At 70.9% G+C, this 57,671-nt stretch carries 51 protein-coding genes and 1 pseudogene (1 of these 52 only partly in view); 30 read left to right on the plus strand and 22 right to left on the minus strand.

The annotated features are described in order from the left end of the window. Positions 1-286: 286 nt before the first annotated feature. Positions 287-1,464: pseudogene (locus tag FLX07_RS22565) on the minus strand (RNA-guided endonuclease InsQ/TnpB family protein); the annotation flags it as partial. 149 nt (positions 1,465-1,613) lie between these two features. Here FLX07_RS22565 and FLX07_RS22570 point away from each other — a divergent pair. Next, positions 1,614-1,862, plus strand: coding sequence for a hypothetical protein (locus FLX07_RS22570; RefSeq protein WP_142573096.1), 249 nt, complete (start codon positions 1,614-1,616; stop codon positions 1,860-1,862). Between the two features lie 102 nt (positions 1,863-1,964). On the opposite strand, the gene FLX07_RS22575 is transcribed toward FLX07_RS22570, so the two are convergent. The 3 genes from FLX07_RS22575 to FLX07_RS22585 all read right to left on the minus strand — a co-directional run bounded on the left by FLX07_RS22575 (position 1,965) and on the right by FLX07_RS22585 (position 6,484). Beyond that, positions 1,965-3,056, minus strand: a complete 1,092-nt coding sequence (locus FLX07_RS22575) for a glycoside hydrolase family 53 protein (protein WP_189105045.1) — start codon at positions 3,054-3,056, stop codon at positions 1,965-1,967. Positions 3,057-3,144: 88 nt separating this feature from the next. Continuing rightward, positions 3,145-4,335: a glycoside hydrolase family 53 protein gene (locus tag FLX07_RS22580; protein WP_142573098.1), complete on the minus strand. Its 1,191-nt coding sequence runs from the start codon at positions 4,333-4,335 to the stop codon at positions 3,145-3,147. A 91-nt stretch (positions 4,336-4,426) separates the two neighbouring features. After that, the gene (locus tag FLX07_RS22585) at positions 4,427-6,484 is read right to left on the minus strand and encodes a beta-galactosidase (RefSeq protein WP_229689888.1); all 2,058 of its coding nucleotides are present in this window, start codon (positions 6,482-6,484) and stop codon (positions 4,427-4,429) included. A 207-nt stretch (positions 6,485-6,691) separates the two neighbouring features. Here FLX07_RS22585 and FLX07_RS22590 point away from each other — a divergent pair, with 207 nt between their 5' ends. The 7 genes from FLX07_RS22590 (at position 6,692) to FLX07_RS22615 (ending at position 12,319) form a co-directional block, all read left to right on the plus strand. Further along, positions 6,692-8,008, plus strand: a complete 1,317-nt coding sequence (locus FLX07_RS22590; protein ID WP_142573100.1) for an ABC transporter substrate-binding protein — start codon at positions 6,692-6,694, stop codon at positions 8,006-8,008. Between the two features lie 2 nt (positions 8,009-8,010). Continuing rightward, positions 8,011-8,925, plus strand: a complete 915-nt coding sequence (locus tag FLX07_RS22595; RefSeq protein ID WP_142573289.1) for a carbohydrate ABC transporter permease — start codon at positions 8,011-8,013, stop codon at positions 8,923-8,925. Continuing rightward, the gene (locus FLX07_RS22600) at positions 8,925-9,803 is read left to right on the plus strand and encodes a carbohydrate ABC transporter permease (protein WP_142573102.1); all 879 of its coding nucleotides are present in this window, start codon (positions 8,925-8,927) and stop codon (positions 9,801-9,803) included. Before FLX07_RS22595 ends, FLX07_RS22600 begins: the two co-directional genes overlap by 1 nt. Positions 9,804-9,847: 44 nt before the next feature. Further along, entirely contained in the window at positions 9,848-10,849 is a 1,002-nt protein-coding gene (locus FLX07_RS22605; RefSeq protein WP_142573104.1) for a LacI family DNA-binding transcriptional regulator, read from the plus strand. A gap of 80 nt (positions 10,850-10,929) precedes the next feature. After that, a complete protein-coding gene (locus FLX07_RS38495) occupies positions 10,930-11,061 on the plus strand; it encodes a hypothetical protein (RefSeq protein WP_308424429.1) in 132 nt (43 codons plus the stop codon). Between the two features lie 369 nt (positions 11,062-11,430). Further along, entirely contained in the window at positions 11,431-11,598 is a 168-nt protein-coding gene (locus FLX07_RS36590; protein WP_167748358.1) for a hypothetical protein, read from the plus strand. 85 nt (positions 11,599-11,683) lie between these two features. Continuing rightward, entirely contained in the window at positions 11,684-12,319 is a 636-nt protein-coding gene (locus tag FLX07_RS22615; protein WP_142573106.1) for a pyridoxamine 5'-phosphate oxidase family protein, read from the plus strand. Positions 12,320-12,355: 36 nt separating this feature from the next. Here the strand turns inward: FLX07_RS22615 and FLX07_RS22620 are convergent, their stop codons facing one another. Next, entirely contained in the window at positions 12,356-13,078 is a 723-nt protein-coding gene (locus tag FLX07_RS22620; RefSeq protein ID WP_142573108.1) for an SDR family oxidoreductase, read from the minus strand. Positions 13,079-13,151: 73 nt separating this feature from the next. Here FLX07_RS22620 and FLX07_RS22625 point away from each other — a divergent pair, with 73 nt between their 5' ends. Next, positions 13,152-13,700, plus strand: a complete 549-nt coding sequence (locus FLX07_RS22625) for a TetR/AcrR family transcriptional regulator (protein ID WP_142573111.1) — start codon at positions 13,152-13,154, stop codon at positions 13,698-13,700. Between the two features lie 101 nt (positions 13,701-13,801). Beyond that, entirely contained in the window at positions 13,802-14,236 is a 435-nt protein-coding gene (locus FLX07_RS22630) for a type III secretion system chaperone family protein (RefSeq protein WP_167748359.1), read from the plus strand. A gap of 129 nt (positions 14,237-14,365) precedes the next feature. Here the strand turns inward: FLX07_RS22630 and FLX07_RS22635 are convergent, their stop codons facing one another. The 3 genes from FLX07_RS22635 to nrdR form a co-directional block, all read right to left on the minus strand. After that, positions 14,366-14,992 carry an NADPH-dependent F420 reductase gene (locus tag FLX07_RS22635; protein WP_142573114.1) on the minus strand — a complete coding sequence of 209 codons (627 nt, stop codon included), beginning with the start codon at positions 14,990-14,992 and terminating at the stop codon, positions 14,366-14,368. Positions 14,993-15,249: 257 nt separating this feature from the next. Further along, complete coding sequence (locus FLX07_RS22640; RefSeq protein WP_142573116.1) at positions 15,250-18,165, minus strand: vitamin B12-dependent ribonucleotide reductase; 2,916 nt, start codon at positions 18,163-18,165, stop codon at positions 15,250-15,252. A gap of 120 nt (positions 18,166-18,285) precedes the next feature. Then, entirely contained in the window at positions 18,286-18,750 is a 465-nt protein-coding gene (nrdR, locus tag FLX07_RS22645; protein ID WP_142573118.1) for a transcriptional regulator NrdR, read from the minus strand. A 431-nt stretch (positions 18,751-19,181) separates the two neighbouring features. Between nrdR and lexA the strand changes: the two genes are divergently transcribed. Then, on the plus strand, positions 19,182-19,898 hold the full coding sequence (gene lexA, locus FLX07_RS22650) for a transcriptional repressor LexA (protein ID WP_167538760.1): 717 nt from the start codon (positions 19,182-19,184) through the stop codon (positions 19,896-19,898). An 87-nt stretch (positions 19,899-19,985) separates the two neighbouring features. After that, positions 19,986-21,080, plus strand: a complete 1,095-nt coding sequence (locus FLX07_RS22655; protein WP_208762329.1) for a MalY/PatB family protein — start codon at positions 19,986-19,988, stop codon at positions 21,078-21,080. A gap of 9 nt (positions 21,081-21,089) precedes the next feature. Here the strand turns inward: FLX07_RS22655 and FLX07_RS37905 are convergent, their stop codons facing one another. From FLX07_RS37905 to leuS, 3 genes are all read right to left on the minus strand, one after another. Then, positions 21,090-22,772 carry a cellulase family glycosylhydrolase gene (locus FLX07_RS37905; RefSeq protein WP_223853607.1) on the minus strand — a complete coding sequence of 561 codons (1,683 nt, stop codon included), beginning with the start codon at positions 22,770-22,772 and terminating at the stop codon, positions 21,090-21,092. Between the two features lie 217 nt (positions 22,773-22,989). Continuing rightward, positions 22,990-26,178, minus strand: a complete 3,189-nt coding sequence (locus FLX07_RS22665; protein ID WP_142573120.1) for a S41 family peptidase — start codon at positions 26,176-26,178, stop codon at positions 22,990-22,992. Between the two features lie 80 nt (positions 26,179-26,258). Beyond that, positions 26,259-28,721 (minus strand): leucine--tRNA ligase, encoded by a 2,463-nt coding sequence (leuS, locus tag FLX07_RS22670; RefSeq protein ID WP_142573122.1) that lies wholly within the window; start codon positions 28,719-28,721, stop codon positions 26,259-26,261. Between the two features lie 274 nt (positions 28,722-28,995). Here leuS and FLX07_RS38500 point away from each other — a divergent pair, with 274 nt between their 5' ends. Beyond that, positions 28,996-30,675, plus strand: coding sequence for a hypothetical protein (locus tag FLX07_RS38500; RefSeq protein ID WP_142573124.1), 1,680 nt, complete (start codon positions 28,996-28,998; stop codon positions 30,673-30,675). Positions 30,676-30,699: 24 nt separating this feature from the next. Here FLX07_RS38500 and FLX07_RS22680 read toward each other — a convergent pair whose 3' ends face one another. Together FLX07_RS22680 and FLX07_RS22685 are read right to left on the minus strand one after the other, a co-directional pair. Then, positions 30,700-31,983 carry a cytochrome P450 gene (locus FLX07_RS22680; protein ID WP_142573126.1) on the minus strand — a complete coding sequence of 428 codons (1,284 nt, stop codon included), beginning with the start codon at positions 31,981-31,983 and terminating at the stop codon, positions 30,700-30,702. A gap of 179 nt (positions 31,984-32,162) precedes the next feature. Next, a complete protein-coding gene (locus FLX07_RS22685; protein ID WP_308424430.1) occupies positions 32,163-32,363 on the minus strand; it encodes a helix-turn-helix domain-containing protein in 201 nt (66 codons plus the stop codon). Positions 32,364-32,389: 26 nt separating this feature from the next. Here FLX07_RS22685 and FLX07_RS22690 point away from each other — a divergent pair, with 26 nt between their 5' ends. Beyond that, the gene (locus tag FLX07_RS22690; protein WP_142573128.1) at positions 32,390-32,701 is read left to right on the plus strand and encodes a hypothetical protein; all 312 of its coding nucleotides are present in this window, start codon (positions 32,390-32,392) and stop codon (positions 32,699-32,701) included. A gap of 104 nt (positions 32,702-32,805) precedes the next feature. Continuing rightward, entirely contained in the window at positions 32,806-33,579 is a 774-nt protein-coding gene (locus tag FLX07_RS22695; RefSeq protein ID WP_142573131.1) for a maleylpyruvate isomerase N-terminal domain-containing protein, read from the plus strand. Between the two features lie 68 nt (positions 33,580-33,647). On the opposite strand, the gene FLX07_RS22700 is transcribed toward FLX07_RS22695, so the two are convergent. Further along, positions 33,648-34,916: a cytochrome P450 gene (locus FLX07_RS22700; RefSeq protein WP_142573133.1), complete on the minus strand. Its 1,269-nt coding sequence runs from the start codon at positions 34,914-34,916 to the stop codon at positions 33,648-33,650. A gap of 149 nt (positions 34,917-35,065) precedes the next feature. On the opposite strand from FLX07_RS22700, the gene FLX07_RS22705 reads away from it, so the two are divergent. Beyond that, positions 35,066-36,592, plus strand: a complete 1,527-nt coding sequence (locus FLX07_RS22705) for a long-chain-fatty-acid--CoA ligase (RefSeq protein WP_142573135.1) — start codon at positions 35,066-35,068, stop codon at positions 36,590-36,592. A gap of 14 nt (positions 36,593-36,606) precedes the next feature. On the opposite strand, the gene FLX07_RS22710 is transcribed toward FLX07_RS22705, so the two are convergent. From FLX07_RS22710 to FLX07_RS22720, 3 genes are all read right to left on the minus strand, one after another. Then, entirely contained in the window at positions 36,607-37,863 is a 1,257-nt protein-coding gene (locus FLX07_RS22710) for a class I SAM-dependent methyltransferase (RefSeq protein ID WP_142573137.1), read from the minus strand. A 25-nt stretch (positions 37,864-37,888) separates the two neighbouring features. Next, the gene (locus FLX07_RS22715; RefSeq protein WP_167748360.1) at positions 37,889-39,259 is read right to left on the minus strand and encodes an FAD-binding oxidoreductase; all 1,371 of its coding nucleotides are present in this window, start codon (positions 39,257-39,259) and stop codon (positions 37,889-37,891) included. A gap of 186 nt (positions 39,260-39,445) precedes the next feature. Continuing rightward, on the minus strand, positions 39,446-40,435 hold the full coding sequence (locus FLX07_RS22720; protein ID WP_142573139.1) for a 2-hydroxyacid dehydrogenase: 990 nt from the start codon (positions 40,433-40,435) through the stop codon (positions 39,446-39,448). A 74-nt stretch (positions 40,436-40,509) separates the two neighbouring features. Between FLX07_RS22720 and FLX07_RS22725 the strand changes: the two genes are divergently transcribed. The 6 genes from FLX07_RS22725 (at position 40,510) to FLX07_RS22750 (ending at position 45,077) form a co-directional block, all read left to right on the plus strand. Further along, the gene (locus FLX07_RS22725; RefSeq protein WP_167748361.1) at positions 40,510-41,628 is read left to right on the plus strand and encodes a CaiB/BaiF CoA transferase family protein; all 1,119 of its coding nucleotides are present in this window, start codon (positions 40,510-40,512) and stop codon (positions 41,626-41,628) included. 178 nt (positions 41,629-41,806) lie between these two features. Then, positions 41,807-42,454 carry a nitroreductase family protein gene (locus FLX07_RS22730; RefSeq protein ID WP_142573141.1) on the plus strand — a complete coding sequence of 216 codons (648 nt, stop codon included), beginning with the start codon at positions 41,807-41,809 and terminating at the stop codon, positions 42,452-42,454. Between the two features lie 96 nt (positions 42,455-42,550). Further along, entirely contained in the window at positions 42,551-43,423 is an 873-nt protein-coding gene (locus tag FLX07_RS22735; RefSeq protein ID WP_142573143.1) for an ABC transporter ATP-binding protein, read from the plus strand. Continuing rightward, a complete protein-coding gene (locus FLX07_RS22740) occupies positions 43,420-44,211 on the plus strand; it encodes an ABC transporter permease (protein WP_142573145.1) in 792 nt (263 codons plus the stop codon). The genes FLX07_RS22735 and FLX07_RS22740 overlap by 4 nt, the downstream gene beginning before the upstream one ends. A 51-nt stretch (positions 44,212-44,262) precedes the next feature. Continuing rightward, positions 44,263-44,496 (plus strand): helix-turn-helix transcriptional regulator, encoded by a 234-nt coding sequence (locus FLX07_RS22745; protein WP_030505780.1) that lies wholly within the window; start codon positions 44,263-44,265, stop codon positions 44,494-44,496. After that, positions 44,493-45,077: a hypothetical protein gene (locus FLX07_RS22750; protein WP_142573147.1), complete on the plus strand. Its 585-nt coding sequence runs from the start codon at positions 44,493-44,495 to the stop codon at positions 45,075-45,077. The genes FLX07_RS22745 and FLX07_RS22750 overlap by 4 nt, the downstream gene beginning before the upstream one ends. On the opposite strand, the gene FLX07_RS22755 is transcribed toward FLX07_RS22750, so the two are convergent. Continuing rightward, positions 45,059-45,568 (minus strand): GyrI-like domain-containing protein, encoded by a 510-nt coding sequence (locus FLX07_RS22755; RefSeq protein ID WP_142573149.1) that lies wholly within the window; start codon positions 45,566-45,568, stop codon positions 45,059-45,061. The two genes, FLX07_RS22750 and FLX07_RS22755, sit on opposite strands and share 19 nt — an antisense overlap. A gap of 104 nt (positions 45,569-45,672) precedes the next feature. Here FLX07_RS22755 and FLX07_RS22760 point away from each other — a divergent pair, with 104 nt between their 5' ends. From FLX07_RS22760 to FLX07_RS22785, 5 genes are all read left to right on the plus strand, one after another. After that, on the plus strand, positions 45,673-47,112 hold the full coding sequence (locus FLX07_RS22760) for a GuaB1 family IMP dehydrogenase-related protein (RefSeq protein WP_142573152.1): 1,440 nt from the start codon (positions 45,673-45,675) through the stop codon (positions 47,110-47,112). 50 nt (positions 47,113-47,162) lie between these two features. After that, the gene (locus tag FLX07_RS37120) at positions 47,163-48,038 is read left to right on the plus strand and encodes a YflT domain-containing protein (protein WP_189105046.1); all 876 of its coding nucleotides are present in this window, start codon (positions 47,163-47,165) and stop codon (positions 48,036-48,038) included. A 146-nt stretch (positions 48,039-48,184) separates the two neighbouring features. Then, positions 48,185-48,559 carry an FKBP-type peptidyl-prolyl cis-trans isomerase gene (locus tag FLX07_RS22770; protein WP_142573154.1) on the plus strand — a complete coding sequence of 125 codons (375 nt, stop codon included), beginning with the start codon at positions 48,185-48,187 and terminating at the stop codon, positions 48,557-48,559. Between the two features lie 191 nt (positions 48,560-48,750). Beyond that, positions 48,751-50,280 carry a glycosyltransferase family 39 protein gene (locus FLX07_RS22780; RefSeq protein WP_142573156.1) on the plus strand — a complete coding sequence of 510 codons (1,530 nt, stop codon included), beginning with the start codon at positions 48,751-48,753 and terminating at the stop codon, positions 50,278-50,280. 101 nt (positions 50,281-50,381) lie between these two features. Next, on the plus strand, positions 50,382-51,908 hold the full coding sequence (locus FLX07_RS22785; protein ID WP_142573158.1) for an ATP-dependent DNA ligase: 1,527 nt from the start codon (positions 50,382-50,384) through the stop codon (positions 51,906-51,908). A gap of 19 nt (positions 51,909-51,927) precedes the next feature. On the opposite strand, the gene FLX07_RS22790 is transcribed toward FLX07_RS22785, so the two are convergent. Continuing rightward, on the minus strand, positions 51,928-52,470 hold the full coding sequence (locus tag FLX07_RS22790) for a DUF1707 and DUF4870 domain-containing protein (protein WP_142573160.1): 543 nt from the start codon (positions 52,468-52,470) through the stop codon (positions 51,928-51,930). A gap of 203 nt (positions 52,471-52,673) precedes the next feature. Here FLX07_RS22790 and FLX07_RS22795 point away from each other — a divergent pair, with 203 nt between their 5' ends. Beyond that, on the plus strand, positions 52,674-53,024 hold the full coding sequence (locus FLX07_RS22795; protein ID WP_142573163.1) for a hypothetical protein: 351 nt from the start codon (positions 52,674-52,676) through the stop codon (positions 53,022-53,024). Here FLX07_RS22795 and FLX07_RS22800 read toward each other — a convergent pair. Next, complete coding sequence (locus FLX07_RS22800) at positions 53,003-54,103, minus strand: DUF4192 domain-containing protein (protein ID WP_142573165.1); 1,101 nt, start codon at positions 54,101-54,103, stop codon at positions 53,003-53,005. The genes FLX07_RS22795 and FLX07_RS22800 overlap by 22 nt on opposite strands. A 219-nt stretch (positions 54,104-54,322) precedes the next feature. On the opposite strand from FLX07_RS22800, the gene FLX07_RS22805 reads away from it, so the two are divergent. Then, positions 54,323-55,915 carry an ABC-F family ATP-binding cassette domain-containing protein gene (locus FLX07_RS22805; RefSeq protein ID WP_142573167.1) on the plus strand — a complete coding sequence of 531 codons (1,593 nt, stop codon included), beginning with the start codon at positions 54,323-54,325 and terminating at the stop codon, positions 55,913-55,915. On the opposite strand, the gene FLX07_RS22810 is transcribed toward FLX07_RS22805, so the two are convergent. Beyond that, entirely contained in the window at positions 55,888-56,727 is an 840-nt protein-coding gene (locus tag FLX07_RS22810; RefSeq protein ID WP_142573169.1) for an EI24 domain-containing protein, read from the minus strand. The genes FLX07_RS22805 and FLX07_RS22810 overlap by 28 nt on opposite strands. Before the next feature lie 10 nt (positions 56,728-56,737). Next, positions 56,738-57,325: a Maf family protein gene (locus tag FLX07_RS22815; protein WP_229689889.1), complete on the minus strand. Its 588-nt coding sequence runs from the start codon at positions 57,323-57,325 to the stop codon at positions 56,738-56,740. A 61-nt stretch (positions 57,326-57,386) separates the two neighbouring features. Between FLX07_RS22815 and FLX07_RS22820 the strand changes: the two genes are divergently transcribed. Further along, positions 57,387-57,671, plus strand: the 5' end (the start) of a protein-coding gene (locus FLX07_RS22820; protein WP_142573300.1) for a CASTOR/POLLUX-related putative ion channel. Its footprint extends 1,581 nt past the window's final position; only the first 285 of its 1,866 coding nucleotides appear in the window; its start codon is at positions 57,387-57,389; the stop codon falls past the right edge of the window.

A 57,671-nucleotide genomic window follows, 5' to 3' on the forward strand; every position in this document is an offset into this window, starting at 1 on the left:
CACCGCACTGCTGGTCATCTGCCCGGATCGCTCGACGGCACGATGGTGCGAGAGGACGATCCACCTGGGCCCGGGCGGCGCCATCACCCCGCTGGCGATCGACCCCGGCCGCATACCGCTGATCACCGACCCCGACCAGGCCCGCGCCAGCCCGGAGCTCGCGGTGCTCTCGGCCGTGGCGCATCCGGCGGAGGCCGACGACGAGCAGGACGGTCAAGCGTCTGGAGGAGATGTTGACTTCCTCCCCTCCCTGAAGGGAGGGGATTCCAACCCTCACGGGTTGGGGTTCCTGCTTCACAGCCGGCCGCCCGTCCGAGAGGACTCTCGTTGAGGTCTTACACCAGCTCCACAGGCGTTTTACCTCTCCGCCAGCCCGGCGGCGAGGATGTTCTTGGCGGCGTTGATGTCCCGGTCATGGGCCACACCGCAGGCGCAGGTCCACGACCGGATGCTCAGCGGCATGGATTGCTGCAGAGTGCCGCAGGCGGAGCACAGCTTGGAGGAGGGAAACCACCGGTCCACGGCGACCATCTCGCGTCCGTACCAAGCGCACTTGTACTCCAGCATCGAGCGCAGTTCCCGCCAGGCCGCGTCCGAGATGGCGCGCGCCAGGGAGCGGTTGCGGACCATGGTGCGGACGGTCAGGTCTTCCACGGCGATCACTTGGTTCTCGCGAACAAGCCGTGTGGTGACCTTGTGCAGGTGATCCCTGCGCCGGTCGGCGATGCGGGCGTACACCCGCGCTACCTTGATCCGGGCCTTGGCCCGGTTGTTCGAGCCCTTGGCCTTGCGCGCGAGTGCCCGCTGAGCACGGGCGAGCGTGCGCCGGTCGGCCCGCTCATGCGTCGGATTGGTGACCTTCTCCCCCGTGGACAGTGTGACGAGCGCGGTGATACCGGCGTCCACACCCACACGGTTGTCTGCCGGGTCGAGCGGGCGGATCGCCTCCTCCACCAGGATGGACACGAACCACCGCCCCGCGCTGTCGCGGGATGCGGTCACCGTCGACGGCTGCGCACCCTCGGGCAGGGGGCGCGACCAGCGGATGTTCAGCGGCGCGTTCATCTTCGCCAGCGTCAACTGGCCGTCCCGCCAGCGGAACGCGCTGCGCGTGTACTCGGCCGACGCCCGCGACTTCTTCCGGGACTTGAAGGTGGGGTACTTGGCCCGTTTGGCGAAAAAGTTCGCGAACCCGGCCTGCAAGTGCCGCAGGGCCTGCTGCAACGGCACGCTGGACACCTCACCCAGGAACGCCAGCTCCGGCGTCTTCTTCCACGCGGTGAGCATCGCGGAGGTCTCCACATAGGAGACGCGGCGGCCCTGTTGGGTGTAGGCGCGGGTCCGCTCTTGCAGGGCCTTGTTGTAGATGTAGCGGACGCAGCCGAACGTCCGGGCAAGCTCATCAGCCTGCTCGGGGGTCGGGTAGAAGCGGTACTTGTAGGCCCGCTTCACGATCCGCGCCATGCCTCACATTTACCGCATGATCAGTTGAGCATCGTGTGTGCGGTCGAGACGCCGGTTCGCCTTGCGGCGAATCGGCTACCCCCTGCCCTGCTCCGCAGGGGTCCGATTCCTTCCCCCGCCTGAAGGCGGGGGTCTCCTCGGAGGTTTTGATGACTACCATTCAGGACTTCGACTACCTCGGCGAGAAGTACTTCTCCCACTGGCTGGCCAAATGCGAGGTGAGAGGTGAGGCGAAAGGCGAGATTAAGTCGATCTTCTCTGTGCTGGACGCCCGGGGCCTGGAGATCTCCGACGACGCCCGCGAGCGCATCTGCCGGTGCGACGACCCGGACCAGCTGGACGCCTGGGTCCGCAGGGCCGCCGTCATCACCTCGGTCGACGAGCTGTTCGCCGAATAGTGCGCTGCCGGTGAGCGCACGATAACGGCGGCCCGGCCGGTGTGCCGGGGCGGGCCGCCCGGGGGATGCATCCCCCGGGCGGCCCGCTCGATGGTCAGTCCGTCACGGGGTCCACCGGACGTTCGGGTTGATGTGGCCGGTCCAGTTGAAGACGGCCATGTTGTCCCAGCCGTCGCCGGTGCCGTTGATGTTCGCCGGGTCCCAGCCGTTGCCGGGCACCGCATACCAGGTCGGCTCCCAGTAGAAGACGCCGATGGCGCCCGCGTTGCGGGCGGTGTTCTGCACCGCCGTGAACTCCGCCCCCTGCCCCTGCCAGGTGAGGCCGTACCCCGAGCATCCCGACGTCACCGAGTTGCCCTCCCAGTCCGCGTTGTCGGAGGTGAACGGGTAGGCCGTCTCGGCGATGACGACCGGCTTGCCGTAGCGGGACCGCACGTCCGAGATCACGTTGTACAGGTTGGACAGCGTGCCGTGCCACATGCAGTAGTACGACAGGCCGGTGATGTCCCAGGGCACGCCCTTGGCCCTGATGCCGTCGTAGAACCAGCGGGCGTGGGCGTCACTGTCCGCGTCCGCGGTGTGGATGATCACCTGCGTGCCGTAGTTGCACGCCTTGGTCGCGTTGTAGCCGGCCTTGAGCAGCAGGCTCAGGTTCGTGAAGTCGTTGTTGACGACCTTGCCGTCGTTCCACAGCATGCCGACGTTGATCTCGTTGCCGATCTGCACGCTGTCCGGTGTCGTGCCCTGCGCCTTGAGGCTGGAGCACACGTCGTAGGTGTAGTCGTAGACGTCGGTCTGCAACTGGCCGATCCCGTGGCTCGCCCAGGCGGCGGGCTTGTACTGCTTGCCGGGGTCCGCCCAGGTGTCCGAGTAGTGGAAGTCGACGAGCAGCTTCAGCCCCTTGGCCTTGACCGTCCTGGCGTACTGCAGGACCTTGGCCTTGTTGTTGTAGCCGCTGACGGGGTTGTTCCAGATACGCAGCCGGACGTAGTTGACGCCGACGCCCTTGAGGATGTCCAGCGGGTCCCTCTGGGCGCCGCTCGCGTCGTAGTACCTCGCGCCCAGGTCGAGGGAGCGCTGCACGGAGGAGACGTCGGCTCCGAGCATGGTCAGTGGGGTGGCGGCGTGCGCCGGTTGCGCGGCGGGGAGCACCGCGGCGGCGCACAGGACGAGTGCCGCCAGGACTCTGTTCATGGGTCCTCCGGTTGAGGAGAGGATGGGTGGACGCCCCCGATACCCCCGCCGTGACAAGGTCAGGTCGTCACGACGAGGGAGCCTTGACTCAGCGGCGGGCGAACTCCCGCAGCGCGGGCAGTGCCCGGTCGTCGAAGCCGAACAGCGCCTGGTTCTCCCAGGCGTTGCCCGACGCCGGGTCGGCGGGATCCCAGCCGTTGCCCTTCACCCCGGTCCAGGTGGCCTCCCACCAGAAGGCCCCCAGCCCGCGCCCGCCGGGCACCGCCCGGACGATGTTCATCAGGTCGCGGGCGAACGCCGCCTGGCCCGCGGGAGTCGCCGGATATCCGGGGTAAGGCTCGGCGGACGTGACGGTGTTCGCCCAGCCGTCGTCGTCGCCCGTGGTGAACGGGTAGGCTGTCTCGGCCACCACGACCGGCTTGCCGTACCGGGCGGCGACATCGTTCAGGTTGGCCTGGAAGGCGGCCATCGTGCCGTGCCAGTACGGGTAGTACGACAGCCCGATCACGTCGTAGCGGATGCCGTTGGCCGCGGCGTTGTCGAACCACCACCGGTAGAGGCCGTTGTCGCCGCCGTCCGCGAGGTGCAGCACGACCTTGGTGCGGCCGGAGACCGCCTTGACCGCGTCGTATCCCGCGTTGAGCAGGGCGGCGAGTTGCGGCCAGTTGTCCCAGCGGCCGTCGGGCCACAGCAGGCCGCCGTTGAGCTCGTTGCCCACCTGCACCATGTCGGCGGTCGTGCCCTGCGCCTTCAGCGCACCCAGCACGTCGTAGGTGTGGTCGTAGAGCGCCTGCTGCAGCTCGTCGAACGACAGCGACTCCCATGCGGCGGGCTTGTTCTGCTTGCCGGGGTCGGCCCAGGAGTCGGAGTAGTGGAAGTCCACGAGCAGGCTCATGCCGAGCGCCTTGGCCCGCTTCGCGACCGCCAGCACCCGGCTCCTGTCGTTGTAGCCGTCGGCGGGGTTCACCCACACCTTGAGCCGGATGTAGTTCAGCCCGTCGTGCCGCAGGATCGCCAGCGCGTCGCCCCGCCGCCCGTTCGCGTAACGGTACGTCCCGCCGAGCGCCTCGGACTTGGCGAGGCTCGACACGTCGGCGCCCCGGATCGGGAGCGGAGGCCCGCCGCCAGGCCTCGGGCCGCCGGTGTCTGGAACCGCGGCGTCCGGAACCGCGGCGTCCAGAACCGCGGCGTGCGCGGGCGCGGCGGCGGCGAATGGTGGGGTGAGTGGAGCGAGGAGTGCGGCGGCCGCGCACAGCAGGGCCGCCAGGTGTCTAACCATCGGATCCTCCGGTCAGGAGAGGACGTCAGCGGAAATCCCCCGGGTCCCCGGCATCGCGCCGCCGCGTCAGGTGCGGCACGACGCCGGGCGCTCATGTGCGGACGACCACGACGCCCCCGGCGGGCACCGTCGCCGAACCGTCGTACGCGGCGCCGTCGAGCACGCCGGCGCCCGTCACCCCGTCCACCGTCACCGGCGCGTCCGCGTGGTTGATGAGGAACAGGTGGTCGCCCCTCCGTACGAGTTCCAGCGTGTCGGGCAGGCCGCGCGGCCGGGACACGCCCGCGTGGTCGAGCACCTCCGCGACGAGATCGCGCAGGCCGGACTCGGCGTCCATCGCGGTGGACACATACCATCCGCTGCCCGCACCCAGGTCGTGCCGGGTGACGGCGGGATGCCCGGCGTCGGGCCCGTCGGCGAACTCCTGCACGGTCCGCGCCCCCGCCGGCCGCACCCGCTCGGACCAGATCCGGCCGGTCGCACTGGGCTTGAGTGGCTCCGGCTTGAACGACTCGCACCCAGGCGACTCAGGCCCAGTTGACTCGGGCCCGGGTGACTTCGGCGGCCGCAGCGCGACCGTCTCGTGCTCGCGAAGCGGATGGAACTCCTCGACGGCCACGCCAAGCACCTCTCGCAGCGCCCCGGGGTACGGCCCCGGGTGGATGGTGTCGTTCTCGTCCACAATGCCGGAGAAATATGACACAAGCAGGTGCCCGCCCGCCTCCACGTAGCGGTGCAGGTTCTTCGCCGGCGCCTCGCCGAGCAGGTAGGAGCTGGGCGCGACGACCAGCCGGTACGGCGACAGGTCGGCCGACGGGTGCACGAAGTCGACGGTGACGTGCTCGCGCCACAGCGCCTCGTAGTAGGCCTCGATCCGTTCCCGGAAGCGCAGGTCGGCCGAGGGCCGCCACTCGAATTCGAGCGCCCAGTAGGACTCCCAGTCCCACACGACGGCGACTTCGGCCGCCACCCGCGCGCCCCTGACTCCGGCGAGCCTGCCGAGGTCCGCGCCGAGCGCGACCACGTCGCGCCAGATCCGGGAGTCGGTGCCGGCGTGCGGCACCATCGCCGAGTGGAACTTCTCCGCGCCGTATCGGGAGGCCCGCCACTGGAAGAACATCGCCGAGTCCGAGCCGCGCGCCACGTGGGCGAGGGTGTTGCGGCGCATCTCCCCCGGCCGCTTGGCGAGGTTGCGCGGCTGCCAGTTGACCGCGCCCGTCGAGTGTTCCATCAGCATCCAGGGGCGGCCCCCGGCGACCGACCGGGTCAGGTCGGCGGCCATGGCGAGCTCGATGTGCGGATCGGCCCTGGCCGAGTCGAGGTAGTGGTCGTTGGCCACCACGTCGACCTCGGCCGCCCAGCGCCAGTAGTCCATGGGCTTGCAGTTGGGGATCATGAAGTTGGTCGTCACGGGCAGGTCGCTGAACCGCCGGATCGTCTCGCGCTCGCTGCGGAAGCAGGCGATGTGCGCGTCGACCGAGAACCGCATGAAGTCGAGCTGGAGCCCGGTGAGCAGGCCCACCGGCGCGGCGGCGGGCGGATCGACCTCCTCGAACGCGCCGTAGGTCAGCCCCCAGAAGGTGGTGCCCCAGGCGGCGTTGAGCGCGCCCACGTCCCCGTACCTGTCCTGCAGCCACGCCCGGAACGCCTCGGCCGACGCCGGGCAGTAGCAGTGGGCGTTGGCCCAGCCGTACTCGTTGTGCACGTGCCACATCGCCAGGGCGGGGTGGCCGGCGTACCGCGCGGCGAGGGCGGCGACGACCCGCTCGGACGCCGCGGCGTAGTCGGGGGAGCTCGGGCAGAAGCTGTGCCGGGAGCCGCCGCCGAGCACGTGGCCCTCCCTGTCCACCAGGCGGCTGCCGGGATAGCGGCGGCGGAACCACGTGGGCGGCGAGGAGGTGGGGGTGGCGAGGTCGGCGTACACCCCGGCCGAGTGGAGCAGGTCGAGGATCCGGTCGAGCCGGGAGAAGTCGTACTCGCCCTCCTGTGGCTCGATCAGTCCCCAGTTGAAGACGCCGACGGTGACCAGGTTCACCCCGGCCTCGCGCATCAGGCGGACGTCCTCCCGCCACACCTCCTCCGGCCACTGCTCGGGGTTGTAGTCCCCGCCGTAGGCGAGACCCTCGGGCAGGACGGGATATCCGGGCACGTCTCCCCCCTCGATTCCTCTTCTGTGAACGTGCACAGTAGCGCACAAGCGTTCTACCGAGAAGGTCCGATCGATTAGCGCTGATCAGCGAGGGTCGCTAACAACCGCGTAACGACCATTGACAGCACGGAAGGGACCTTTCAGTCTGTGAACGCTCCCAGACTGATCCGCCTCTTGCCCCCCTCCCCCACCTGCCTGGAGGAACATATGCGCGTGAACCGGTTAGCACTGGCGGCGGTCGCGATCCTCACCGCCGCGCTCTCGACGGCCTGCTCGGGCGGCTCCGACGAGCCGTCCGGCGAGGCAGCGAGCCAGAGCGCGGCGCCGGCCGGACCGGTGAAGCTGACCTACTGGACCTGGGTTCCGAACATGGACAAGATCGTCGCGGTGTGGAACCAGGCCCACCCCGACATCCAGGTCACGGTCAGCAAGCAGGCGGGGGGCGATGACGCGGCGGCCAAGTTCCTCACCGCCGCCAAGGCGGGCAACCCGCCCGACCTGGTCCAGGCCGAGTATCAGATGCTCCCCTCCTTCGTCGCCGCCGACGCGGTCGCCGATCTGAAGGCGGAGACCGCGCAGGCGAAGGCCGAGTTCGGCGAGGGCGTCTGGGGGCTGGTGACCCTCGGCACCGACGCCGTCTACGCGGTCCCCCAGGACAGCGGGCCGATGATGCTCTATTACCGCAAGGACCTGTTCGAGAAGTACGGCATCGAGGTGCCGAAGACCTGGGACGAGTACGCCGAGGCCGCCCGCACCGTGCACAAGAAGGACCCCAAGGTCTTCCTCGGCACGTTCTCCAGCAAGGACCCGGGCTGGTTCGCCGGGCTTTCCCAGCAGGCGGGCGCGCAGTGGTGGTCGATCAGCGGCGACGCGTGGAGGGTCGCGGTGAACGACGAGGCCACCACGAAGGTCGCCTCCTACTGGGGCGGCCTGGTGAAGGAGGGCGTCATCGACGGCATGCCCTACTTCACCCCCGAGTGGAACAAGGCGCTCAACGACGGCAAGCTGCTCACCTGGCCGTCGGCGGTGTGGGGCCCCGGCGTGCTGTCGAGCAACGCGCCGAAGGCCGCGGGCAAGTGGGCCGTCGCCCCGCTGCCGCAGTGGAACGCGGGTGAGAACCACAGCGGCTTCTGGGGCGGCTCCTCCACCGCCGTCGCCGCCAAGTCGCCCAACAAGGCGGCCGCCGCGACGTTCGCCACCTGGCTGAACACCGATCCGCAGGCGCTCGGACTGCTGATCAAGGAGGGCGCGGTCTACCCGGCCTCCGCCAAGGGCGCCGCGCTGATGACCGAGGCTCCCGACTACTTCTCCAACCAGCCCGACTTCTGGAAGCAGGCGGCCGACATCGGCGCCACCGCCCGCGGCTTCACCTTCGGCCCGAACGTCAACGTGACGTACAACGCCTACAGAGACGCCTTCGACAAGGCCGTCGCCGACAAGTCCGACTTCGCCGCCGCCGTTCAGGGCATGCAGGACGCCACCGTCGCCGACATGCGCAAGTCCGGCTTCACCCTCGCCCAGTGACGATGCGATCCACGAAGACAGGCGCCCGCGCCGGCCGTGCGGGCCATGCGGGCCGTGCGGGCGCCGTGCCCTACCTGTTCCTCGCCCCGGCGATGGCGCTGTTCACGCTTTTCATGGCCCTGCCCATCGGCTACACGATCTATCTGAGCCTGCGGCGCACCAGGGTCTCCGGCCTGGGCCTCGGCAAGGGGGCCCGCACGGAGGTCTTCGCCGGGCTCGCCAACTACGCCGCCGCCGTCGGCGACGGCGAGCTGTGGGCCGGCTGGCTGCGCGTCCTCGGATACGGCGCGCTCGTGCTGGCGCTGATGCTGGGGCTCGCCCTCGTGTTCGCGCTCATGCTCGACACGGCGCACGTGCGACTCGCCCGCCTCACCCGGATCTCGATCTTCCTGCCGTACGCCGTGCCGGGCGTGGCGGCGACGCTGATGTGGGGCTTCCTCTACCTGCCCAGCCTCAGCCCGCTCGGCGAGCACTCGTTCCTGAGCGCCGACCTGGTGACGTTCTCGATGGCGAACGTGGCGGTCTGGGGCGGCACCGGCTTCAACATGCTGGTGCTCTACACGAACCTGCGGGCCGTGCCGCGGGAGTACTACGAGGCGGCCAGGATCGACGGCGCGAGCGAGCTGGGCATCGCGCTGCGCATCAAGATCCCGATCCTGGTGCCGTCGATCACTCTGACCACGGTGTTCTCCGTCATCGCGACCGTCCAGGTGTTCACGGAACCGACCACCCTGCGGCCGCTGACGAACACGATCAGCTCGACCTGGAGCCCCTTGATGAAGGTGTACCGCGACGCGTTCGTCACCGGTGACCTGTACTCGGCCGCCGCGACGTCCATAGTGATCGCCGGGATCTCCCTCGTGCTGTCGTTCGGTTTCCTGCGGGTCGTGAAGAACCACGCGTTCGGGGAGAGCTGATGGCCGCCGCGCTGCCGGGGTCCCGCGGACCCGCCCGCCCGTCGCCGCGCCGACCGCTGGGGCTCGCGCCGACCGGGGTGCTCGTGCTCGGCGCGATCTACACCCTGTTTCCGGTGAGCTGGGTCGTGGTCGCGTCCACCAAGTCCGAGGGCGAGCTGTTCTCCACCTCGACCTTCGCGCCCGGCACCGGGCTGCTGTCCAACCTGGCCGATCTGTTCGCCTACCGCGACGGCGTCTTCTGGCTCTGGCTGCTCAACACCCTCCTGTACGCCGGGGGCGGCGCGGTGCTGTCGACCGCGGTGTCCACGATCTCGGGGTACACGCTGGCGAAATACTCCTTCCCCGGCCGCGGCCTGATCTTCAACCTGCTCATCGGCGGCATCCTGGTTCCGTCGGTCGTGCTGGCGATCCCGCAGTATCTGCTGTTCTCCAAGGCGGGCCTGGCCGGCACCTACTGGTCGGTGCTGCTGCCGCAGATCCTCCACCCGTACAGCATCTATCTGGCCAGGATCTACTCGCAGGCGGCGGTCCCCGGCTCGCTGCTGGAGGCGGGCCGCCTGGACGGCGCGGGCGAGTGGCGGCTGTTCCAGCGGGTGGCGCTGCCGCTGCTGACGCCGGGTATGGTGACGATCTTCCTGTTCCAGTTCGTCGCGATCTGGAACAACTTCCTGCTGCCGTTCATCATGCTGGGCGACGACCAGAGGTTCCCGCTGACGGTCGGCCTCTACACGCTGCTCGCCGCGGGCGCCGGCCAGCCGTCGCTGTACAACCTGATCATCACGGGGACCATGCTGTCGCTCATCCCGCTGATCGCGCTGTTCCTCACGATGCAGCGCTATTGGCGTACGGACCTGTCCGGCGGGGCCGTGAAAAGCTGATGGGCGCGGGGAAACACGCTGATCCGCGGGGGGAAAATACGACCATGGCGAAACGTCCGACCATTCATGACGTGGCCGCGGCGGCGGGCGTCTCCCGGGGCACCGTCTCCCGGGTGCTCAACGACGACCGGTACGTGAGCCCCGCCGCCCACGCCGCCGTGCGCCGTGCCATCGCCGAGACCGGCTACATCGTCAACCGCAACGCGCGCAGCCTGGTCACCCAGCGGACCGGATCGGTGGTGATGGTGCTGTCGGAGCCGCACGAAAAGGTCTTCGAGGACCCCAACTACAGCACCACGATCCGTACGGCGATCCGGCGGCTCGGCGAGCGGGACGTCTCCCTCGTCATCATGCTGGCCGGGGACGACGGCGACCGCGAGCGGGTGGTGCGCTACGTGCGCGGCGGCCACGCCGACGGGGTGCTGCTGATGTCCACGCACGCGGGCGACCCGCTCGTGGACGAGCTGGAGTCGCTGCGTATCCCGGCCGTCGCCTGCGGCGCGGTGATCGGCAAGGAGAACGTGATCCCCTACGCCGCGGCCGACGACCGCGAGGGCGCCCGGCAGATGACCCGCTACCTGGTCGAGCAGGGCCGCAGGAAGATCGCCACGATCACCGGTCCGATGGACACGCCGGGCGGCATCCAGCGTCTGGAGGGCTTCGCCGACGTGCTCGGCAGGAAGGCCTCCAGAAAACTGATCGAGCACGGCGACTGGACCCAGCTCAGCGGCGAGAGCGCGATGGCCCGGCTGATCGAGCGCACGCCCGACCTCGACGCGGTCTTCGTCGCCTCCGACCTCATGGCGGCCGGCGCGCTGTCCACGCTGCGCGCGGCCGGACGGCAGGTGCCCGGCGACGTGGCCGTGGGCGGCTTCGACGACTCGTCGGTCGCCGCCACCACACACCCGCCGCTCACCACGATCCGCCAGCCGCTCGCCGAGGTCGCGGAGGAGACCGTACGGCTGCTGCTCACGCTCGTCGACGGAGGCGGCCCGGTGGACCCGGTGATCCTGCCCACCCGCCTCATCGTGAGGGAGTCGGCCTGACTCCTCCGTCAGGGGATGTCACACCCTGAGGAGGTGCCGCGTACGGGCTGCTCGGCAGCCTCGACGAGGCCGAGGACGTCGTGCAGGACGCCTGGCTGCGGCTGCGCTCCGCCACGGCCGCCGACGGCGGTGAAGAGATCAGGGACGTGACCGGCTGGCTGGTGGTCGCGGTGCCATCATCACCGGGCCCGTCCTCGCCTCCACCATTCTGACCGGGCCCGTTCTGTCCGGGCAGAACGGGCCCTCCTCACCGAGGTGGCGCCGGACCCCGCCGAGCCGGCTGAGTGAAAACGGGAGGACGGCGGCACGCGGGGCGAATAGTCTGCCTAACATCATGGAAGGAGGAACGCCATGAGACGTCGCACGATCCGCAGGCCCCGCCGCGTCCGTCGTCCCGTCGCCGATCTCGACCTGCGCACCCCCTCCGGACGGCCGCTTCCGTACTGAACCGTGCCTATGCGACCGGCTGGCCGAACAGGGCCGGAGGCGTGTGACACCGGAGGCTTTACGCCCGTTTTACCGGTTCTGCGATATCTATACCGGAAAGATCACGGAACCATCACGGTCGGGGGGAAACGAACATGGTCACGGTGGTGCCGTCGCTCGCCAAGGTCAGGGACATCACAACCGCACTGCGCCGCAGGCCCAAGCGGGACAGGACGGACCGGAAGATCGTCGATCTCAAGGCCTACACGGGCGGGAACGTCATCCGGTTCCCGAGGACGTCCGGGCCGACGTCCGCCGCCTGAGCCGGTTGTCCGCAGCTGTCTACGAGACGGCCCGTCCGGCGTTCCGCCGGACGGGCCGCAGGCTTTTACTGGTTGAATTCCCCTCATGGGCGATCTGTCGGCAACCGAGCGGACCCGGCACCGCCGGCTGCGGGAGCAGGGCCGCACCGACCGGGAGGTGTTGCTCTCGGTGCTCCGCGCCGGGTTCGTCTGTCACCTCGGCGTCGTCGTGGACGGCGATCCCATGGTGGTGCCGACGGTGTACGGCTACGACGACGACCATCTGTACGTGCACGGCTCGGCGGCCAGCCGCAGCCTCACCCGCGGCACGACGGTCTGCGTGACGATCACCCACGTCGACGGCCTCGTGCTGGCCCGGTCGGTCTTCGAGCACGGCGTGAACTACCGCAGTGCGATGATCTACGGCGTCCCGCGCGTGCTGGAGGGCGACGAGAAGCTCGCCGCCCTGCGACTCCTGACCGAGCACGCCACCCCCGGCCAGTGGGACTACGCCCGGCAGCCGAACCGCAAGGAACTGGCCGCCACGACGATCCTCGCGGTCCCGCTCGCCGAGGCGTCGGTCAAGGTGCGCGAGGGCCACCCAGACGACGCCGACGACCCGCACGACGTGTGGGCCGGGATCCTGCCGCTCACCCGGTCGTGGCAGGCTCCCCTGACCGACCCGCAGGCCGCCGCCCATCCCGTCCCGCCGCACATCCTCGCCCGCACCGCACCTCACTGACCCCGGCGCCGTACGGCCGGCCGCGGCGGGCCGCCGTCACGACTGGACGCTCGGCTTGAGGCGGACGCCGCCGTCGACGGTCAGCACCGTGCCCGTCGCGTAACCTGTCTCGATCAGGTATGCGATCGCGTTCGCCACGTCGGCTGGCGTGCCGATCCGGCCGACCGTGGTGGCGGCGGCGAACCCGTCGAGCACGCCCTGCCGGTCGTCCCCCAGCCAGTCCCACCACTCGGTGTCGACCACACCGGGCGACACCGCGTTGACCCTGACCGGGGCGAGCTCCACCGCGAGTCCCGGGACCATCGACTCGATGGCGCCGTTCACCGCCGCGAGCCCGGCCACTCCGGCCAGCGCGTTGTTCGCGCTGGCCGCCGCCACGAACGTCAGCGACCCGTCCCGCCGCAGCGCCGCAAGCGCCGCCTGGGCGGCGACCACCTGCGCGATCAGCTTGCCCTCCAGGGCCCCGCGCAGATCGTCGGGCGAAAGCGACCGGAACGGACCGGCCCCCTTCCGGCCGGACACGTTGAGCACCACGTGATCCACCGGGCCAACCTCGGCGAACAGGTCCCGCATCGCCTCCGGGTCGCGGGCGTCGGCCACCACACCGGAGCCCCGCTCCCCGATCTCCTTGACCGCCCGCTCCAGCCGTTCCGGCGTACGACCGGTGACGACGACCTCGCGGCCCGACGCGGCCAGCCGTACGGCGGTGGCCAGGCCGATGCCGCTCGTGCCCCCGACGATCACCACACGTTCACTCATCGGACTCTCCTTCATACGAGACATCATGCCTCGAAACCCTAAATCGAGACACGGTGTCCTGTAAAGTGGCGGCATGGTGGGGAGGCCACGCAGCGAGCAGGCACGCCGGGCGATACTCGAGGCCGCGCTGCGGCTGTGCGAGCGCGACGGATATCCGAACGTGACGCTGAAGGGCATCGCCGAGGAGGCGGGAACCGGCAGGCAGACGCTCTACCGTTGGTGGGACACCAAGGCCGACGTGCTGCTGGAGGCGATGACCGACCTCGTCACGAGCGCCCGGGCTCCCTCGGAGACCGACCTGGAGACGTTCCTGCGCGAGACCTTCGCGCTGGCGGACGGCGTGGTCGGCGGGGTCGTGGCCGGCCTCATGGCGGAGGCCCAAAGCGATCCGGCCCTGGGCGAGCGGCTGCGGGAGCGGCTGATCGGCCCGCGGCGCCACGCCCTGCGTGCGGTGCTGGAGCGGATGCCGCCACCCCCCGGCGCCGACCTTGACCTCTTGATCGACATGATCTTCGGGGTCATGTGGTATCGGCTGCTCAACCGGCACGCCCCGCTCGACGCCGCCCTGGCGGGGGACATCACGGCGCTCGTGGCCGGGATCGCCGCACGCCCGGGCCGGTAGGCGAGCCCGAAAACCCGGGCGCGGTGGCCACTGGACTCCTCCGCCGGATCGTCTGTCACATCCGCCTCATTGCCGACCGCCCGATGCGGCAGGATGGAGCGGTGACGCCTTCCCCAGCGGTCGTCCAGCCGGACCGGGACCTCCTTGAGGAGATCCTCGACGAGCTGGACATCGAGCACACGATAGACACAGAGGGCGACCTGGCGATCTCCACCGCCTACCTCACGATCTTCTTCCTCTTCGGCAAGGAAGGAGACCTGTTCACCGTGCGGACCTTCTACGAAAGGAACTACTCGGTGGACGACAAGCCGATGCTGCTCACGGCGCTCAACGAGTGGAACGCGGACACGATGTGGCCGAAGGTGTACGCGTTCACCCAGGACAACGGAACGATCCGGCTCGTCGGCGACTCGCAGGTCTACATCGGGGCCGGCGTGACCAGGGAGCACCTGACCACGATGGTGGCCCACTGGGTGAGGTTCTCGATCAAATTCCATCGCTGGCTCACCGACCGGCTCGCCTTCGAAGCCGACTGACCAACCCGCGGACGGGCGAAGGGCGGGTGCCGGACTTCGCCCGCGGCCTGCGTCTGCACGGTCTGCTCGACGCGATCCGCCGCTCCGCGGAGACCGGCACCCGCCAGACGTTCACCCCGGCCTGACCCGTCAGCCTCGCGCGAGGGCGTCGCGCAGCTCGGCGGCGGTGAGCCGGGGGCCGTAGGCGGGCTTGTCCCGCTGGAACCGCCGTCCCTCCGCGAGCGGGCCCGCGTCCACCACGTCGAAGCCGAACGAGTCGGTCAGCTCGGTGACCACCTTCTTGGCCTCGGCGTCGTCGCCCGAGATCGGCAGCGCCCGCCGGTTCTCCGCGCCCGCGGGCAGACCCTGCTCGGCGAGGTGAGCGAAGTTGATGGAGTTGAACGCCTTCACGACCCGCGACCCCGGCAGATGCGCGGCGAGCACCTCGCTGTCGGTGGTCTCCCCCGCGTCGATCTCGGGGAAGTGACCGTCCCGCTCGAAGTAGTAGTTGTTCGTGTCGATGACGATCTTGCCGTCCAGCGGCTCTACCGGCACCTCCCGGTATCTGCCGAAGGGAATCGTCACGACCACGATGTCCCCCGCCGCCGCGGCCTCGGCCGCGGTGGCCGCGCGTGCGTTCGGGCCCAACTCGGCGACGAGTTCGGAAAGCGTGTGCGGCCCGCGGGAGTTGCTCAGCACCACCGAGTGCCCGGCGTCGACCGCCAGCTTCGCGAGGGTGCCGCCGATCTTCCCACTGCCGATGAGTCCAATAACCATGGCTGGGGCAACACGGCCGCCGCCGGTGTCATTCCCCCGGCCGGCGTGTCGTGAAGGACGAAGACGGCCCGTTCGAGGAGGTCCCGCCGCTGGTCAGGCCTCGTCCGGGGTGAACTCCCCCACCGGCCCGCGCTCGCATCACCGGCCACCCGGACCGCGTGACCGCCACGGTCCATGACGGATGCCTCCCACCCGCACCCGGGTGGGAGGCATCCGTCATGGGCAGATCACTGGAGCCCTGCCCGGTCTTTCCGGGCTCAGCTGCAGCCGCTGGTGCTGCCGCAGCCCTCGCAGACGTAGCAGCTGCCGGCCGGTCGCATCTTCGTGCCGCAGGTCATGCACAGCGGCGCGTCCGCCGTACGGCCCTGGTGGCTCTCCAGCGAGGCGCCGACCCGGCGCGGCTCCGGCACCGCCACCGGCACGACCTGCCCGGCGGACGGCCCCTCGGCGGGCTTGGCCTCGACCGGCGCCGGCTGCGCCTTCTCGACGGGCACGGCCTTCCCGTTCTCGATTGGCGCGGACTGCGCCAGGGCGGCGGTGTCCAGGTCCTGGAGCGCGGCCGGGTCCTCGCCGCGCTGCTGCGCGGCCCGCTCGGAGGCGGAGAAGATGCCCAGAGCCGCCCGGTCCTCGTACGGCAGGTGGTCGAGCGCGAGCCGCCGGAAGATGTAGTCCATTACCGACTGCGCCATCCGGACGTCGGGGTCGTCGGTCATGCCCGCTGGCTCGAAGCGCATGTTGACGAACTTCTGCACGTAGGTGTCCAGCGGCACGCCGTACTGGAGACCGATCGAGATCGCCACAGAGAAGGCGTCCATCACGCCCGCGAGCGTGCTGCCCTGCTTGGACATCTTGAGGAAGACCTCGCCCAGGCCGTCGTCAGGATAGGACGAGGCGGTCATGTAGCCCTTGGCGCCGCCCACGGTGAAGCGGGTGGTGGTGCTCGGCCGCTGGTTCGGCATCCGCCGCCTGGTCGGCCGCGCGACCTCCACGACCTGGACGATCGGCTCCTTCTCGGCGGACGCCTCGGCAGGGGCCTCCTCGGAGGCCTTCTTCGCGATCGACAGCGGCTGACCGACCTTGCAGTTGTCGCGGTAGACGGCCAGGGCCTTGAGGCCGAGCTTCCAGCCCTCCAGGTAGACCTGCTCGATGTCGTCCACCGTGGCCGACTCCGGCAGGTTCACGGTCTTGGAGATGGCGCCGGACAGGAACGGCTGGACGGCCGCCATCATCCGGACGTGGCCCATCGATGCGATGGCCCGCTCGCCCATCGCGCAGTCGAACACCTCGTAGTGCTCCGGCCGCAGGCCGGGGGCGTCCACGACGTGACCGTGCTCGGCGATGTACTCGACGATGGCCTCGACCTGCTCCTCAAGGTAGCCGAGCTGACGCAGCGCCCGCGGGATCGTCTGGTTGACGATCTGCATCGAGCCGCCGCCGACGAGCTTCTTGAACTTCACCAGCGCCAGGTCGGGCTCGATGCCGGTGGTGTCGCAGTCCATCATCAGGCCGATGGTGCCGGTCGGGGCCAGCAGCGACGCCTGGGCGTTGCGGTAGCCGTTCCGCTCGCCGAGCTTGAGGCACTCCTGCCACTGCCGGGTGGCCTCGGCGTGCAGGTCCTTGTCCATGGCGTCGAGCGTGCGCAGGTCGTCGTTGGCCGCGGCGTGCTTGCGCATGACCCGCTTGTGCGGCTCGGCGTTGCGCTGGTAGCCGTCGTACGGGCCGACGATCCCGGCGATCTCGGCCGAGCGGCGGTAGGACACGGCGGTCATCAGCGAGGTGATCCCGGCCGCGATGGCCCGGCCGCCGTCGGAGTCGTACGCGTGGCCGGTCGCCATCAGCAGCGCGCCCAGGTTCGCGTAGCCGATGCCGAGCTGGCGGTACGCCCGGGTGGTCTCGGCGATCTTCTCCGTCGGGAAGTCGGCGAAGGTGATCGAGATGTCCATCGCGGTGATGATCAGCTCGGTGATCTTCACGAAGGCGCCGACGTCGAAGGAGTCGTCGTCACGCAGGAACTTCAGCAGGTTGATCGACGCGAGGTTGCACGAGGAGTTGTCCAGGTGGACGTACTCCGAGCAGGGGTTGCTGGCCGTGATGCGCCCGGTCTCCGGGCAGGTGTGCCAGTCGTTGATCGTGTCGTCGTACTGCAGGCCGGGGTCGGCGCACTCCCAGGCGGCCTGGGCCATCTTGCGGAACAGCGACCGCGCCTCGACCTCCTCGATGACCTCTCCGGTGAGCCGGGCCCGCAGGCCGAAGCTCCCGCCGGCCTCGACGGCGCGCATGAACTCGTCGGAGACCCGCACCGAGTTGTTGGCGTTCTGGTACTGGACGGACACGATGTCCTTGCCGCCGAGGTCCATGTCGAACCCGGCGTCGCGCAGCGCGCGGACCTTGTCCTCCTCGCGCGCCTTGGTCTCGATGAACTCCTCGATGTCGGGGTGGTCCACGTCGAGGACGACCATCTTGGCCGCCCTGCGGGTGGCGCCGCCCGACTTGATGGTGCCGGCGGAGGCGTCGGCGCCGCGCATGAAGGAGACCGGGCCGCTGGCCGTGCCCCCGCTGGACAGCAGCTCCTTGGACGAACGGATGCGGGAGAGGTTGACCCCCGAGCCCGAGCCGCCCTTGAAGATCACGCCCTCTTCCTTGTACCAGTCGAGGATCGACTCCATCGTGTCGTCCACGGCCAGGATGAAGCACGCGCTCACCTGCTGGGGGGAGAGGGTGCCGACGTTGAACCACACCGGGGAGTTGAAGCTGAAGATCTGGTGGATCAGCGCGTGCTTGAGCTCGTGGTCGAAGATCTCCGCGTCCTCGTCGGAGGCGAAGTAGCCGTTCTCGACGCCGGTCCTGGTGTAGACGCCCACGACCCGGTCGACGAGCTGCTTGAGGCTCGACTCGCGCTGGGGGGTGCCCACCGCCCCGCGGAAGTACTTGGTGGTGACGATGTTGGCCGCGTTGACCGACCAGGAGTCCGGGAACTCCACGCCGTGCTGCTCGAAGTTGACCGAGCCGTCCCGCCAGTTCGTCATCACGACGTCGCGCCGCTCCCAGCGGACCTCGTCGTACGGGTGAACACCCGGGGTGGTGAAGATGCGCTTCATCTTCAGGCCCTTGCGCGGGCGCTTGCCCGGCCGACCCCCCGCACCCGATACGGTGCCGCTCACGGTCTCCGTCATGACTTCCCCCTCCCAGGGCCCGATGGAGCCCCTTCTCCGGACCACGCTCGTTATAACCACATCGTCGCGCCGCGCCGTCGCGCGCCGCCGCCCGCCTCGTCCCGGTCCCCCGGAAGGCGCCTACTCCTCGCCCGCCGTGCCGTGGGCCACGCGGAGCCGCTCGATCTCCGCCTCGAAGTCCGCAAGCGTCTCGAAGCTGCGGTAGACCGACGCGAAGCGCAGGTAGGCCACCTCGTCGAGGTCACGGAGCGGGCCCAGGATGGCCAGGCCCACCTCGTGGGAGGCGATCTCGGCCGCGCCGGTGCCCCGGATGCTCTCCTCGACGCGCTGCCCGAGCTGGGCGAGGGAGTCCTCGCCGACCGGGCGTCCCTGGCAGGCCCGCCGCACGCCGGCGATGACCTTCTCCCGGGAGAACGGCTCGGTGACCCCGCTGCGCTTGCTCACCATCAGCAGTACGGTCTCCTGCGTGGTGAACCTGCGCCCGCACTCGGGACAGGTGCGCCGGCGACGGATCGCCGCCCCGTCCTCGGCCGCGCGGCTGTCCACGACCCGGGTGTCCGGGTGGCGACAGAACGGACAGTGCACGTCATCGCCTCCCTGAACGCCCATCCTGAACACAAGGTGTGGTGAACTTACACCGGTGTGACTACTAGATGTTGTGGTCCAACCGTAGGAGCGCCCGACCTTGAACGCAAGTCGAACCGGCGTTGGCCATGGAAGTTCCTGTTCGGCGCGCGTGTCGCGCCTCCAGTCACGGCCGCATCACCTGCCCCACCGGCGCGGAATACGCCCTTTACCCGCCTTTCCCCGGCCCATTTCCGCACGGCCCCTGACCTGGGCGTACTGCGACCAGAGAAGATCGGTTAAATCGAACACGGGATCGATCGAACTCCCGTACGATGAGGTGGACGGCGAGATCGGTGATTTCGCTGGATATCGAACAATTGTTTGACGGCGATCTTGAATCGCGGTACGGTCGCTCTGTGCGACATGAGGAACACGGATCGAGAGGTGGCATCGTGAGTGACCGAAGTGAGCAAGCGGATGGCGTCAGCGACCTCGCGGTTCGCAGGCGCGACTCGCTTGGCCTCACCCCCAGGCAGCGGAAGATCCTTGAGGTGATCCGCGACTCGGTCCAGCAGCGCGGCTATCCGCCGTCCATGCGGGAGATCGGGGAAGCGGTCCAGCTGACCAGCACCTCCAGCGTGTCGCACCAGCTCACGGCGCTCCAGCGTAAGGGCTACCTCCGGCGTGATCCCCATCGGCCCCGGGCCCTGGAGGTCCGGCTGCCGGGCGAGCCGGTGCTGTGGGTGGACCCGGACGCCACCTCCGAGGAGGAGGCCGGGTTCAACCGGCCCACCGCGGCCTACGTGCCGCTGGTCGGCCGCATCGCGGCCGGTGGGCCCATCCTCGCCGAGCAGAGCATCGAGGACGTGTTCGCGCTGCCCAAGCAGCTCGTGGGCGAGGGCACGCTGTTCCTGCTCCAGGTCTCCGGCGACTCGATGATCGAGGCCGCCATCGCCGACGGCGACTGGGTCGTGGTGCGGCAGCAGCCGGTCGCCGACAACGGCGACATCGTGGCCGCGATGATCGACGGCGAGGCCACCGTGAAGACGTTCAAGCGCAAGGACGGGCACGTGTGGCTGGTGCCGCACAACCCCAACTACGAGCCGATCCCTGGCGACGAGGCCACCGTGCTCGGCAAGGTCACGGCCGTCCTGCGCAAGCTGTAGCCGCGCCGGCGCCCCGCGGCACAACGCACCGCGGGGCGCGGCGGCCGCCTTTCAGGCGGTCACTTATCGGCAATTAGGGTGAGTCGGGTGAAACTTGACTCACTGTCCCTGGACGCGGCCCGCCGGCGTGACGGAATCAAATGGGCCCACGCCGCATCCGGCGTCATCCCCGCCTGGGTCGCCGACATGGACTTCCCCGTGCCCGAGGCGGTCACGGAGGCGATCGCGAGACGTGCCGCCACGGACCTCGGCTATCCCGCCTGGCTGGAGGAGCCCACCGCCGGGCCCCTGGCGGAGGCGTTCGCCGAGCGCATGGAGGCGCGGTACGGCTGGCGAGCCGATCCGGCGCACGTGCGGTCCTACACCGACCTCAACCAGGCCCTTCAGGTGCTGCTGCACGTCATGACCGACCCCGGCGACGCGGTGGCGCTGCACGTTCCGGCCTACGACCCCTTCCTCACCACGATCACCGCGATGAACCGCCGCCTGGTGCCCATGCCGCTGACGGCCGACGGCAGGTTCGAGGTGCCCGGTGAGCCCGTCCGGGTGCTCCTGCTGGTCAACCCGCAGAACCCGTCGGGCCGCTCGTTCACCCGTGAGGAGCTCGATGCGGTCGCGGCGTACGCCGACCGGCACGGCACGCTGGTGATCTCCGACGAGATCCACGCCGACCTGACGTACGCCCCTGCCCGGCACATCCCGTTCGCCACGATCCTGCCCGAGCGCACGGTCACGCTGACCTCCGCCAGCAAGGCCTTCAACATGGGCGGACTGCACTGCTCGGTCGCCCACATCGGCGCGAAGGACGCCAGGGACGCGCTCGGCCGCCAGCCCGCCCACATCTACGGGGCGCCCAGCGTTCTCGGCGTGGAGGCCACGGTCGCGGCGTGGCGGCACGGCGACGCGTGGCTGGAGGAGGTGCTGGCGATCCTGGACCGCAACCGCAGGCGCATCGCCGAGCGGCTCCCCTCGGTGGGGTACCGCATGCCCGAGGCCACCTATCTCGCGTGGCTCGACTTCGGCGTGCCCGGCGCGGCGCACTTCCTCGAACGGGAGGCCCGGGTCAAGCTCAACCCGGGCCCGAACTACGGAGGCGGCGACACCTTCGCCCGCCTCAACTTCGCGACCTCGGCGGCGATCCTGGAGGAGATCCTGTCCAGGATCGCCGCCGCACTGACGTGACGCGCCCGCTCAGCTCGCCGTGCAGGTCACCGTGGACGGAACGCCGTTGCTGCCGGACCAGCTGCCGTTGAAGCCGAACATGGTCGAGGCCCCGGCGGCCAGCGTGCCGTTGTAGGACATGTTCGTCACCGTGACGTTCGACCCGCTCGCGCTGAGCGTGCCGTTCCAGAGCTGGCTGATGCTCTGGCCGTTCGGGAAGGCCCACTTCACGGTCCAGCCCGAGATGGCCGAGGAACCCGCGTTGACCGTGACCTCACCCTGGAAGCCGCCGGGGTACTGGTTGGCGACCTTGTAGGTGGCGGTGCAGGTCTTCCCGCCCGGCGACGAAGGAGACGCCGACGGCGACGCGGAGGGAGAGGGCGACGGCGACACCCTCGGCGAGGGCGAGGCCGACGGAGAGGGTGACGGTGAAACCGACGGGGAGACCCTCGGCGAGGGCGAGGCCGACGGCGACACCGGCGGCGACGGGTTGACGCCACCGGTCGGCGGGATCAGGTAGGGCGAGATGATGCTCTGCTTGGCCTGGTCGACCGTCGCCCAGTCGTCCTTCAGGATGCCGCCCGTGTCCCCCGAGTTGGGGTTCCACGACCAGTAGGTGAACGACATGCCGTTCACCCCGCTGCCCATGTACTTCATGAGCTCCTGGAGCCAGACCTTGTCGATGTTGCTGGCGAGCGTGGTGCCGAACTCGCCCACCATGATCGGCGCGATGTTCTGCTTGTACAGGTAGCCGAAGTACTTGTCCCAGATGGCCGGCATGTTCGCCGGGTACGACGGGTCGTCGAACCACGCCTGGTGGTAGACCGACGTGGCGTACTCGTGGGGCGAGTAGACGAGGCGGTTGGCCACGTTCAGCCGCACCGGGTACTGCCCGGCCTTGGTGAGGTTGCCGCCCCACCAGCCGCAGTCCTCGTCGTTGCTGGTGTCGTTGTCCCAGACGTTGGACAGGCCGCCGCTGGGGCAGCTCACGCCCTCCACGAAGATCAGCCAGTTGGACTGCACGGACAGGATGGCGTTGCCCGCGCGCTCGGCCGCCAGGCGCCAGTCGCGCGACTCGTCGCCACAGCCCCAGCAGGAGCCGGTCGCGTTCGGGTTGGTGCCGTCCGCGTGCGGCTCGTTGTGCAGGTCGGCCCCGATGACGGTGGTGTTGCCGGCGTAGTGCTGGGCCAGCGACTTCCAGTCGTTGATCCAGGTGGACTCGGGGACGCCCGAGGTGTACCACAGCGCCGTCTGGCCCGCGCTGGTCGGCCGGTGCCGGTCGAGGATGATCCGCATGCCCTTCTGGCCCGCGTAGTCCACGACCTTGTCGAGGATCTGCAGCGGGGAAAGGCCGATCAGGTCAGGGTTGGAGTAGGTGTTGACGCTCGTCGCCTGCGCGCCCGGCTTCAGCGCGTCGTCGGAGAACGGCACACGGATGGTGTTGTAGCCCAGGTTCGCCATGAGGTCGAGCTGGCTCTTCCACGGGTTGTTCGCCCACAGCCCGTGGAAGGTCTTGTTGTCGGTCTCCATGCCGAACCAGTTGATGCCGGTCAGCCGGACCGTGGCGCCGGTGCTGTCGACGATCTTGTTGCCGCTGGTGTGCAGGTAGCCGGTGCCCGTGCCGGCGGCGTTCGCCGGCGACCCCGTGACGACGAGAACCGTCGCCGCCATCGCGGCGGCCATTGCCAGCCCGCCGAGAATTCGTCTGTACAAGACGTGCCTCCCACGCGGGGCACGCACGCCGACGGCGAGCCATGCGGTCAGGCGCGCACCCCAGACCACCGCCGGAGCGGTGGTGGTCGCGGCATGCCCTGACCGCACGCCTGCATCGATATGACTAGTTTGTGGCTCGCGCGTAATTTTGTCCGGAAGGCCAGCCGATCGTCAACGTCCCGTCACGGCACGATGCCGACGAGTTTGGGCGCCGGGATCACTCCAGCGGCGGCAACTCCGGCGGGGTGGCCGGATGCCTGTCCCGCAGCGCCGCCAGGGCCAGCTCCACCGCCCGGGCCAACTGCGGATCCCGCCCGGCGACCAGGTCCTGCGGCGTCACGACGACCTCGACGTCCGGGTCGACGCCGTGGTTCTCGACGCCCCACCCCTCGCCTTCGAGCCAGAACGAGTACCGCGGCTGCGTGACGACGGTCCCGTCCGCGAGCGAGTAACGCGAGTCGATGCCGATCACGCCGCCCCAGGTCCGCGTGCCCACGAGCGGTCCGATGCCGCGGTTCTTGATCCCGGCACTGACGATGTCCCCGTCCGATCCGGCGAACTCGTCGGTGACCGCCACGATCGGCCCGCGAGGCGCGTCGTCCGGGTATCGCGCCGGCTCGTACCCCCGGGCCAGCGACCACCCGGTCACCCGCCGCTGGAGCTTCTCCAGCACCAGCTCGGAGACATGCCCGCCGCCGTTGTCGCGGATGTCCACGACGAGCCCGTCGAAGCCCATCTCGGCACGCAGGTCCCGGTGGAACTGCGCCCACCCGGTGGACATCATGTCCGGCACGTGCAGGTAGCCGAGCCGCCCGCCCGACGCCTCCCGCACGAACTCCCGCCGTCCCACCACCCAGTCGTGGTACCGCAGCCGCGTCTCGTCCGCGACGGGCGTGACGACGACCCGGCGGGTCTCGCCGCCCGAACCGGGCTGGACGGTCAGCTCCACGGGCCGCCCCGCCGTGCCGGACAGCAGTGCCAGCGGCCCACGGACCGGATCGACCGGGCGCCCGCTCACGGCGACGATCGCATCGCCCTCCCGGACGGCGACGCCGGGCGCGAGCAGCGGCGAGCGGGCCTCATGGTCGGAGGACTCCCCCGGCAGGATGCGGCTGATCCGCCACACCCCGTTCTCGTCCCGGGCGAGGTCGGCGCCGAGCAGACCCTGACGGCGCCGGGGATCGTGGCCGCCCCCGCTCGGCCGCGCGTACGCGTGGGAGGTGGCCAGCTCGCCCTGGACCTCCCAGAGCAGGTCGATCAGCTCGGAGTAGGCGCCGATCCGCTCCACGAGGAGGGCATAGCGGTCGAGCGTGGCCGGCCAGTCCACGCCGTTCATGTCCGCCCGCCAGAAGTGGTCGCGCATGAGCCGCCCGGCCTCGTTGTAGGCCTGCCGCCACTCGGCGACCGGGTCGACGGTCACGGCCACGCGGTCCAGGTCGATGGTGACGACCTCGTCGTCGTCTCCGGTGGCGCGGGTCTGCAGGCCGTTGCCACCGCTGGCCACCAGGCGCGTGCCGTCGCCGCTGACCTCGAAGGCCCCGAAGTCCCTGCCCAGCTCGCCGGCCTTGCGCTTGACCAGGTCGTAGCGTTCGAGGATCGGCTCGCCGGGCTCGGTGCCGTCGCCGAGCTCGCCGGTGAGCGGATGGCGCAGCCACAACAGGCCGCCCTTGGCGGCACGCAGGTTGGAGTAGATGCCGGCGGGCACCGGCACGGGCACGATCCGCGCCGCCAGCCCGTCGGCGTCCACCTCGGTCGGACGCGGCGGGCCGGACCTGCCGTCGCTCTTGCCGTCGCTCTTGGCGTCGTTCTTGGCATCGGAACCGGTGTCGTCCTCCCCGCCGAAGCCGCGGCCGGCCAGCGAGGGATCGAACGGCGAGGGGGTCGTGGCCTTGAGCGGCACCAGGTACGGCCGGCAACTGGCGGGAAACGACAGGTCGAAGACGTGGCTGTCGTAGACCGGGTTGAACGTGCGATCGGACAGGAAGGCCAGGTACTTGCCGTCCGTCGTGAAGGACGGGCTGTAGTCGTTGAAGCGCGGCGGGGTGACCTCGATCGCGGTGCTGCCGTCCACCCGGGCGAGCTTCAGATGGCAGCGCCAGGGCTGGTAGGCGTGCGCCCACGCGAGCCAGGCCGAGTCCGGCGAGAACGTGAGGTGCCGCACGTCGCCGTGGGTGGTGCGGTCCACCTCGCGGACGTTCCCGGAGTCGAGGTCCACCACCAGCAGCCGCCCGTCGTGGGTGGCGACCGCGGCGTGTCCGCCGTCCGGCGCGGCGGCCAGGTCGAGCACCCGGCCGAGCTGCCCGGCGGCCAGCGTGCGGATCTCACCGCCGGGCGTGCCGATCTCCAGCGCGTCCTCGCCGGAGGCGTCCGACACCCAGACGGCCCGGCCGGCCTCGGGATGCGAGGAGGAGTCGAGGGGCCGCGGCAGCCGTACCCGGACGCCGGGCTCGGCGCGCAGCACGCCGGCGGGGCCGTCGCGGTGGGTCAGCCAGTGGGCGGTGCCGCGGATCTCGACCACGCTGGCCCGCCCGCTGCGGTCCGGCGCGAAGCCGCCGACGTCGTTCGGCGCCGGGTACGTGGCCCTGGCCGGGCGCGGCCCGCTCAGGGCGATGTCCAGCTTGTACGGCTCGGCGTCCAGGCTCTCCAGCAGCCACAGGTCGCCGCCGAGGCTGTAGACGACGCGGGAGCCGTCCGAGGCGGCATGCCGCGCGTAGAAGCCGCGGTGCGTGGTGTGCTGCCGCAGGTCCGAGCCGTCGGGCAGGCAGGAGTAGAGGTTGCCGTCGCCGTCGGTGTCGGCGAGGAAGGCCAGGCGCTCCCCCACCCACATGACCGACCAGTGCTGCGCGGGGTTGCCGGGGAACAGGCGGGTGAACTCGCCGTCCCCCGTGGCGTCCACCCAGATCTTGGCCGCGGTGCCGCCCCGGTATCGCTTCCACTGCGACGGCTCGCGCCACACCGCCGAGACGCCCGCCACCTTGGCGCCGCTGACCGCGACCTCGCTGACCCTGCCGTACGGCAGGGCCGTCGCCGGGCCGCCGTCCAGCGGCACCGCGTGGGCCCACTGCCGGGATCGTGAGCCGTGGCCGGCGGCGGTGACGGCCAGCACGTTCCCGTCCTCGGTCCAGCCGCGCACGCCCGTCATGCCGTTGCCCCAGTGCGTGAGCCGCTCGCCCTCGGCGCCGTCCAGACCGGCGGCGAACACCTCGGGATCACCCTCGCGGGTGCTCGTCCACGCGATGCGCGTGCCGTCGGAGGAGAACCGGGGGTGAGAGACCGGCACCCGGTCGGCCGTGAAGCGCCAGGCCCTGCCGCCGCTCGTGGGCGCCAGCCAGACGTCGTCATCCGCCACGAAGGCCAGAAGGTCACCGTTCAGGTGGGGGTATCTCAGGTACGCACCGTTCGCCACACGTGCACCCTATGCCGGGTGGCGGCGGCTCCGCCGTACCGGACAGGTTCGTTCACGGTAGGCGGAGCCGGAGTCACCCGCTACGGGACGATGTTGACGAGCTTCGGCACCCGCACGATCACCTTGCGCGGCTCGCCGTCCAGGTAGGGCCGGACCTTGTCCGACGCCAGGGCCAGGGCCTGCAGGTCGGTCTCGGAGATGTCCGGGGAGACCTCCAGCCGGTCGCGGACCTTGCCCGCCACCTGGACCACGGCCGTGACCGACTCCCGGACCAGCAGCGCCGGATCCGCCTCGGGCCAGCCGGCCGTGGCGACCGACGGCGCGTGCCCAAGCCGCTCCCAGCCCTCCTCCGCTACGTACGGCGCGACCAGCGACAGCATGACCGCCAGGGTCTGCGCGGCCTCGCGGACGGCGGGGTCGGCCGCGCCCGGCCCGGTGTCGATCGCCCGGCGGGTGGCTGTGGTCAGCTCCATCATGCGGGCCACCGCGACGTTGAACCGGTGGCTCTCGACGAGCTTGGTCACCTCGTCGATGGCCCGGTGGGTGACCTTGCGCAGTTCGACGTCGCCACCGGAGAGGTCGGCTCCCGGAGCGGAGGCCGCACCGGCCTCGGCCATCACGCGGAACGCGCGGGCGAGGAACTTCTGCGACGCGGCCGGTGAGACGTCGGCCCAGTCGATGTCGTCCTCCGGCGGCCCGGCGAAGACCATGGTCAGCCGCACGGCGTCCACGCCGTACGCGTCGATCTGCTGGCCGAGGTCCACGCCGTTGCCCAGCGTCTTGGACATCGCCTTGCCCTGGTTGATCACCTGGCCCTGGTTGAGCAGGCGCAGGAACGGCTCGGTGAAGCCGACCATGCCCATGTCGTGAAGGACCTTGGTGAAGAACCGGGAGTAGAGCAGGTGGAGCACCGCGTGCTCCACGCCGCCCACGTACTGGTCGATCGGCCCCCACTTGCGGACCTTCTCGACGTCGAACGGCCCACCGTCGAAGTGCGGGTCGCAGTAACGCAGGTAGTACCACGAGGAGTCGACGAAGGTGTCCATCGTGTCGGTGTCCCGTTGCGCGGGGCCGCCGCACTTCGGACATTCGACGTTGACCCAGTCGGCGGCGCTCGCCAGCGGCGAGACGCCCTTGGGCTGGAGGTCGGCGCCGCGCAGGTCGGGCAGCGTGACCGGGAGCTGGTCGTCCGGCACCGGGACCTCGCCGCAGTCCAGGCAGTGGATGATCGGGATCGGCGTGCCCCAGAACCGCTGCCGCGACAGCAGCCAGTCCCGCAGCCGGTAGTTCACCGCCGCCCTGCCGGTGCCGCGCTCCTCCAGGACCTCGATGATCTTCTGGATCGCCTCGGCCTTCGTCAGGCCGTCCAGCGGGCCGGAGTTCACCAGGGCGCCCTCGCCCGGGGTGGCGACGCCGGTCTCGCCGGGGTCGGCCAGGCCGGTGTGCACGACGACCTGCACAGGCAGGCCGAACTTCCGCGCGAAGTCGAGGTCGCGCTGGTCGTGCGCGGGCACCGCCATGATCGCGCCGTGGCCGTAGTCGGACAGCACGTAGTCGGCCGCCCAGACCGGGACGCGCTCCCCGTTGACCGGGTTGATCGCGTACACGCCGAGGAAGACGCCGGTCTTCTCCTTCTCCGTGGACAGCCGCTCGATGTCGGAGAGCTTGGCGACCTCGGCGCGGTAGGCGGCCAGCGCCTCACGCCGGTCGGGGGCGACGATCTCCTCGGCCAGCGGGGCGTCGGCGGCCACGACGAAGAACGTCGCGCCGTACAGGGTGTCGGGACGCGTGGTGTAGACGGTGACGGGCTCGTCCCGGCCCTCGATGCGGAACTGGACGTCGGCTCCGGTGGAGCGGCCGATCCAGTTGCGCTGCATGGTCAGCACGCGATCCGGCCAGCCGCCCTCCAGCTGCGCCATGTCGTCGAGCAGCCGGTCGGCGTAGTCAGTGATCTTGAAGTACCACTGCGTCAGCTCGCGGCGGACGACGTCGGCGCCGCAGCGCTCGCACTTGCCGCCCACCACCTGCTCGTTGGCGAGCACGGTCTGGTCCTGCGGGCACCAGTTGACCAGGCCGCCCTTGCGGTAGGCCAGACCCCGCTCGTAGAAGCGGGTGAACAGCCACTGGTTCCAGTGGAAGTACTCCGCGTCGCTGGTGTGCAGGCGCCGCGACCAGTCGAAGGAGATGGCGTACCGCTTGAACGAGTTCGCCTGGGTCTCGATGTTCTTGTACGTCCACTCGGCGGGGTGGGCGTTGCGCTTGATCGCGGCGTTCTCGGCGGGCAGGCCGAAGGAGTCCCACCCGATGGGGTGCAGGACGTTGTAGCCCTTCTGGAACCAGTAGCGCGCGACGACGTCGCCGATCGCGAAGACCTCGCCGTGCCCCATGTGGAGGTCGCCGGAGGGGTAGGGGAACATGTCGAGCATGTACTTGCGCGGCCTGGTGTCCGCGAGGTCCTCGACCGCCTCGAAGGGGTTCAGTTCCTCCCACCGCGGCAGCCACTTGGCCTGCAGCGCCTGCGGGTCGTACACCGGCTCGTCCACTTCCACTCCTCGCCAGGCGGCTGGAATCACACAGATGAAGGCGTCCGCCGGGGGCAGGGTCCCTGCTTCGCGGTCCGAGGCACACGGTCTCCGCGCTCTCACGCTCCGAGACGGCTGCCCGCTCAGCAGGGTGGCGGCACGCGTGTCAAGCGTAGCGCAGACCGCAACGGGGACGCGGATTGATCTTGTGGGCTGACCTCGCCTGTCAAAGCGTGATACCCGATGGTGATAGATCCGTTGTGGGGTCTTATGTCCCTTCCAATACTGTGCTGCCGTGGCCAACTCATTCCCGCCCGAGGATTTGCCGATGCAGGACCCGCCCACCGACCCCACGGGTGAGCAGTTCCGCGAGGCATTCCGCGGTTTCGCTGCGGCAGCCCCCGGCGCGCATGAGATCATGCCAGGCACCCCCAATTCGGGCATGATCTCGGGAGGTACCGTGCCCACGGACCGCAGTGAACACCAGCGGGAGCCGGCGTGGCCGGAGATCCCGCCGGCCTGGCCCGAGGTGCCTCCGCCCTCGTCCTTCACCCCGACCGTCCGGTCCTTCGTCGAGGGGGCGCCGCAGCAGCCCGCGGACGCGACCGCGACCATGGCGGGCCCGGTTCCCGGCACCGCTCCGCAGCAGCCCTTCACCGCCTTCGGCGCGCCCGACCGGTCCCGGACCACTCCTCACTTCGGCCCGCCGCCGGACGGCTTCAGGAACGCGGACGGCTTCAATGGCGCAGGCGGCGTCGGCGGTGCGGAGAACTTCAACGGTGCGGACGGCTTCGGCGGCCCCGCGCCGACGTACGGCATGCCGGGCCCCGCACACCCTGGTCAGGACCAAGGCCACCAGGACCAGAGCCGGCACCAAGGGCAGGGACCGGGTCAGGGCCAGGGCCAAGCGCAGGGCCTGAGCCAGGGACAGGGCCTGGGCCAAGCGCAGGGCCAGGGCCTGGGTCAGGCCGGCCCGCACGCGGGCCAGTTCCCGGGCGGCCCGGACCGCCCCAGGCCCGCCGCGCCGTTCACCCCTTCGGTCCGCTCGTTCGCCGAGTCCGCCCCGCCCGCCTCCGCCACACCGCCCCAGCCCCAGCCCCAGCCGGAGGATCCGTACCGGCCGTTCGTGACGGCGGGACAGATCAGCGGGCCGAAGACGCCCCCCGCGCACCGGCAGCAGGAGCTGTGGAACACGGTCTTCGGGGAGAACTACCAGGCGATCGACGAGTACGAGGACGACGAGTCCGGCCGTCCGGTCTGGCTGTACGCGCTGGTGGCCTCGGTCGTCGCGGCGCTCGTCGGGGTGCTCGTGTGGGCGTTCGCCGCCGGGCCGCTCAGCTCCGGCGACGCGGCCGAGGCGGCGACGTCCGCGAAGCCGTCCCCCGCCAATTCCCACGCCACGACCAAGCCGCAGACCCAGACGTCGTCACGGCTGCCCGTCTACAGGGGCACGGCCTCCCCCGTGAACGGCGTGCTCACCGACACCGCCGGCCGCATCACGCTGCCCAAGCTCGGCGGCCCCTGGCAGGCGGACGCCGACCCGGCTCAGACCAAGGCGACGTACGGCTTCACCAGCAGGCAGTACGTGCCGGCCGGCATGACGACCAAGGGCAAGCGCGAGTTCGCCGTGGTGATGTCGGGCCCCCTGTCGCAGTCGCTGGCCGCGAAGTACACCACACCCGGCAACCTGGGACCGGTGGTGAACGCGGTGATGTATCGGGCGCGGCAGACGCAGTTCCCCAAGGACAACAAGATCGCCAAGGTCGCCCAGCAGCGCCTGACGCGCAACAACCTCACCGGGCTGGCGGCGGCCTACAAGGTGACCGCCGACGGCGCGACCACCACGGTCGTGATCGCGGCCGTGAACACCGGCGCCGACCTTCCCACGATCGTCTACATGGCCGTGCCCGAGCTCAAGAACGACCTGCTCCCCGACGTCAACACGGTCTTCCGGTCGATCAAGCCCCTCGGCTGACCACCGGCCGGCCGGTCCGGCCGATCAGAACTCGCAGGTCATGTGCTTGATGCCGTTGATGAAGCTGGACAGCAGGCGCTCCGGCTCGCCCGCCTCGATCTGCGGGACCCGCCGCAGCAGCTCGCGGAACATCGCGGTGATCTCGCGGCGGGCCAGGTGGGCGCCGAGGCAGAAGTGGGGACCTGGGCCGCCGAAGCCGACGTGCGGGTTGGGGTCGCGCCGGATGTCGAAGCGCAGCGGGTCGTCGAACACCCGCTCGTCGCGGTTGGCCGCCCAGTAGTACAGCAGGACCTTCTCGCCCTTGCGGTAGAGGTTGCCGTTCATCTCGTGGTCCCGGGTGACCTTGCGGCGCATGTAGTTGACCGGCGCGGCCAGCCGGACGATCTCCTCGATCGCGCGCGGCGCCCGGCCCTCGAAGTCCTCCAGCCACAGCCGCCGCTGCTCCGGGTTGACCGTGAGCAGCCGCATGCCGTGCGAGATGGCGTTGCGGGTGGTCTCGTTACCGGCCACGACGAGCAGGATGAAGAACGAGCCGAGCTCCTGGGCCGTCAGCCGCTCCCCGTCGATGTTGGCGTTGACGAGGGACGAGGTGAGGTCATCGGTGGGCGTCTCCATCCGCAGCGCGGCCAGGTCCTGGACGAGCTGCTGCAGCTCCATCCCCGCGGTGAGCAGCGCGTGGGCGATGTCCGCACGCTCGCTCACGTATTCGGGGTCGGTGGCGCCGAGGACGATGTTCGAGCGGTCGAAGACGAACCGGTAGTCCTTCTCCGGGATGCCCATCATGTCGCAGATGATCTTCAAGGGCAGCCTGGCGGCCACCTCGGTGACGAAGTCGCAGCCGGGGCCGGTCTCCAGCAGCTCGTCCACGATGCGCGAGGCCGCGGCGTCCACGTCGGACTCGAACTGCTTGATCATCTTCGGGGTGAAGGCGCGCGAGACGATCCGCCGCAGGCGCGCGTGCCGCGGGTCGTCCATGTTGATCATTGAGCCGAAGTATTCGGCGAACTCCGCCGGCAGGTCCGGGATGTTGGTCGCCCCGCCGTCGCCCGAGCAGAAAACCTCGGGATTGCGGCTGGCCTCCAGGATGTCGGCGTGCCGGACCAGCGCGTGGTAGCCCGGCCCGGTGACGCCGCCCAGGCTGAACTCGGGCTCCGGGAAGAAGGCCGGCTTGTCCAGGTCGCGCAGCAGCCGGAAGGCGTGCTCCCGCTCCTCGTCCGGGCGGCCCCAGAAGTCCCAGTCGTTCAGGTCGATGTCCGCCGCCGAGGTGATGGCCGTGCGCTTCCCGGGGTCCGTCGGCTGTGTCGTCATGGTGGGGGCCGGCCCTTCCGAGTGACTAGAACCACATTCGGTTGACAGTCTGCCACACCCGCCGGTTCAGCCGCAGTGGGTCAGGCGGGCATGCCTGCGCCGGCCGGGCGGCCCCTGGTGGACGCCGCGGTAGACGAGGTGGACCACACCGCCACCGTCGCGGGCCGCACCCGCGGATTTCACGTATCGGTTCCGAAGGAGGACGGCAACGCCGTCGCCTGCGTCGAGCGGTAGCGCGAGGGCGGGATGCCGTACAGGTCGACGAACGCCTGGCGGAGGGCCTCGGCCGTCCCGAAGCCGCAGCGGGCCGCGATCGCGGCCATCGGCAGCGACGTGGAGGCGAGCAGGTGGGCGGCGGCCTCGGCGCGGGCCCGGCGCACACACGGGCCAGACGATGTTCGCGGGGATGTTCGCACTCGGCCTGCTGTGGTCCGCGGCAGGGGTGGCGCCCTCGTACGCCCACGATCCCGAACTCGCCTACCTGCTGATGGCGTTCGACATGTCGGCCGGCATGGCCGTCTGGATGCGCGTGCGCGGACACGCCTGGGCTCCGATCCTGGAGATGTGCGGGGCGATGTTCGTCCCGGTCGTGCCGTTGTTCCCGCTCCTGTGGCTGGGCCTGATCGACGGCATGGCCCTGATGGTCGCGGCCCACGTCGCGATGTTCCCGCTGATGCTGGCGGCCATGCTGCGGCGCCGCGACGAGTACGCCCACTAGAGCTCTCGTTTCACTCCGCCGGCGCCGGCACTCCGCCCGGCCGTCGACGCGTTCGTCCGACAAATCACTACCCGGCGGCTGGAGCGCCGTGATACACAACCGCCGTGCAAAACATCTTGGAGTTCCCCGAGGTCCTGCGGCTGATCGAAGACCGCTCGGCCGCGTTCCGCGCTGCGATCGCATCCGCCCCCGACCTTGACGTCCAGGTCCCGACCTGCCCGGACTGGACGCTGCGCGAACTGGCGCAGCACCTCGGTGACGGCCGCCGCCGCCAGGCCGCCATCGTCGCGGCGGGGCCGGGCGCTGAGCCCCCGGCGAGGACGGACCCGAAGGGCGCCCCGACCGCGCCCCGCGACCGCGAAGCCCTGGACGCCTGGCTCGCCGAGTCGACCGAGCTCGTGCTCGACGCGATGCGCGAGGCCGGCCCGGACCGCGGCTGCTGGACCTGGTGGGGCCGCTCGCAGGCCCCGGAGACCAGCGGAGCCGTGGCCCGGCACCAGATCCAGGAGATCGCCGTCCACACCTACGACGCCCAGCTCACCCAGGGCGCCGCACAGCCGCTGCCGACGGACGTCGCGGTCGAGGGCGTCGACGAGTTCCTGACGACCGTCTCGGCGACGACCGTCCCCTGGCCGTTCAAGCCGGCGACCATCGACCTGCACACGACCGAGGGCCGCTCCTGGCGCCTGACCCTCAACGCCGACGGCGTCCGCTGCGACGACCTCGCCGCCGACGCGGAGCCGGGCGACATGGCGATGCGAGGCGCAGCGAGTGAACTGGTCCTCTACTTCTACGAGCGCGTCCCGCTCGACAGCCTGGAGACCACCGGCGACACCAAGCCGATGGAGCAGCTCGCAGACTGGGACCCGAACGCGTAAAACGCGCACTTGGCACTCGTCATCTGGCTCCGCTCATGATCACCAGGACAGCCCCCAAAGGCCGGCGCTCAGAAGCGGTAGCTCATGTGCTTGACGCCGTTGATGAAGTTGGACAGCAGGTAGGACGGCTCGCCCACGGAGCGGATGGCGGGCATCCGGTCGAACAGCTCCCGGAATATCACGGTGATCTCCCGGCGGGCGAGGTGGGCGCCCAGGCAGTAGTGCGGGCCGGGGCCGCCGAAGCCGACGTGGGGGTTGGGACTGCGGGTGATGTCGAAGACGTCGGGATCGCGGAAGACCGCCTCGTCCCGATTCGCCGAGTTGTAGAACAGCAGGACCTTGTCGCCCGCGTGGTAGTCGTGGCCGTTCATCGTGTGGGCCCGTGTCACGGTGCGCCGGAACTGGATGACGGGGCTGGAGTAGCGGACGATCTCCTCCACGGCGCCCGCGATGCGCCCGTCGAAGTCCTCCAGGAGCAGCGCGCGCTGGCCGGGGTGGTCGGTGAGCAGTTTGAGCCCGTGGGCGATGGCGTTGCGGGTCGTCTCGCTGCCCGCGACGACCAGCAGAATGAAGAACGAGCCGAGCTCCTGGGCGGTCAGGCGTTCTTCGCCGTGCACGAGCATGCTGGTCAGGTCGCCGGTGGGCCGCCGGCGGCGCTCCGCGGCCAGGCGACGGGCCAGCCCGTTCAGGTCGTGCCCGGCCCGCAGCAGCGCGACCAGGCCGCGGGCCGTCGTCCAGCGGCCGAATGAGGCGTCCGGCCGAAACGGGTCGACGACGACGCCCGAATATTCGGAGTCGGCGTTGGCCAGGATCGTGTTCGTACGGCGGAGCACCCGGTCGTGATGTTCGGCCGGGATGCCCATCATGTCGCAGATCACCCGTACGGGTAATCGGGCGGCGATCTGGGGCACGAAGTCGCCGGGCCCCTCCCGCACGGCCCCGTCGACGATCTCCCGGGCGGCCCGGCCCAGGTCCTCCTCCATCTTGGCCAGGATGCGCGGGGTGAACGCCCGCGAGACGATCCGCCGCAGCCGGGCGTGCCGGGGATCGTCCATGTTGATCATGGAACCGAAGTAGACGGCCAGCCAGCGCGGCATGTCGGGGATGCTGTTTGCCGTCGGCTCGCTGCTGAAGACGGCGGGGTCGCGGCTCGCCTCGGTCACGTCGGCGTGCCGTACGAGCGCGTAGTAGCCGGGGCCGTGGCCGATGAAGGGGATCTTGTTCTCGCGGAAGAAGACGGGCTGGTCGAGCGCACGCAGGCGCCGGAACGCCTCGTGCCGCTCGGCCCGGGGCAGCCCCCAGAACGGGATGTGGGACAGGTCGGCAGCCGTGTCCATGCCGACCACTCTCGTGCGTGGGCACGGCATCGTCAAGGGCCGGGAACGCCCGTGCAAACGGACCCTGAAAATCCGCCCCCAGAGCCGTTACGCTGAGGTACCTACCGGTTGGTATGGACCACGGAGTCCAACAGAAAAGGGAGCGGCAGATGCTCAACCTGGCCGTCGTGCTGGAAGACAGCGCACGGGAGAAGCCCGACGCCACCGCGGTCGTCTTCGGCGACATGCGCCTGCCGTACTCACTCGTGGACACCATCGCCGGCCAGGTCGCCAACCTGCTGGTCTCGCGCGGCATCGGCAGGGGCGACAAGGTGGCGCTGGCCTGCCCCAACCTGCCGTACTTCCCGTTCGTCTACTACGGCATCCTCAAGACGGGCGCGACCGTCGTCCCGCTGAACGTGCTGCTGCAGGCCAGGGAGATCGCCTATCACCTGGACGACTCCGACGCCAAGGCATTCTTCTGCTTCGAGGGCTCACCGGAGCTGCCGCTGGGCGAGCGGGGCCGTGCCGGCTTCGCCGACACGGAGGGCGTCGAGCACTTCTTCGTGCTGCCGGCCACGCCGTTCGCCACCGAGTCCGAGCTCGGCGAGACGCTGTGGGCGGCCCTCGACGGGATGTCCGGCGAGTTCGAGACCGTGCAGACCTCCGCCGACGACACGGCGGTGATCCTCTACACCAGCGGCACCACCGGCCAGCCGAAGGGCGCCGAGCTCACCCACCAGAACATGGTCATGAACGCCATCGTCAACGACGAGATGTTCCCCCGGCAGCCGGAGGACACCTACCTCGTCGCGCTGCCGCTGTTCCACTCCTTCGGCCAGACGGTGCTGATGAACGCCGGGTTCCGGCGCGGCGGCACGCTCGTGCTGCTGCCCCGCTTCGAGCCGGTCGCGGCCCTCACGCTGATGAAGCGCGAGAAGGTCACGCTGTTCGCGGGAGTGCCGACGATGTACTGGGCCATGCTCGCCGCCGTGCACGCCGGCGCGGCCGAGGTGCCGCCCTCGCTGATCACCGCCGCCTCCGGCGGCTCGGCACTGCCGGTCGAGGTCCTGAAGGACTTCCGCGCGACGTTCGGCGTGGCCGTCCTGGAGGGATACGGCCTGTCGGAGACGTCGCCGGTGGCCTCGTTCAACCAGCCGGGCAGGCCCGCGAAGGCCGGCTCGATCGGCACGCCGATCTGGGGCGTGGAGATGAAGCTGGTCGACGCCGACTGGAACACGCCCGACGACATCGGCGAGATCGCCGTCCGCGGCCACAACATCATGAAGGGCTACTACAACAGGCCCGAGGCGACGGCGCAGGTCATGAAGGACGGCTGGTTCCGCACCGGTGACGTGGCCCGGCGCGACGAGGACGGCTACTACTTCATCGTCGACCGGGCCAAGGACATGATCATCCGGGGCGGCTTCAACGTGTACCCACGGGAGATCGAGGAGGTCCTCATGACCCACCCCGCGGTCTCGCTCGCCGCGGTCGTCGGGGTGCCCCACGACTCCCACGGCGAGGAGGTCAAGGCGTACGTCATCCGCAAGCCCGGCGCCACGACCACCGAGGAGGAGCTGGTGGCGTGGTGCCGGGAGACGATGGCGGCCTACAAGTACCCGCGGATCGTGGAGTTCCGCGAGTCCCTGCCGATGACCGCCACCGGAAAGATCCTCAAGCGCGAGCTGCGGTAGGGAACCGCGGACCCCTACGGCCAGTCGAGGGACGGGCGCAACGCGACGTGCGACTGTCCCTCGTCGAGCCGGACGCCGAGCACCTGGTGCAGCTGCACCTTGTTGCGCTCGAACCCGACGACGCAGCCGGCCATGTAGAGCCGCCAGACCCGGGCGGTGCCCTGGCCGACCTCCTCGACCGCCTCCTCCCAGTGGGCGTCGAGGTTCTTGCACCACTCGCGCAGCGTCAGCGCGTAGTGCTCACGCAGGTTCTCCTCGTGGCGGACCTCGAAACCGGTGTCCTCCATCTGGCGGATCAGGTAGCCCACCGACTCCAGCTCGCCGTCCGGGAAGACGTAGCGGTTGATGAAGCCGCCCTTGTTGATGGTCTTCTCGGTGCTGGTCGGGCGCGTGATGCAGTGGTTGAGCAGGCGCCCGCCCGGCTTGAGCTTGCCGTACAGGAAGGAGAAGTACGACGGCAGGTTGTCCTTGCCGATGTGCTCGGTGAGGCCGATCGAGCTGACCCGGTCGAAACCGGTTTCGGGGACGTCACGGTAATCCATGTAACGGACCTCGGCGAGCTCCGACAGCCCGGCCTCCGCGATGGCCTTCTGCGCCCATTCGGCCTGCTGGCGCGACAGCGTGACGCCGAGGCCCTTCACGCCGTATTCCCTGGCCGCGTGCATGACCATGCCGCCCCAGCCGCAGCCGACGTCGAGCAGCCGCATCCCGGGCTTGAGGTCGAGCTTCTTGGCGACCAGGTCGAACTTCGCGTACTGCGCCTCCTCCAGCGTCGCGTCCGGCCCGGGGAACACCGCGCAGGTGTACGCCATGGAGGGACCGAGCACCCACTCGTAGAAGCGGTTGGACACGTCGTAGTGATGGTGGATCACTTCGGCGTCACGCTGCTTGGCATGCCGGCTGCCGAGCTTCGCCAGCGTGCTCTGCCGCGCCTCCTGTGGCGGCGGCTGGACGCGCATCAGCAGCGGCTTGATCCCGAGCGCGCGGATCGCCGCGACCTTCTCGCCCAGCGCCAGGTCGTTGATCGTCAACGACCACATCCGGTCCAGCAGGCTGTACATGTCCCCGTGCACATCGAGGTGCCCGGAAATGTACGCGCGGGCGAGGCCGAGCTCTCCCGGCGCCTGCGCGAGATAGGCCACCGCGGCCGGCGACTTCACCTCAATGCGGAGGTCCGCCCCCGAGGACCCGGCCTTGCTGCCGTCGTAGGCGACGAACTCGACGCCCGCGTCAGGGCCGACGATCTTCTCGAAGATCTTCGCAAGAGTCATTGCACCTCTCCCGACGTAACGACGCCTACCGGCCTCTGACGCACTTGTCATAGAGGTCCAGCAGCCGGCCACCCGGGTCGTAGGCGCTTTTGACCGGCCAGTAGGCGTCTCCGTTGTAGAGCCGCCAGAACTCCTCCCGCTCATAGAAAGAGGTGGAGTACAGCGACTTGTGGCCGTCGAGCGAATGCACTGCCCGCTCGATCAACCGGTTGTAGTACCCGTCGTACTGGCCGCGCGGCAGCGGAACCATGCCCCAGAAACCGAAGTTCACGTACAGGCGGCCGGGCTCCAGCGGGTAGAGCGCCCACTGACCGGTCGCCTTGAGCGGGCACATCCACACCGGGGCCATTCCGACCTTGTCGTGGAAGACCTCCAGGAACTCGGCGCCGCGTTCGATCGGCACCTCGACATCCTGGATGACCGACTCGTGCACGGGGTTGTTCCGCCAGCGGTCGATCCGGGCGGTCACGCCGTACCTCTGATCGAGGCCGACGAGCTTGCGATAAACGTCCGACCGCAGATAGCGCCGCGGGAGGAGCGAACGGACCAGCGGCTGCTGCACGCCGAAGGCGCGCGAACACCAGAACCAGTCGGTGTCCCAGCGCCACAGGTAGTCGCGCACGGTCAGCCAGTCGCGGACGCGGCTGCGGATCGACTGGTAGTAGATCCGCATGCCGGTGTAGTCGGACGTGTAGGGCGCCCGGTCGGAGAACGAGCCGACCGTGACGTACAGCTCTCCGGGACCGAAGAACGTGCCGTCGACGAAGTCCACCTTCTCGCCGTCGTGCTCGCGACTCTCGCAGATCTCCTGCATGGCGAGCATGCACTTGTCGGCGTCGCTGAAGCGGATGTGCGTCAGCTTGACGTACGGCTTCACCCGGGCCAGCTTGATGCGGATACGCAGGGCGTAGCCGAGCGTGCCGTAGGAGTTGGGGAACGCGTGGAACAGCTCCGCGTGCTCGTTGTCGGGCCGGGCCACCACGATCCGCCCGTCGCCGGTGAGGATCTCCAGTTCCTCGACCGACTCGTGCGGCAGCCCGTCCTTGAAGCTCGTCGACTCGATGCCGAGGCCCGTGACCGCTCCGCCCAGGGTGATCGTCTTGAGCTGCGGCACGACATACGGCATGAGCCCGTACGGCAACGTGGCGTCCACCAGGTTCTCGTACGTCGTCATGCCCTGGACCTCGGCCGTCATGGTCACCGGGTCCACGTGGATGACCTGGTCCAGATCGCGGGCGGACAGCGCCGCCGTCTTGACCGGCGCGCGGAAGCGGAACAGGTTCGTCGTCGCCTTGGCCAGCCGGGGAGCGGAGTCCTCGGGAATGGCCGCGTAGGAGTCCCTGATCTGCTCGACGGCCTTGCTATGGGCGGTCATACTGGCCGTGCGCTCTGGCATGACACCACCCCCATGGATCGTAGAGATCGCTTTCTTGGCACGCTATCCCCGGAGGGGAGCGCAGACCAGAGTAGACACGTTACGCCCGCGAAAACTATCCAGTGTTCTCACGGCGGCCCACCGGCGTAGATCGTACCCTGCGAGTTTTCATCGCCTCCGCCGCCCCTGGTGTAACTGTGGAAACCGTCAGGACCTGGGCGGACGTCGGCGGACGAGCGGGTCGGCGCCGTTGACCACGTTGACCACGGGGCGGCCCTCCATCGCCGCGGCGAGGTTGTCCAGCACGCATCGGATCAGCCGGGCCGTCGCCTCGGGCGTGACCCCGGCCGCGTGCGGCGACAGCAGGACCCCCGGGCAGGAGCGCAGCGGGTCGTCCGGCGCCGGGGGCTCGCTGTCGTACACGTCCAGCGCCGCGCCGGCGAGACGGCCGGACTCCAGCGCGGCCAGCAGCGCCACCTGGTCGACCACCCCGCCCCGGGCCGCGTTGACCAGCACCGACCCCGTGGGCATGCGGGCGAACCTCTCCGCGCCGATCAGCCCGCGGGTCTCCGGCGCGAGCGGCACGGCCAGGACGAGCACGTCGCTTCCCGTCACCAGCGCGTCGATGTCCTGGTAGGCCGCGCCGTACGACTCGAGCCTGGGCGTGCGCGACCAGTAGGAGACGCGGCAGCCGAGCGCGCCGAACAGGCGGGCGCAGGCCGCACCGATCGGCCCGAAGCCGATCACTCCCACACGGCATCCGGCGAGCTCGCGGCGCTGGTAGGCGAACTGCGGCCACTCCCCCGCCCGCATGTCCCTGTCGCCGTCCGCGAGGTGGCGCAGCATGGCCAGCGCGGCGGCCAGGCACCATTCGGCCACCGCGGCGGCGTTCACCCCCGCGGTGTTGGCGAGGGGCACCCCGGCGCGGGCCAGCGCCTCCGCGTCGTGCCCGTCCACGCCGACCGCCGGCTGCTGCACGAACGCCAGGCGCGGCGCCAGCCGTACGGCCTCCGCGTCGAGGGCCAGGGCCCCGCTCCAGTCGCCGACGACGATCTCGGCCTCGGGCAGCGCGTCCAGCAGCCCCGCGCGGTCGCGCCGGGCGGGGACGCGCACCTCGGCGCGGCCGTCGAGGTCGGCTAACAGGCCGCGCACCGCGTCCTCCGGGAGCGGTGGCAGCGCGAGAACATTCCACGTCACGGGCGCAGTCTCGCACGCCTACAGAAACATGTTCTACTAGTCGCGTGAGATGACGCCACTGCGAGGAGGGTTCGGTGGAGGAGTCGCGAGGACCGCTGGCGGGGATCCGGGTGCTGGAGCTGGCCGGACTCGCGCCCGGGCCGTTCGCCGGGATGATGCTCGCCGATCACGGTGCCGAGGTCCTGCGGATCGACCGGGTGAAGGCCGTGAGCGACACCCCGCGCCGCGACGTGATGGACCGCGGCAAGCGCACCATCGGCCTCGACCTGAAGTCGCCCGAGGGCGTCGCCGCCTTCAAGCTGCTCGCCGGGCGGGCCGACGTGGTGATCGAGGTGTTCCGGCCCGGGGTCGCGGAACGGCTCGGCATCGGGCCCGCCGACCTCCACACGGTGAACGAACGGCTGGTCTACGGCCGCATGACCGGCTGGGGCCAGGACGGCCCGCTCGCCTCCACAGCCGGGCACGACATCGACTACATCGCGATCGCCGGGGTGCTGTCGATGCTGGGCCGCGAGGGCGGCAAGCCCACCCCGCCGATCAACATCCTCGGCGACTTCGCCGGCGGCGGGCTCATGCTGGCGTACGGCGTGCTGCTGGCCCTGCTGGAGCGCGAGCGCACCGGACGCGGCCGGGTGGTGGACGCCGCGATGGTGGACGGCGCGGCGCTGCTGCTGTCGATGTTCTACGGCGCGGTGCACGGCGGCCACTGGGGCCCGCGCGGCACCAACCTCCTCGACACGGGCGCCCCCATGTACGACACGTATGAGACGGCCGACGGCGGGTTCCTCGCCGTGGGCGCGCTGGAGCCGCAGTTCTGGGCGGAGATGCTCGCCCGGATGGGCATCGACGACATGCCCGGCCGCGACGACCGGGCGAACTGGCCGGCCATCAGGGAGCGGCTGACCGAGGCGTTCCGGTCGCGCACGCGGGCCGAGTGGGAGGCGGTCTTCGAGGGCTCCGACGCCTGCGTCTCCCCCGTGCTCGACCCGCGCGAAGCCGTCCGGCATCCGCACAACCAGGCCCGTGGCACCTTCGTGGAGGTCGGCGGGCTGCCGCAGGTCGCGCCCGCGCCCCGGCTGGCCGGCGTGCCGCGCGGCGACCTGTCCCCCGCCACCCGGCTGCACGACCTGAGCTCCTGGGGCCTGCCCGGCGACGAGGCGAAGGCCCTGCGCGCCGCCGGCGTCCTGGCCTGACCCTCCTGGTTTGACCGTCCTGGCCTGACGGCTCCGGCCGAGCGGGCCGTTTGATCGCGGCGGGCTGATCGTGCCGGTTTCCTCGCGGGGCTGATCGTGCCGAGCTGATCGTGCCTGTCCGATCGCGCTGCACCGACCCCGTTCCCCCTTTCCCCCGACAATCGAGGAGTCCCCGCTCATGGACCTTTTCGAGGCCCTCTACACGACCCGCGCCATGCGGCGGGTCAAGCCCGACCCGATCCCGATGGAGGTCCAGGAACGCATCCTGGACGCCGCCGTCCGCGCCCCCAGCGCCGGCAACACCCAGGGCTGGCGGTTCCTGCTGGTGGACGACCCCGAGGTGAAGTCCCAGCTGGGGCCGCTGTACCGGGAGGCGCTCGGCAGGCTTTTCGAGGGGCACTACAAGCCCATGCGCGAGCGGGCCGAGGCGACCGGGGACACCCGCACGCTCAGCGTGCTGCGGTCGGCCCAACACCTCGCCGACCACTTCGAGGCCTACCCCCTGCTGATGTTCGCGTTCACCCGCAACGACGCGAGCGGCGGTTCCATCTACCCCTCGGTGTGGAGCGCCCAGCTGGCCGCCCGCGCCTTCGGCGTGGGCAGCGCGCTGACGTCCGTGCTGGGGCTGTTCCACGGCGCGGAGACGATGCGGATCCTCGGCGTGCCCGAGGACAAGGGCTGGCAGGTGGCGTGCATGGTCACCTTCGGCTACCCGACCGGCCGCTGGGGAGTCGCCCCGCGCCGGCCCGCCCATGAGGTCGCCTACCGCAACCAGTGGGGGGAACCGGTCGGTTTCGAGATTCCCGACCCCCTCTGGACGCCCTGAGTCGATCATGCTGACCGCCCTTCGATGAAGCAGGTCTTGAATGAAATGTAGTACATCTACTACATTCGAGAGCACGGCTACTTCATTGGAGGGCGCATGCATGACGCCGCCGTCCGCGTACGCGGACTCCGCATGGCGTACGGGCCCGTTCAGGTTCTGAACGGCGTCGACCTCGACCTGCGCAGAGGCGAGGTGTTCACACTGCTGGGGCCCAACGGCGCCGGCAAGACCACGCTGGTGGAGATCCTCGAAGGGTTCCGCACCGGCTGGTCCGGCGAGGTCGAGGTGCTCGGCGAGAACCCGGCGCGCGCCGGGGACGCCTGGCGGGCACGACTCGGCGTGGTCATGCAGTCGTGGCGCGACCACCCCCGGTGGCGGGTGCGCGACCTGGTGGCGCACGTCGCGGCGCACTACGACGATCCCCACGACGTGGACGAACTGCTCGCCGCGCTCGGCCTGACCGAGGCGGCGCGCAACCGGGCGGGGGTGCTGTCCGGGGGCCAGCGCCGCCGGCTGGACGTCGCGCTCGGCATCGTCGGCCGCCCCGAAGTGCTCTTCCTCGACGAGCCTACGACCGGATTCGACCCCGAGGCCCGGCGCGAGTTCCACCTGCTGATCGAGCGGCTGGCCGGCGAGGAGGGCCTGACCGTGCTGCTCACCACGCACGACCTGGCCGAGGCGGAGCGGCTGTCCGAGCGGATCGCCGTGCTCGTGGCCGGGCGGATGGTCACCTGCGGCAGCCCGGCCGAGCTGGCGCGGGCCGTGCAGGTCCCGTCGCTGGTGCGCTGGGAGGACGGCGAAGTGGAGACCGCCGACCCCTCCGGCGTGGCCTGGGACCTGCACCAGCGGTACGGCGGCCCGGTCCCCGGGCTGGAGATCAGGCGGCCGACTCTGGAGGAGAGCTACCTGGATCTGATCGAGGAGACGCGTGCGGCGCGCGAGACGGCGACCGTGGGAGGGACCCGATGAACACGACGACCCTGGGACTGCGGCGGGGCTGGACCGAGCAGCTCAACCTCTGGAGCGACCGCAAGGAGCTGCTGAACGCCCTCGCCGGGACCGTCGGCACCTACGTGATACTCGTCCTGTTCATCGGGAGCGCCAACGTGCCCGGCACGTCCGTGTCCATGGCGGCGTTCATGACGCCGGGGTTCCTGGCGTTCGCGGTGTTCGCGACCGGGCTCACGGCGCTGCCCATGTTGATCGCCGCGGACCGCGAGGAGGGCACGCTCATGCGAGCCCGCACGCTGCCCGGGGGCATCCGCGTCTACCTGACCGGGCGGGCCGTCACGACGCTGCTGACGATCGTGCTCAACGCCGCGCTCGTCCTGCTGGTCGCCGTACCGCTCGCCGGAGTGGGCGCGCCGGCGACGCCCGCGCGGTGGTTCACGCTCGTCTGGGTCCTGGTGCTGGGCGCACTGGCCGTCGTGCCCATCGGCGCGATGATCGGCAGCCTGGTGTCCGGCCCCAAGGCGGCCGCGGCGATGCTGGCCCTGCCGGCGATGCTCCTGATGCTCATCTCCGGGGTGATGTTCCCGCTGGAGTCGATGCCCGGGGTGGTGCGCGGCATCGCCCAGGTCTTCCCGCTCTACTGGCAGGGCCTCGGGCTGCGCGCGGTCTTCCTGCCCGACTCCGTCCTCGCCGCCGAGCTCGGGCACAGCTGGCCGCTCGGCCGGGCGGCGGCCGTTCTGGGCGCGTGGGCGGTCGGCGGTATGGTGCTAGCCCCCTGGTTGCTGCGCCGGGTCCGCGGAAGGTGAGCGGACCCGCGGGGCTGGTGACGGCCGGCGAAGAGCCGACGGAGGTGAGACGTGGCCGAGGAGCCGGTGTTCAACCGCATCGCGGTGCTGAGGGCCGACCGCGGCGTCTCGCGCCGGGATCTGGCCGCCGCGCTCGGGGTGCACTACCAGACGGTGGGCTACCTGGAGCGCGGCGAGTACAGCCCCAGCCTCCACCTGGCCCTGCGGATCGCCGAGTTCTTCGAGGTGCCGGTGGAGGTCGTCTTCTCCCTCAAGCCTTTCCCCAAGCTGGGGAGCACACTGTGAGCTGGCGCGAAAGATGGCACGCGCACACCGCCCGCAGCATGGAGCACGCGATGTTCGTGCCGCTGTACCGCACCCGCGCCCGGCGCCGCCTGCTGGTCGCCACGGGCGCGACCGGCCTGCTGGTGATGTGGGCCGACGCGGTCGTGTCCTGGTACATCGCGCCGAGCGACACGGCCGTGACGGTCAACTTCGTGCTGCTGACCGTCGCGCTCGTGTGCTATCTGCCCTCCGTGACGACGCTGAACGCCGCCACGCGCGGACTGGCGTCGCTGCCGGAACGCCGCCTGGACGAGCGGCAGGTCGCGGAACGGCTGCGCGCCTACACGGTGGCCAACACGCTGATGCGGCTGATCCTCACGCTCGTCGTGGCCTTGGTCCTCGCCTCGATGTGGGGAGACGGCCCCGCGGCCCGGGTGCCGGGGGCCGCCATCGCCCTCGGCCTCATCGCGGTGTGGCTGACGCATCTCGTGCTGCCGTTGCTGGTCGCCGGGTGGCGGCTGCCCGACCCGCCTCCCGATGACGACGACCGGGACGACCACGACGACCACCACCAGGCCGGCGATCAGGCCGGCGTCGCCTGAACCTGCGCCGGAGGTCCGGAGGGCTCGCCGAACGACGGCAGCATGGCGACGAAGAGGTCGACGCCTCCGGGGTGGTGGACCTCCATGTCGGTGGTGAAGGCACGGGCCGGGGCGGCGCCCGACTCGGTGTGCTTCCACACCTGCTGCCAGGTGTCGGCAAGCACCCCGGGCATCGGCCCCCGCGCCTCGAACAGCAGCGCCGGCACGCCGGGCACCCGTACGGCGACCATGCCCTCGGGCAGTCGCGCCGCCGTGCGGACGGCCACGCCGACGATCTGCGTGTAGGCGCCGTTGTGGTCGCTCTCGTAGTCGGTCAGCACGGCGTACAGGTTCTCGTCGACCCGGCCGGGCACGTGCGCGAAGGCCCCGGGCGCTCCGGCGCGGCCCCACAGGACCGGCAACCGGGCGCGGGCCGGATCCGCCTCCGCCGCGTTGGTCGTCCGCACGGCATAGCCGACGACGAGCGTCTCCGGACGGTCAACGATGATCACATGCTCTCCTTTCAGGCGAGGTCAATGTATCCCGTGTCCGGGTCTGCTCCGGCGTTGGCCGGGAATGCCGGATATGACCCGCTCACAACGTAGGCTGGACCAACGTGCGATTCCTCAATGATGTGACGCCGCCCTACGATCTCACGTACAGCGATGTCTTCATGGTGCCGTCTCGTTCCTCGGTCGGGTCGCGCCTCGCCGTGGACCTGTCCGCCGGCGACGGAACCGGCACCACGATCCCCCTCGTCGTCGCCAACATGACGGCCGTCGCGGGCCGCCGCATGGCCGAGACCGTCGCCCGGCGCGGCGGCATCACCGTCATCCCCCAGGACATTCCGATCGACGTGGTGGCCGACGTCATCGAATGGGTGAAGAGCCGCGACCTCGTCCACGACACGGCCATCACGCTCACCTCCCACGACACCGTGGGCGAGGCGCTCACCCTGCTGCCGAAGCGGGCGCACGGCGCGGTCATCGTCGTCGACTGGGACAACCGCCCGGTCGGCGTGGTGACCGAGGCCGACTGCCACGGCGTCGACATGTTCACCCAGCTCTCCCAGATCATGACCGAGTCGCCGCAGACGCTGCCGCGCGGTGTCGATCCGCAGACCGCGTTCGAGGCGCTGTACGAGGGCCGGCACCGGCTGGCGCCCGTGGTGGACGAGGACGGTCGCCTGGTCGGCGTCCTCACCCGCACCGGGGCACTGCGCTCCACCCTCTACCAGCCCACCGTGGACGCGAGCGGCCGCCTGCGCGTCGCCGCGGCGGTCGGGGTGAACGGCGACGTGGCCGCCAAGTCCAAGGAACTGCTCGACGCCGGCGTCGACGTGCTCGTGGTCGACACGGCACACGGCCACCAGGAGAAGATGATCTCGGCGCTGCGGGCCGTGCGGGCGCTGGAGCCCTCCGTGCCGGTCGCGGCGGGCAACGTCGTCACCGCGGAGGGTGTGCGCGACCTCGTCGAGGCCGGCGCCGACATCGTGAAGGTCGGTGTGGGCCCGGGCGCGATGTGCACGACCCGGATGATGACCGGCGTGGGACGGCCGCAGTTCTCCGCCGTGCTGGAGTGCGCGGCCGAGGCCCGCCGCCTGGGCCGGCACGTGTGGGCCGACGGCGGCGTGCGCCACCCCCGCGACGTCGCGCTGGCGCTCGCCGCGGGAGCCTCCAACGTCATGATCGGCTCGTGGTTCGCCGGCACGTACGAGTCGCCCGGCGACACCCGCACCGCCCCCGACGGGCGCAAGTACAAGGAGAACTTCGGCATGGCCTCGGCCCGTGCCGTACGGCTGCGCACGGCCGAGGACTCGCCGTTCGAGCGGGCCCGCAAGGCGCTGTTCGAGGAGGGCATCTCGACCTCGCGGATGTACCTCGACCCGGCGCGGCCCGGCGTGGAGGACCAGATCGACGCCATCGTGGCCGGCCTGCGTTCCTCCTGCACGTACGCGGGCGCTACCACGCTGGAGGAGTTCCACGAGCGGGCGGTGGTCGGCGTGCAGAGCGCCTCCGGATACAGCGAGGGCATGCCACTGCACCAGAGCTGGTGACTCCCGCGATTCCGCAGAGGAATATCGGGCTCTCCGGGGGTAGTGCGTTCGTGTACCGACCGCACTACCCCGCGGAGGCGATCATGCAGTACTCCCCGGCCGGAGGGCCGGTCAGTCCGGCGGCCGACAGACGGCTGCTGGTCAGCTACGACAACTACACGGCGGCGCAGCGCGCCGTCGACATCCTCTCGGACGCAGGGTTCCCGGTGGAGAACACCGCGATCGTCGGCAGCGACCTGCGTCTGGAGGAGACCGTCACCGGGCGGCTCACCAACGGCAGGGCCGCGCTGTCCGGCCTGATCACCGGCGCGGTGTTCGGGCTCATCGTCGGCCTGTTCCTCGGGCTGTTCACCTCGGCCACGACGTCGTTCTTCGGGCTGGTGCTGTGGTCGATCCTCTGGGGCGCCATCGCCGGCGCGGCCTTCGGCTTCACCAGCCACGCCTTCACCGGCGGGACGCGCGACTTCTCCTCCAGGAGCTCGATCGTCGCCGGGCGCTACGACGTGCTGGTGGCCCCTCCCATGCTCGACCAGGCCCAGGCGCTGCTGCAGGGCGGCGTGCAGCCGGCCGACACCGTCGTGGTTCAGCGTCCGCCGTCGGCCGGGCCGGTCACGACGCCGTCCGCCGCGGCGGTTGACACCGCTCCGCAGGCCGCCGGCTACCCGCTGACCGAGGACCGGGCCGAAGCGCGTGCGGAAACCCCTGCGGAGACCCGTGCGGAAACGTGGGCGGAGACCCCGGCGGAACCGTGGGCGGAGACCCCGGCGGAGCAGGCGCGTGCCGAGAGGACCCATGCCGACGAGGCCCGGGTGGAAGAGGCCCCTGCCGAGAGGACCCGTGCCGACGAGGCCCGGGTGGAGGAGGCACGGGCGGAGGAGGCCCGTGCCGACGACAGGGCGGGCCTGTCGAGAGGCCGTCGCCCGTAACCCCCTGTCGGCTCTGGAGTCGCGACGCCTTCCCCGCCCCGCGCGGGGAAGGCGTTCTCGTGTCGGCCGTCCCCGGTAGAGTCGTCAGCCTGCCGCAACTCCGGGCGCGGGAAGCGCTTGGGGCACACAAAGAACAGGAGACCCACGTGGCACTGGAGAAGCCGGAGATCGACTATCCCGAGGGCGCGCCGCCCGCGGACCTGGAGATCGTCGACCTCGTCGAGGGTGACGGGCCGGAGGCCAGGCCCGGGCAGAACGTGACCGTCCACTATGTCGGGGTCGCGTTCTCCACGGGTGAGGAGTTCGACGCCTCCTGGAACCGCGGCCAGCCGTTCCAGTTCCCGCTCGGCGGCGGCCAGGTCATCGCCGGATGGGACCGGGGCGTGGCCGGCATGAAGGTCGGCGGACGGCGTCGTCTGACGATCCCCGCGCACCTCGGGTACGGCAACCGCGGTGCGGGCGCCCTCATCAAGCCCGGCGAGACGCTCATCTTCGTCGTCGACCTGCTCGGCGTCGGCTGACCGGGACACCGGTGCCGCCACGGCGGCGTTTCGATTTCTGGGGTAGGAAGGCCGGAGCGGTTCGAGGATGATGGTCGCGTGGACGACGCCCCCCCGAACCACCGCCGCATAAACCCCCTCGATCGGGGTCCTTCCCTTCACGGCCGCCCGCAGGACGACCGACTGCGAACGCCGGCTTCCGGGAGGCCGGCGTGACCGCGGACAACGAGGTCACCGGCGGCGCGCCGGCGGCGCACCACGGCGCCGGAGGGGCGTCCCCCGGCGGAGACGTCCGTACGGGCGCTCCGCTCACCAGGCAGCCCCGGGCCGTGGTCGCGATCGCCGGCGCGACCGTGGCCGTGCTGCTCGCGGTGAGCCCGTGGTACGGCTACCACCGCGACGAGCTGTATTTCCGCATGCTGGGCGAGCGGCCGCGGCTCGGATACTTCGACACGCCGCCGCTGACGCCGATGATCGCCCGGGTGTCCACGGCGATCTTCGGTGACACGGTCGTCGCGTTGCGGATCGTGCCCGCCCTGTGCGCCGGGGCTCTGGTCGTGCTCGTCGCGCTGGCCGCCCGCGAACTGAGCGGCGGCCGGGCGGCCCAGATCCTCGCCGCGGCCGGGACGGCCACCTCGGTGCTGCCCCTGCTGGCCGGTCATTCGCTGCTGACCCTCACTCCCGACCTCGTGTTGTGGAGCGCCATCACGCTGTGCCTGCTCCGGGTGCTGCTCAGGGGCGACGGGCGTTACTGGCTCTGGACGGGAGCGCTGTGCGGGATCGCGGCGTACAACCGCGATCTGATCGTGGTGCTGCTGGGCTGCGTCGGGCTGGGCGTCCTCGTGGCCGGCCCGCGCGAGGTGCTGCGTGACCGGCGGCTGTGGGCCGGCGCCCTCCTGGCGCTGGTGATCGCCTCACCCAACCTGCTCTATCAGGTGACGCACGACTGGCCACAGTTCCAGATGGCCGACGCGCTGAGGATCGACGAGGGTGCGGACAACCGCGTGTCCTTCCTCCCCCTTCAGATCGTGCTGCTCGGGCCCGTGCAGGCGGTGATCTGCGTGGCCGGCTGGCTGCGGCTGTGGCGGAACCGGCGCGTCCGCTCCCTCGCCATCGCCTACCCAGTGGCCTGTGCGCTGATCCTCTACACCGGAGGCCGCCCCGACTACGCCGGCGGGTTCCTGCTCTACCTGTTCGCGGCCGGCTGCGTCAGCGCGGCCGGATGGCGGTGGAGACGAGCGTTGATCGCGGCGCTGGCGGTCAACGCCGTGGTGGCGGTGGTCGTGGCGCTGCCGGTCATCCCGGCGGCGTCGCTCGGGGGAACGCCGGTCGCCGCCATGAACGAGGTGGCCAGTGAGTCGGTGGGCATGCGCGATGTGGCGGCGCAGACGGCCCGGGTCGTGAACGGCCTGCCCGCCGCCGAGCGCGCCGGTGCGGTGCTACTCGCGGCGAACTACGGCGAGGCCGGCGCGCTGCACCGCTGGGCGGGCGAGTTCGGGCTGCCCGCGGTCTACAGCGGCCACAACGAGCTGTGGTGGTGGGGACCGCCGCCGGAGGGGACGCGGGTGGTCGTGTCCGTCGGCTATCCGCCCGCCGGACTCGCCACCGTCTTCGCCCGCTGCGCCCCGGCGGGCACGCTGAGCGGGATGCCGGGCGAGGAGCAGGGCGTGCCGATCACGGTCTGCCACGACCCCGTCCAGCCCTGGCGCGAGCTGTGGCCGCGCATGCGCCACTACAGCTGAGTCGTGTCACGCTCGCGGCGGGCAGCATCTGTCCGGCACTCCCTGGCCGCGTCTCACCCCCGGCCTGGGCACCTACCCCTGTGGTAAGGCAGGATTACGGTGTGTTGCTGATCGACCTTGCCAGGACCTCCGCGGCCGTCGCCGCGGACTCGGCGCGGCTCGCCAAGATCAGGCACCTCGCCGAGCTGCTCGGCAGGGTGGGACCGGACGAGGCCGGGATCGCCATCGCCTACCTGTCGGGCGAGCTGCCGCAGCGCCAGATCGGGGTGGGCTGGCGGGGCCTGTCCGACCTCCCCGAGCCACGTCAGATCGCCACGGCGACCCTGACGCAGGTCGACGCGCTGCTCGAACGCATTAAGTCGCAGTCCGGCGCCGGATCGCAGACCGCGCGCCGTGAGGTGCTCGGCGAGCTGTTCGGCGCCCTCACCCGCCAGGAGCAGTCGTTCCTGCACCGCCTGCTGACGGGCGAGCTGCGCCAGGGGGCGCTCAACGGGGTGATGATCGAGGCGGTCGCCATGGCCGCGAACGTGCCCGCGGCCGAGGTGCGCCGCGCCCTGACCCTGCGCGGTTCGCTGCCCGCCGTCGGCGCGGCCGCGCTGCGCGGCGGCGTCGCGGAGCTGAAGGCGTTCCGCTTGGAGGTCGGGCGGGCGGTGGCGCCGATGCTCGCGCAGAGCGCGCCCAGCGTGACCGCCGCCCTGGAGAAGGCCGGCGCCCCCGCCGCCGTGGAGTGGAAGCTCGACGGCGTGCGGGTCCAGGCGCACCGGTCGGGGGACGGTGTCGCCGTCTTCACCCGCACGCTCGACGACATCACCGCGCAGGTCCCCGAGCTGGTCGAGGCCGTGCTCGGCCTGCCCGGGACCGATCTCGTGCTCGACGGCGAGGTCATCGCGCTGCGCCCGGACGGCCGCCCCGAGCCGTTCCAGGTCACCTCGGGCCGGGTGGCCAGCAGGACCGACGTCGCGTCGCTGCGCGCGACCGTGCCGCTGACCGTGTTCTTCTTCGACGCCCTGCGCGTGGGCGGCGCCGACCTGCTCGACCTGCCGGACGAGGAGCGGCACGCCGCTCTGGAGGCCGCGGTCCCGGCCGAGCTGATCACCCCTCGGCTGGTCACGGCGGACGCCGAGGAGGCCGAGGCGTTCTTCGGCGACGCCGTACGCCGGGGCCATGAGGGCGTGGTGGTGAAGTCGCTGCGCACGCCGTACGCCGCCGGGCGGCGGGGGGCGGGCTGGATCAAGGTGAAGCCGCGGCACACGCTCGACCTGGTCGTGCTGGCGGCCGAGTGGGGCAGCGGACGGCGCCGGGGCTGGCTGTCCAACCTGCACCTCGGCGCCTACGACCCGGAGACCGGCGGTTTCGTGATGCTCGGCAAGACGTTCAAGGGCCTCACCGACGAACTGCTGACCTGGCAGACCGAGCAGTTCCTGCGGCTGGCGGAGGGGCCGGCGGACGACTACGTCGTCACGCTCAAGCCCGCGATGGTCGTGGAGATCGCCTTCGACGGCGTGCAGCGGTCGACCCGTTATCCCGGCGGCATGGCGCTGCGGTTCGCCCGGGTCCTGCGCTACCGGCCCGACAAGCGGCCGGAGGAGGCCGACACCGTGGCCGCGGTCCGCGCGCTCATGCCCTGACCCGGGAGCCGCTTACGGGTTACTTGACCAGGCGGATGGTCAACGGGTAGCGGAATTCGGTGCAGGCGAGCGCCGACACCCCGCCGACGACGCACAGGACCAGTCCGACGACCCAGATGACCGGCAGCAGGACGAAGCCGACGACGGTGAACGGCAGCAGCACCGTCGCTCCCAGCACGGTGAGGTGGAAGTTCAGCGCCTCCACCGCATGCTTCCGGATGTAGGGGGACGTCCGGCCCGCCGTCACCATCATCAGCAGCGGGCCGATGACGAACAACCCCAGCAACGCGAACAGGTGCGAGGACGCCGCCCCGACCCGGTCTCCCCCGGCCGGGACGGCGGCGGGCCGGTACGCGGGCGGCCGGGGAACGTACGCCGGGCGGGTGCCGTACAGGTCGTTCATGATGGGCACGAGATCGGCGTGCGTGCGCGCGGTCATCGCCAGGTGCAGGCGCTCGTCCATCTCGTGCTTGTCGAGCCGGCCCTCGGCGTAGGCCGCCTTGACGTGCTCGACCACCTGCTCGCGGTCCTGGTTGGTAACGCGCAACTGAGGGTGTGGCATCGGGGCATGGCCCGGCCACGATGGTGTCGCTGCCGCGGGCATCACAGCATCGCCTTCCGTCGATCGACTTGCTCGGCTCTCTTCGAGTCTGCCTCTCCATCTTGTGCCGTGTACGCGCCCGCCCGCATCAGGGACATCCCCGACATCGCCCCGAGACCGCTTCCTTAACGCCATCGTGATCCGCGGCGATGTATACAAGCACTATGAGATGGCGAGATCGCTACGGGCTCCGGCGGCGCCGGGGTGCCCGCGTGGCCAGATTCGACCGCGAGGCGACCGACACCGACATCGAGGCCCTCATCGAGTTCGCCAAGACCCGCCGTGGAGTCGAGTTCTACGTCGAGCCGGAGACCTTCGCGACCGACACCACCGCGGTGGCCGTGGCTCACGACGGGGAGTGGACCCGTCGCCGTGTCGGAGCTCCCGCCGTGATCGCCAAGGTCGCCAGAGATCTCGCCCTCCCGGTGTACGACGTGCAGCTCACCGGTTATCCCGGCCGGATGCGGGCCTACAACGAACGCCGGCGTCAGGCTCAGGACGGCGACCTGATCTGACGGCCGCCGGGGGCCGATGCGGAGGCCGGACCGGGCACGTCCCGGGTCAGCAGTGCGCGCAGCGGCGCGAGCCAGATCGCCCGGGCGGGCCCCATCTCGTCGTCGAGTTCCGCAGGTGTCGGCATGCGGTCGCGGAGCATGGCGGGGGACATCATGTGCGCCAGTGCCTGCCGCAGAAGGATCGCCATCGAATAGCCGGGGTCGGCGGCGAGCGCCCGTTCCAGCGCCATTCCGGCCAGCGCGCACTCCCCCCGATGCCAGGCGGCGGCCGCCAGCAGTGAGGCCGCGGGCGCGACATGGCCCGGCTCCAGCCGGCGGGTGAGGTCGCGCCACAGCGCGACGTGCGCGTCACGGTCGTCGATCAGCGCCCATGCCTCGTCGCGCACCCTCACCACGGCGAGGTCGAGCCCGAGCCGGGCGGCGCCCTCGTCGTCCAGCCGGCCTCCCGAGTCGTACAGGCCGACGGCCCTGCGCACCCGCGCCAGCCCCTCGGCCACGAAGCGCGCGGCCAGTTCGTCCGCGCCCGGTCCCCCGGGCTCGGGCATCGCCCGCAGATCGGCCATGACGCGGGAGGTCGCCTGCCGCATCGCCGCCCCGCCGCACCGCTCGACGGAGCGGCGCAGACTGCCCCGGTCGGGCAGGGCCACCAGCCCGTGCATCACGGCCTCGGCGGCGACATGGCTGCGCTCGGTGTCGTAGGGCGTGCCCTCCGCGGGACAGCAGGTCGCGCTGTCGCAGGAGTAGGACCAGTAGCGCCCCCCTTCGGCCCGAAGGCTCTCCGCCACCCGGATGCCTCCGGCGCGCAGCAGCCGGGTCATCGTGTCGGCGGCGGGGGTCACCAGGGCGCCGGGGCCGTACCCGACGACGAAGACTTCGGTCACCGCCTCGCGGCGCAGCAGCGCGACCAGCAGGTCGAGGTCCTCGGAGGCGACCGGGAGGTCCCAGCGCGTCGCCAGCCGCACCTGCGGGCCGGCGACGCCCGCCACGACGAGGCTGTCGGCGGGGTGGAACCCGACGAGGTAGGGCACGGCGGCGAGGATGTCCGCCGGTGAGGAGAGCACGAGCTTCGGGATCGTCATGGCCGCAAGCCTCGCCGGGGCGGCCGAGCCGCACGACGGCCGAAGCGCGTTCTGGGGACAGCCGTCCTCCTGTGGACAACCCGGCGGCCGGAAACCCGTTGGCACCGGGCCGGGCCCTCCGCCTACACTCGGCGCCATGGCACTGCCCCGGATCTCCTAGCTCGGACACCCGCTTCCCCGCCACCCGTGTGTCCTTGAGCTTCTCCGGAGCATCAACAAATGATCACTTTTTGTGGTGTCGACGTGCGCGTCGGCGCCCGCCTCCTGCTGTCGGACGTCACCGCCCACGTCGCCCCCGGCGACCGCGTCGGCCTGGTCGGCCGCAACGGCGCGGGCAAGACCACCCTGCTGAAGACCCTGGCCGGCGAACTACAGCCGGCCGCGGGCACCATCACCCGGACCGGCCAGGTCGGCTATCTGCCGCAGGATCCCGCGGCGGCCGATCCGTCCCTGTCCGTCACCGCCCGCATCCTGTCGGCCCGCGGCCTCGACGAGGCCGAGCGCGCACTGCGCGCCGCGGAGGCGGCCATGTCCGACCCCGCCGAGCAGGAGCGGGCGATGCGGCGGTACGTCCGGGCCGAGGCGGAGTTCGAGGCCCGCGGCGGGTACGCCGCGCAGGCCGAGGCCGCCCGCATCGCCGCCGGGCTCGGCCTGCCCGACCGGGTCACGACCCGGCCGGTCGGCACTCTGTCGGGCGGGCAGCGCCGCCGCGTCGAACTCGCCCGGATCCTGTTCGCCGGGCAGGGCACGCTGCTGCTCGACGAGCCCACCAACCACCTGGACGCCGACTCCGTGGCCTGGCTGCGGTCGTTCCTCGCGAGCCGCGCCGGCGGACTGGTCCTGATCAGCCACGCCACCGCGCTGCTGGACGACACCGTGAACAGGATCTGGCACCTCGACGCCGACCGGGCCGCGCTTGAGGTGCACAACACCGGCTGGCGCACCTATCTGGCCGACCGCGACGCCGCCGAGCGCGGGCGCGCCCGGCACCGGGCGGTCGCCGAACGCAAGGCCGCCGCGCTGCACGCCCAGGCCGGCAGGATGGGCGCCGGCAAGTCGACGGCCGTACGTGCCAAGGAGATGGCGCGCCGCGCCGACCGCATGCTGGCCGCGGTGGAGCCGGCCCGCCGCGCCGAGAAGGTCGCCCGCATCCGGCTGCCCGAGCCCGCCCCCTGCGGCCGCACCCCGCTCGGCGCGATCAGCCTGACCAAGGCGTACGGCGACCTGCGGGTGCTGACCGGCGTGGACCTCGCCGTGGACCGGGGCAGCCGGCTGGTCGTGCTCGGTCTCAACGGCGCGGGCAAGACGACGCTGCTGCGGATCCTGGCCGGGCGGGAACGCCCCGACTCGGGCCGCGTGGTGCACGGTCCCGGTCTGCGGCTGGGCTACTTCGCGCAGGAGCACGACACGCTCGACCCGGCGCGCACGGTCGCCCAGAACCTCGCCGCCGCCGCGCCGCACCTGGGCGACGGCGAGGTGCGCCGGATCCTCGGCTCGTTCCTGTTCGCGGGGGACGACGCGGGCAAGCCCGCGGGCGTGCTGTCCGGCGGCGAGAAGACCCGTCTGGCACTGGCCACCCTCGTCGGCTCGCAGGCCAACGTGCTGCTGCTCGACGAGCCCACCAACAACCTCGACCCGGCGTCACGGGACGAGGCGCTGGCCGCGGTCTCCTCCTATCAGGGCGCGGTGGTGATGGTCACGCACGACGAGAAGGCCGTGGAGGCCCTTCGCCCCGGCCGCGTCCTGCTGTTGCCGGACGGGACCGAGGACATGTGGAACTCCGGTTACGCCGGTCTCGTGTCCCTGGCCTGATCTCCCGGAGCCTGACCGTCCGGTGCCCGCTGTCCCGGTACGGTCGCCGGCGCCAGCCGCGTGCGGACGAGCATGGCGGCGCCGGCGACCGCGCCGGGCATCGCGACGACGCTGACGAGCGGCACCATGAACGCGAGGAAGAGCGGCACCCCGAACCCGAGCGAGACCGACAGGTTCGACCGGAGCAGCGCGAAGCGCTCCTTGCGCCGCAGACCCCGGCGTTCCATCGCCAGGGCGGTCAGCTCGACCGTGAGGAAGAACCCGGAGACCAACGCCCCCACCACGGGCACCACGGTCTGCCCGACGACCGGCACGAAGCCGAGCGCGAACAACGGCACGGAGAACAGCAGGACCCACCAGAGCGTGACGAGGCTGTCGCGGATCGACCGGAACAGGGACGCCCAGAAGGGCAGGTCGCCCCCGCCGGGAAGCCCGCCGAGGTCCTCCTCGACCCGCTCCGACAGCTTCTCGTAGAACGGGTCGCCGATCACGAGCGTGACGGCGGTGAACGTCAGCACGGCGAGCGCGAGACCCACCACGAAGATCATCACACCGACCAGCATGCGGAACCCGTCGCGCCAGCCCCAGTCGTCCGCGAACGGCGTCGCCCAGGCCGCCACGTCGGTCGCGTGCGTGCCCAGCCAGACCAGCGCCAGGGCATAGAGAACCAGGGCGATCAGAGCCGGGATCAGCCCGAACAACCACCAGCGAGGATGCCGGCAGGTCCATCCGAGACCCCGGAAGCAGAAACCGACTCCCTCGGCGAAGCCGCCGACGCCGCGCCGTCCGGCGGGCCGCCCGATGCCACTCATGGCGGGCAGGCTAGCGCCACAAGGCCGTCACAGGCACGCCCAGATCGGCGAAAAGGCGGCGAAGCAGCGGCAGCGAGATGCCGAGCACGTTGCCGTGGTCGCCCTCGATGCCCTCCACGAACCAGCCACCCAGGCCGTCGAGTGTGAACGCCCCCGCCACGCGCAGCGGCTCCCCGCTCGCGACGTACGCCTCGATCTCCTCGTCCGACGGCGTGCCGAACCGCACCACGGTCGCCGCCACCTCCGACACCCTGCGGCCCGCCGGCACGTCGACCACGCAGTGCCCGGTCAGCAGCCTGCCGGTCCTGCCGCGCATCGCGTGCCAGCGGTCCTTGGCGTTCTCCGGCGTTCCCGGCTTGCCGTACGCGACGCCGTCGAGTTCGAGCACCGAGTCGCAGCCGATCACGATGCCGTCGCCGAGCGTCCGGGAGACGGCGTCCGCCTTGGCCACGGCCAGCTTCAGGCACAGCTCCCCGGGGGTGCCGGCCGTGATCGCGTCCTCGTCGACGCCGCTGACGATCACCTTGGGATCGAGCCCGGCAGCCCTCAGCACACCGAGGCGGGCGGGCGAGGCTGAAGCGAGCACCAGTTCCGTCACACGGCGAAGCCTAGTCGCTTCTACTATGTGTGGCATTTGCTGATCATTGTGGGGGATGCCGGTGTCAAAGGCCACGGTCAAAGAGCGCGCGCGCTACTGGTTCGACAACACGATGGCCAGGGGCACGGCCGCCCTGATCGGCTGGCTGGCCCTGGTGTCGCTGGGGCTCATCGTGGTGGTCAGCGCGCTGACGATGTGGCTGACCCCGGACGAGGCGCTCCGGCACCAGGGCTGGCCGGGCGTGCTGTGGCTGTCGCTCATGCACGCGCTCAGCCCGGGAAAGATCGCCGGGGACGCCGGAACGGCGCCCTTCCTCGCCATCATGCTGGGCGCGTCCCTCGGCGGC

It is taken from the genome of Microbispora bryophytorum, assembly GCF_006874465.1.
Classification (GTDB): Bacteria; Actinomycetota; Actinomycetes; order Streptosporangiales; family Streptosporangiaceae; genus Microbispora; species Microbispora bryophytorum.

What these genes read in the sequence shown, in the direction of transcription:
- FLX07_RS22730 (WP_142573141.1), top strand. Translation starts at nt 41,807, where the DNA reads ATGGACCTTTTCGAGGCCCTCTACACGACCCGCGCCATGCGGCGGGTC.
- FLX07_RS22705 (WP_142573135.1), top strand. Translation starts at nt 35,066, where the DNA reads ATGCTCAACCTGGCCGTCGTGCTGGAAGACAGCGCACGGGAGAAGCCC.
- FLX07_RS22590 (WP_142573100.1), top strand. Translation starts at nt 6,692, where the DNA reads ATGCGCGTGAACCGGTTAGCACTGGCGGCGGTCGCGATCCTCACCGCC.
- FLX07_RS22710 (WP_142573137.1), bottom strand. Translation starts at nt 37,863, where the DNA reads ATGACTCTTGCGAAGATCTTCGAGAAGATCGTCGGCCCTGACGCGGGC.
- FLX07_RS22810 (WP_142573169.1), bottom strand. Translation starts at nt 56,727, where the DNA reads ATGAGTGGCATCGGGCGGCCCGCCGGACGGCGCGGCGTCGGCGGCTTC.
- FLX07_RS22615 (WP_142573106.1), top strand. Translation starts at nt 11,684, where the DNA reads ATGGGCGATCTGTCGGCAACCGAGCGGACCCGGCACCGCCGGCTGCGG.
- FLX07_RS22680 (WP_142573126.1), bottom strand. Translation starts at nt 31,983, where the DNA reads ATGACGACACAGCCGACGGACCCCGGGAAGCGCACGGCCATCACCTCG.
- FLX07_RS22600 (WP_142573102.1), top strand. Translation starts at nt 8,925, where the DNA reads ATGGCCGCCGCGCTGCCGGGGTCCCGCGGACCCGCCCGCCCGTCGCCG.
- FLX07_RS22625 (WP_142573111.1), top strand. Translation starts at nt 13,152, where the DNA reads ATGGTGGGGAGGCCACGCAGCGAGCAGGCACGCCGGGCGATACTCGAG.
- FLX07_RS22640 (WP_142573116.1), bottom strand. Translation starts at nt 18,165, where the DNA reads ATGACGGAGACCGTGAGCGGCACCGTATCGGGTGCGGGGGGTCGGCCG.
- FLX07_RS22605 (WP_142573104.1), top strand. Translation starts at nt 9,848, where the DNA reads ATGGCGAAACGTCCGACCATTCATGACGTGGCCGCGGCGGCGGGCGTC.
- FLX07_RS22690 (WP_142573128.1), top strand. Translation starts at nt 32,390, where the DNA reads ATGTTCGCACTCGGCCTGCTGTGGTCCGCGGCAGGGGTGGCGCCCTCG.
- FLX07_RS22735 (WP_142573143.1), top strand. Translation starts at nt 42,551, where the DNA reads ATGCATGACGCCGCCGTCCGCGTACGCGGACTCCGCATGGCGTACGGG.
- FLX07_RS22570 (WP_142573096.1), top strand. Translation starts at nt 1,614, where the DNA reads ATGACTACCATTCAGGACTTCGACTACCTCGGCGAGAAGTACTTCTCC.
- FLX07_RS22635 (WP_142573114.1), bottom strand. Translation starts at nt 14,992, where the DNA reads ATGGTTATTGGACTCATCGGCAGTGGGAAGATCGGCGGCACCCTCGCG.
- FLX07_RS22580 (WP_142573098.1), bottom strand. Translation starts at nt 4,335, where the DNA reads ATGGTTAGACACCTGGCGGCCCTGCTGTGCGCGGCCGCCGCACTCCTC.
- FLX07_RS22800 (WP_142573165.1), bottom strand. Translation starts at nt 54,103, where the DNA reads ATGACGATCCCGAAGCTCGTGCTCTCCTCACCGGCGGACATCCTCGCC.
- FLX07_RS22700 (WP_142573133.1), bottom strand. Translation starts at nt 34,916, where the DNA reads ATGGACACGGCTGCCGACCTGTCCCACATCCCGTTCTGGGGGCTGCCC.
- FLX07_RS36590 (WP_167748358.1), top strand. Translation starts at nt 11,431, where the DNA reads ATGGTCACGGTGGTGCCGTCGCTCGCCAAGGTCAGGGACATCACAACC.
- FLX07_RS22795 (WP_142573163.1), top strand. Translation starts at nt 52,674, where the DNA reads ATGAGATGGCGAGATCGCTACGGGCTCCGGCGGCGCCGGGGTGCCCGC.
- FLX07_RS22740 (WP_142573145.1), top strand. Translation starts at nt 43,420, where the DNA reads ATGAACACGACGACCCTGGGACTGCGGCGGGGCTGGACCGAGCAGCTC.
- FLX07_RS22575 (WP_189105045.1), bottom strand. Translation starts at nt 3,056, where the DNA reads ATGAACAGAGTCCTGGCGGCACTCGTCCTGTGCGCCGCCGCGGTGCTC.
- FLX07_RS22805 (WP_142573167.1), top strand. Translation starts at nt 54,323, where the DNA reads ATGATCACTTTTTGTGGTGTCGACGTGCGCGTCGGCGCCCGCCTCCTG.
- FLX07_RS22620 (WP_142573108.1), bottom strand. Translation starts at nt 13,078, where the DNA reads ATGAGTGAACGTGTGGTGATCGTCGGGGGCACGAGCGGCATCGGCCTG.
- FLX07_RS22595 (WP_142573289.1), top strand. Translation starts at nt 8,011, where the DNA reads ATGCGATCCACGAAGACAGGCGCCCGCGCCGGCCGTGCGGGCCATGCG.
- FLX07_RS22715 (WP_167748360.1), bottom strand. Translation starts at nt 39,259, where the DNA reads ATGCCAGAGCGCACGGCCAGTATGACCGCCCATAGCAAGGCCGTCGAG.
- FLX07_RS22790 (WP_142573160.1), bottom strand. Translation starts at nt 52,470, where the DNA reads ATGCCACACCCTCAGTTGCGCGTTACCAACCAGGACCGCGAGCAGGTG.